Annotated in this window: 46 protein-coding genes, 3 tRNA genes and 1 pseudogene; 23 read left to right on the top strand and 27 right to left on the bottom strand. The window is 70.5% G+C overall.

The window, feature by feature from the left end; all coding sequences use genetic code 11:
• Positions 1–234 precede the first annotated feature (234 nt).
• Both ACF1B9_RS00250 and ACF1B9_RS00245 read left to right on the top strand, forming a co-directional pair.
• Positions 235–1,152 (top strand): SGNH/GDSL hydrolase family protein, encoded by a 918-nt coding sequence (locus tag ACF1B9_RS00250; protein WP_391742225.1) that lies wholly within the window; start codon positions 235–237, stop codon positions 1,150–1,152.
• 11 nt (positions 1,153–1,163) lie between these two features.
• On the top strand, positions 1,164–2,162 hold the full coding sequence (locus tag ACF1B9_RS00245; protein ID WP_391742226.1) for an aldose epimerase family protein: 999 nt from the start codon (positions 1,164–1,166) through the stop codon (positions 2,160–2,162).
• A gap of 65 nt (positions 2,163–2,227) precedes the next feature.
• On the opposite strand, the gene ACF1B9_RS00240 is transcribed toward ACF1B9_RS00245, so the two are convergent.
• Positions 2,228–4,699 carry a glycoside hydrolase family 3 protein gene (locus ACF1B9_RS00240; protein ID WP_391742228.1) on the bottom strand — a complete coding sequence of 824 codons (2,472 nt, stop codon included), beginning with the start codon at positions 4,697–4,699 and terminating at the stop codon, positions 2,228–2,230.
• Positions 4,700–4,852: 153 nt separating this feature from the next.
• On the opposite strand from ACF1B9_RS00240, the gene ACF1B9_RS00235 reads away from it, so the two are divergent.
• Together ACF1B9_RS00235 and ACF1B9_RS00230 are read left to right on the top strand one after the other, a co-directional pair.
• Positions 4,853–5,449 carry a TetR/AcrR family transcriptional regulator gene (locus ACF1B9_RS00235; protein WP_391742229.1) on the top strand — a complete coding sequence of 199 codons (597 nt, stop codon included), beginning with the start codon at positions 4,853–4,855 and terminating at the stop codon, positions 5,447–5,449.
• A gap of 118 nt (positions 5,450–5,567) precedes the next feature.
• A complete protein-coding gene (locus ACF1B9_RS00230) occupies positions 5,568–7,520 on the top strand; it encodes an FAD-dependent oxidoreductase (RefSeq protein ID WP_391742231.1) in 1,953 nt (650 codons plus the stop codon).
• A 72-nt stretch (positions 7,521–7,592) separates the two neighbouring features.
• On the opposite strand, the gene ACF1B9_RS00225 is transcribed toward ACF1B9_RS00230, so the two are convergent.
• From ACF1B9_RS00225 to ACF1B9_RS00210, 4 genes are all read right to left on the bottom strand, one after another.
• Complete coding sequence (locus tag ACF1B9_RS00225; RefSeq protein WP_391742232.1) at positions 7,593–8,204, bottom strand: LysE family transporter; 612 nt, start codon at positions 8,202–8,204, stop codon at positions 7,593–7,595.
• A gap of 14 nt (positions 8,205–8,218) precedes the next feature.
• Positions 8,219–9,004 carry an EI24 domain-containing protein gene (locus tag ACF1B9_RS00220; RefSeq protein WP_391742234.1) on the bottom strand — a complete coding sequence of 262 codons (786 nt, stop codon included), beginning with the start codon at positions 9,002–9,004 and terminating at the stop codon, positions 8,219–8,221.
• A 108-nt stretch (positions 9,005–9,112) separates the two neighbouring features.
• On the bottom strand, positions 9,113–9,541 hold the full coding sequence (locus ACF1B9_RS00215; RefSeq protein WP_351075695.1) for an organic hydroperoxide resistance protein: 429 nt from the start codon (positions 9,539–9,541) through the stop codon (positions 9,113–9,115).
• Positions 9,542–9,631: 90 nt separating this feature from the next.
• Entirely contained in the window at positions 9,632–10,651 is a 1,020-nt protein-coding gene (locus ACF1B9_RS00210) for an NADP-dependent oxidoreductase (protein ID WP_391742235.1), read from the bottom strand.
• Between the two features lie 149 nt (positions 10,652–10,800).
• On the opposite strand from ACF1B9_RS00210, the gene ACF1B9_RS00205 reads away from it, so the two are divergent.
• Positions 10,801–11,244 carry a MarR family winged helix-turn-helix transcriptional regulator gene (locus tag ACF1B9_RS00205; RefSeq protein ID WP_376217019.1) on the top strand — a complete coding sequence of 148 codons (444 nt, stop codon included), beginning with the start codon at positions 10,801–10,803 and terminating at the stop codon, positions 11,242–11,244.
• A gap of 85 nt (positions 11,245–11,329) precedes the next feature.
• On the opposite strand, the gene ACF1B9_RS00200 is transcribed toward ACF1B9_RS00205, so the two are convergent.
• On the bottom strand, positions 11,330–12,154 hold the full coding sequence (locus ACF1B9_RS00200; protein ID WP_391742236.1) for a hypothetical protein: 825 nt from the start codon (positions 12,152–12,154) through the stop codon (positions 11,330–11,332).
• Between the two features lie 78 nt (positions 12,155–12,232).
• On the opposite strand from ACF1B9_RS00200, the gene ACF1B9_RS00195 reads away from it, so the two are divergent.
• From ACF1B9_RS00195 to ACF1B9_RS00185, 3 genes are all read left to right on the top strand, one after another.
• Positions 12,233–12,799 carry a hypothetical protein gene (locus ACF1B9_RS00195; protein ID WP_391742237.1) on the top strand — a complete coding sequence of 189 codons (567 nt, stop codon included), beginning with the start codon at positions 12,233–12,235 and terminating at the stop codon, positions 12,797–12,799.
• Positions 12,800–12,947: 148 nt separating this feature from the next.
• Positions 12,948–13,985, top strand: coding sequence for a rod shape-determining protein (locus ACF1B9_RS00190; RefSeq protein WP_391742238.1), 1,038 nt, complete (start codon positions 12,948–12,950; stop codon positions 13,983–13,985).
• Positions 13,986–14,006: 21 nt separating this feature from the next.
• The gene (locus ACF1B9_RS00185; RefSeq protein WP_391742240.1) at positions 14,007–15,617 is read left to right on the top strand and encodes a GAF domain-containing protein; all 1,611 of its coding nucleotides are present in this window, start codon (positions 14,007–14,009) and stop codon (positions 15,615–15,617) included.
• Here ACF1B9_RS00185 and ACF1B9_RS00180 read toward each other — a convergent pair.
• A complete protein-coding gene (locus ACF1B9_RS00180; protein WP_351075681.1) occupies positions 15,595–16,026 on the bottom strand; it encodes an Lrp/AsnC family transcriptional regulator in 432 nt (143 codons plus the stop codon). The genes ACF1B9_RS00185 and ACF1B9_RS00180 overlap by 23 nt on opposite strands.
• 215 nt (positions 16,027–16,241) lie before the next feature.
• Between ACF1B9_RS00180 and ACF1B9_RS00175 the strand changes: the two genes are divergently transcribed.
• Positions 16,242–17,702 (top strand): acyl-CoA synthetase, encoded by a 1,461-nt coding sequence (locus ACF1B9_RS00175; protein ID WP_391742299.1) that lies wholly within the window; start codon positions 16,242–16,244, stop codon positions 17,700–17,702.
• Positions 17,695–19,056, top strand: a complete 1,362-nt coding sequence (locus ACF1B9_RS00170) for a carboxyl transferase domain-containing protein (RefSeq protein WP_391742242.1) — start codon at positions 17,695–17,697, stop codon at positions 19,054–19,056. Before ACF1B9_RS00175 ends, ACF1B9_RS00170 begins: the two co-directional genes overlap by 8 nt.
• A 3-nt stretch (positions 19,057–19,059) precedes the next feature.
• Here the strand turns inward: ACF1B9_RS00170 and ACF1B9_RS00165 are convergent, their stop codons facing one another.
• The 6 genes from ACF1B9_RS00165 to ACF1B9_RS00140 form a co-directional block, all read right to left on the bottom strand.
• Positions 19,060–20,334 carry an MFS transporter gene (locus ACF1B9_RS00165; protein WP_391742244.1) on the bottom strand — a complete coding sequence of 425 codons (1,275 nt, stop codon included), beginning with the start codon at positions 20,332–20,334 and terminating at the stop codon, positions 19,060–19,062.
• Positions 20,335–20,445: 111 nt separating this feature from the next.
• A complete protein-coding gene (locus ACF1B9_RS00160; RefSeq protein WP_391742300.1) occupies positions 20,446–22,329 on the bottom strand; it encodes an ABC transporter ATP-binding protein in 1,884 nt (627 codons plus the stop codon).
• Between the two features lie 127 nt (positions 22,330–22,456).
• Positions 22,457–22,654, bottom strand: coding sequence for a hypothetical protein (locus ACF1B9_RS00155; RefSeq protein WP_391742246.1), 198 nt, complete (start codon positions 22,652–22,654; stop codon positions 22,457–22,459).
• A 467-nt stretch (positions 22,655–23,121) separates the two neighbouring features.
• Positions 23,122–23,195: transfer RNA gene (locus ACF1B9_RS00150), tRNA-Ile, on the bottom strand.
• 233 nt (positions 23,196–23,428) lie between these two features.
• Positions 23,429–23,501 (bottom strand) — tRNA-Asn (locus ACF1B9_RS00145).
• A 5-nt stretch (positions 23,502–23,506) separates the two neighbouring features.
• A tRNA-Asn gene (locus ACF1B9_RS00140) sits at positions 23,507–23,579 on the bottom strand.
• Positions 23,580–23,772: 193 nt separating this feature from the next.
• Here ACF1B9_RS00140 and ACF1B9_RS00135 point away from each other — a divergent pair.
• From ACF1B9_RS00135 to ACF1B9_RS00120, 4 genes are all read left to right on the top strand, one after another.
• The gene (locus ACF1B9_RS00135; protein ID WP_391742248.1) at positions 23,773–24,072 is read left to right on the top strand and encodes a YtxH domain-containing protein; all 300 of its coding nucleotides are present in this window, start codon (positions 23,773–23,775) and stop codon (positions 24,070–24,072) included.
• 126 nt (positions 24,073–24,198) lie between these two features.
• A complete protein-coding gene (locus ACF1B9_RS00130) occupies positions 24,199–25,644 on the top strand; it encodes an FGGY family carbohydrate kinase (RefSeq protein WP_391742250.1) in 1,446 nt (481 codons plus the stop codon).
• 169 nt (positions 25,645–25,813) lie between these two features.
• Complete coding sequence (locus ACF1B9_RS00125) at positions 25,814–27,547, top strand: ABC transporter ATP-binding protein (RefSeq protein WP_391742251.1); 1,734 nt, start codon at positions 25,814–25,816, stop codon at positions 27,545–27,547.
• Positions 27,547–29,478: an ABC transporter ATP-binding protein gene (locus ACF1B9_RS00120; RefSeq protein ID WP_391742252.1), complete on the top strand. Its 1,932-nt coding sequence runs from the start codon at positions 27,547–27,549 to the stop codon at positions 29,476–29,478. Before ACF1B9_RS00125 ends, ACF1B9_RS00120 begins: the two co-directional genes overlap by 1 nt.
• A 224-nt stretch (positions 29,479–29,702) precedes the next feature.
• On the opposite strand, the gene ACF1B9_RS00115 is transcribed toward ACF1B9_RS00120, so the two are convergent.
• From ACF1B9_RS00115 to ACF1B9_RS00100, 4 genes are all read right to left on the bottom strand, one after another.
• Positions 29,703–30,821 (bottom strand): RNA polymerase sigma factor, encoded by a 1,119-nt coding sequence (locus ACF1B9_RS00115; protein ID WP_391742302.1) that lies wholly within the window; start codon positions 30,819–30,821, stop codon positions 29,703–29,705.
• A gap of 275 nt (positions 30,822–31,096) precedes the next feature.
• On the bottom strand, positions 31,097–33,004 hold the full coding sequence (gene dnaG / locus ACF1B9_RS00110; RefSeq protein WP_391742254.1) for a DNA primase: 1,908 nt from the start codon (positions 33,002–33,004) through the stop codon (positions 31,097–31,099).
• Positions 33,005–33,187: 183 nt separating this feature from the next.
• Positions 33,188–34,447: an NAD(P)/FAD-dependent oxidoreductase gene (locus tag ACF1B9_RS00105; RefSeq protein WP_391742256.1), complete on the bottom strand. Its 1,260-nt coding sequence runs from the start codon at positions 34,445–34,447 to the stop codon at positions 33,188–33,190.
• 254 nt (positions 34,448–34,701) lie between these two features.
• Complete coding sequence (locus ACF1B9_RS00100) at positions 34,702–36,066, bottom strand: deoxyguanosinetriphosphate triphosphohydrolase (protein ID WP_391742304.1); 1,365 nt, start codon at positions 36,064–36,066, stop codon at positions 34,702–34,704.
• Between the two features lie 299 nt (positions 36,067–36,365).
• On the opposite strand from ACF1B9_RS00100, the gene ACF1B9_RS00095 reads away from it, so the two are divergent.
• Entirely contained in the window at positions 36,366–37,079 is a 714-nt protein-coding gene (locus ACF1B9_RS00095; protein ID WP_391742257.1) for a vancomycin high temperature exclusion protein, read from the top strand.
• A 26-nt stretch (positions 37,080–37,105) separates the two neighbouring features.
• Here ACF1B9_RS00095 and cutA read toward each other — a convergent pair whose 3' ends face one another.
• Positions 37,106–37,444 carry a divalent-cation tolerance protein CutA gene (cutA, locus tag ACF1B9_RS00090; protein ID WP_391742258.1) on the bottom strand — a complete coding sequence of 113 codons (339 nt, stop codon included), beginning with the start codon at positions 37,442–37,444 and terminating at the stop codon, positions 37,106–37,108.
• A gap of 88 nt (positions 37,445–37,532) precedes the next feature.
• Entirely contained in the window at positions 37,533–38,159 is a 627-nt protein-coding gene (locus ACF1B9_RS00085) for an NADPH-dependent FMN reductase (protein ID WP_391742259.1), read from the bottom strand.
• Between the two features lie 88 nt (positions 38,160–38,247).
• Between ACF1B9_RS00085 and ACF1B9_RS00080 the strand changes: the two genes are divergently transcribed.
• From ACF1B9_RS00080 to ACF1B9_RS00070, 3 genes are all read left to right on the top strand, one after another.
• Entirely contained in the window at positions 38,248–39,048 is an 801-nt protein-coding gene (locus ACF1B9_RS00080; protein WP_391742260.1) for an aminotransferase class IV family protein, read from the top strand.
• 437 nt (positions 39,049–39,485) lie between these two features.
• Positions 39,486–40,160 (top strand): hypothetical protein, encoded by a 675-nt coding sequence (locus ACF1B9_RS00075; protein WP_391742261.1) that lies wholly within the window; start codon positions 39,486–39,488, stop codon positions 40,158–40,160.
• 117 nt (positions 40,161–40,277) lie between these two features.
• Entirely contained in the window at positions 40,278–40,901 is a 624-nt protein-coding gene (locus tag ACF1B9_RS00070; protein WP_391742262.1) for a class F sortase, read from the top strand.
• A 24-nt stretch (positions 40,902–40,925) separates the two neighbouring features.
• Here the strand turns inward: ACF1B9_RS00070 and ACF1B9_RS00065 are convergent, their stop codons facing one another.
• Positions 40,926–41,714 carry a sulfite exporter TauE/SafE family protein gene (locus tag ACF1B9_RS00065; protein WP_391742263.1) on the bottom strand — a complete coding sequence of 263 codons (789 nt, stop codon included), beginning with the start codon at positions 41,712–41,714 and terminating at the stop codon, positions 40,926–40,928.
• Positions 41,715–41,892: 178 nt separating this feature from the next.
• Between ACF1B9_RS00065 and ACF1B9_RS00060 the strand changes: the two genes are divergently transcribed.
• Complete coding sequence (locus tag ACF1B9_RS00060; protein ID WP_391742264.1) at positions 41,893–42,822, top strand: oxidoreductase; 930 nt, start codon at positions 41,893–41,895, stop codon at positions 42,820–42,822.
• Positions 42,823–42,852: 30 nt separating this feature from the next.
• Here the strand turns inward: ACF1B9_RS00060 and ACF1B9_RS00055 are convergent.
• The 3 genes and pseudogenes from ACF1B9_RS00055 to ppdK all read right to left on the bottom strand — a co-directional run.
• Positions 42,853–42,945: pseudogene (locus ACF1B9_RS00055) on the bottom strand (glyoxalase); the annotation flags it as partial.
• Between the two features lie 17 nt (positions 42,946–42,962).
• A complete protein-coding gene (locus tag ACF1B9_RS00050) occupies positions 42,963–43,937 on the bottom strand; it encodes an ArsR/SmtB family transcription factor (protein ID WP_391742266.1) in 975 nt (324 codons plus the stop codon).
• Positions 43,938–44,445: 508 nt separating this feature from the next.
• On the bottom strand, positions 44,446–47,193 hold the full coding sequence (gene ppdK, locus ACF1B9_RS00045; RefSeq protein WP_391742267.1) for a pyruvate, phosphate dikinase: 2,748 nt from the start codon (positions 47,191–47,193) through the stop codon (positions 44,446–44,448).
• Between the two features lie 698 nt (positions 47,194–47,891).
• On the opposite strand from ppdK, the gene ACF1B9_RS00040 reads away from it, so the two are divergent.
• Positions 47,892–50,999, top strand: coding sequence for a Tn3 family transposase (locus ACF1B9_RS00040; RefSeq protein ID WP_391742268.1), 3,108 nt, complete (start codon positions 47,892–47,894; stop codon positions 50,997–50,999).
• Here the strand turns inward: ACF1B9_RS00040 and ACF1B9_RS00035 are convergent.
• On the bottom strand, positions 50,966–51,628 hold the full coding sequence (locus ACF1B9_RS00035; RefSeq protein WP_143610627.1) for a response regulator transcription factor: 663 nt from the start codon (positions 51,626–51,628) through the stop codon (positions 50,966–50,968). The two genes, ACF1B9_RS00040 and ACF1B9_RS00035, sit on opposite strands and share 34 nt — an antisense overlap.
• Entirely contained in the window at positions 51,625–52,776 is a 1,152-nt protein-coding gene (locus ACF1B9_RS00030) for a sensor histidine kinase (RefSeq protein WP_391742269.1), read from the bottom strand. Before ACF1B9_RS00030 ends, ACF1B9_RS00035 begins: the two co-directional genes overlap by 4 nt.
• Positions 52,777–53,010: 234 nt before the next feature.
• On the opposite strand from ACF1B9_RS00030, the gene ACF1B9_RS00025 reads away from it, so the two are divergent.
• From ACF1B9_RS00025 to ACF1B9_RS00015, 3 genes are all read left to right on the top strand, one after another.
• Complete coding sequence (locus ACF1B9_RS00025; protein ID WP_391742271.1) at positions 53,011–53,931, top strand: ABC transporter ATP-binding protein; 921 nt, start codon at positions 53,011–53,013, stop codon at positions 53,929–53,931.
• Positions 53,928–54,782 (top strand): ABC transporter permease, encoded by an 855-nt coding sequence (locus ACF1B9_RS00020; protein ID WP_391742272.1) that lies wholly within the window; start codon positions 53,928–53,930, stop codon positions 54,780–54,782. The genes ACF1B9_RS00025 and ACF1B9_RS00020 overlap by 4 nt, the downstream gene beginning before the upstream one ends.
• Before the next feature lie 226 nt (positions 54,783–55,008).
• On the top strand, positions 55,009–56,004 hold the full coding sequence (locus ACF1B9_RS00015) for a recombinase family protein (protein WP_391742273.1): 996 nt from the start codon (positions 55,009–55,011) through the stop codon (positions 56,002–56,004).
• Between the two features lie 169 nt (positions 56,005–56,173).
• Here the strand turns inward: ACF1B9_RS00015 and ACF1B9_RS00010 are convergent, their stop codons facing one another.
• Positions 56,174–56,680 carry a GNAT family N-acetyltransferase gene (locus tag ACF1B9_RS00010; RefSeq protein WP_391742274.1) on the bottom strand — a complete coding sequence of 169 codons (507 nt, stop codon included), beginning with the start codon at positions 56,678–56,680 and terminating at the stop codon, positions 56,174–56,176.
• Complete coding sequence (locus ACF1B9_RS00005) at positions 56,655–57,572, bottom strand: hypothetical protein (protein WP_391742276.1); 918 nt, start codon at positions 57,570–57,572, stop codon at positions 56,655–56,657. Before ACF1B9_RS00005 ends, ACF1B9_RS00010 begins: the two co-directional genes overlap by 26 nt.
• Between the last annotated feature and the right edge of the window lie 99 nt (positions 57,573–57,671).

Here is a 57,671-nt window from a genome sequence, read left to right as displayed (position 1 = left end):
AAAAGGGGCAGTACGTGACGTGATGTGATTTACAGAAAGCCACCCGAGTGGAGCCGGGCGAGGGTATGCGCCGCTGGTTCGACGAGGAAAAGCTACCGCGCGGCGGCGGTCGAGGTGTGACGTACGGTCGGTCCTGGGCACTTCATTCGCTGAGCTTTCACCCTGCGGGGCACCCGGTTCCCACACCTGGTGCCGCGAGGGATTGCCGGGGGCATAAACGAGGGGAACCAAGGGATGCAGGATCGTTCCGCCCGTCACCGTTCGCGCACCGCGACCGCTGTCCTGGCGGTGGTCTCGCTGCTCGGCGTCGCCGTACTGACCGGCTGCGACGCCGACCGGGACGGGACGACGAAGGGGTCGGCCTCCGGGCAGCGGCACCCATCCGCCAGGCCCGGTCCGGTCTGGGACCGCAGTCCGGGGTCGGTGGCCGCCGTCGGCGACTCCATCACCCGCGGCTTCGACGCCTGTTCGGTGCTGGCCGACTGCCCCGAGGTGTCCTGGGCGACCGGCACGGACAGCGAGGTGCGCAGCCTCGCCGTGCGGCTGCTCGGTGAGTCGGTGGCCGCCGCACGCAGCTGGAACCACGCCGCGACGGGGGCCAGGATCGCTCAGCTGCCCGAGCAGATGGCGCTGGCGGCGAAGGAGAAGCCGGATCTGGTGACGGTGATGATCGGCGCCAATGACGCCTGCCGGGACTCGGCACGGATCATGACGCCGGTGGCGGATTTCCGGTCGTCCTTCGAGGCGGCGATGCGTCAGTTGCGTGCCGGGGCACCGAAGGCGCAGGTGTACGTGTCGAGCGTGCCGGATCTCATGCGGCTCTGGCAGACGGGGCGCGGAAACGCGCTGGGCAAGCAGATCTGGAAGCTGGGGATCTGTCAGTCGATGCTGGGCGACGCGGACGACATGGGCGCGCAGGCCGTGGCCCGGCGCGCCTCGGTGCAGGAGCGGGTCGTGGCGTACAACGGGGTGCTGCGGGAGGTCTGTGCCAAGGATCTGCGCTGCCGTTACGACGGCGGTGCGGTCTACGGCTACCGGTTCACCGGCAAGCAGCTCAGCCAGTGGGACTGGTTCCATCCGGGACGCAACGGACAGGCGCGGCTGGCGGAGATCGCCTACCGCAATGTCACCGCGGCCCGGCCGCCCGCGTAGGCTCCGTGATCATGGACACGGGTTCGAGCACAGTGCTGCGTACGGAAGAGTTCGGCACCCTCGCGGACGGTTCCGTCGTGCACCGCTGGACGCTGGAGCGGGACGGTACGCGGGTGCGCGTCCTGACGTACGGCGGCATCGTGCAGTCGGTCGAGGTGCCGGGCCGGGACGGGGCACGGGCGGATGTCGCGCTCGGGCTGCCGGACCTCGCCGGGTACGAGACGTGCTCCGGCCCCTACTTCGGGGCGCTGGTCGGGCGGTACGCGAACCGGATCGGCGGTGCCTGTTTCGAGCTGGACGGGTACACGCACCGGTTGACGCGGAACGAGGGGCGCAACCATGTGCACGGCGGGGCCAGGGGCTTCGACAAGCGCGTGTGGCGGGCGCGTGGGGTGGCCGACGGCGTCGAGCTGTCCCTGGTCTCCGAGGACGGCGAGGAGGGCTTCCCGGGGCGTCTGTCGGTATCGGCGACGTACACGCTGGACGAGGGCGGGGCGCTGCGGATCGTGTACCGGGCGACGACGGACGCCCCGACGGTGCTGAACCTGACGAATCACACGTACTGGAATCTCGCGGGCGCCGACAGTGGCAGCGCGCTCGGGCAGGTGCTGCGGATCGCGGCCGGGCGGATCACTCCGGCGGACGCCGAGTCGCTGCCGACGGGCGAGTTCCTGCCGGTGGACGGGACCCGGTTCGACTTCCGTGAGCCGAAGCCGGTGGGGGCGGGCTACGACCACAACTTCGTGCTGGACGGCTCCGGGGCGGGGCCCGCGGCCGAGCTGTACGACGCGACGTCGGGGCGAGTCCTGACCGTCACCACGACGGAACCGGGCATGCAGTTGTACACGGCGGACCACTTCGACGGCCGGCCGTTCGGCCCGTGCGCCGGGATCGCGCTGGAGACCCAGCACTTCCCGGACTCCCCGAACCGGCCCGGTTTCCCGAGCACGGTGCTGCGGCCGGGCGAGACGTACGTCTCGACGACGGTGTACGGATTCGCGGTGCGCTGAGCGGGGAAGGGCCCCGCAGCGGCGTCGGATGCCGCTGCGGGGCCCTCCCGTTCTTCCGTGGCCCGCTACTCCTTGACCTCCACGGCCGCCGTCAGACGTACGTCACCGAGCGAACGGGCCGCCTGCACCTCGTACGTGCCGGGGACGAGAGTCCAGTCGTACGCCGTCTCGTCCCAGATCTCGTACGCGCGCCGCTCCAGTGCGATCACCGCTTCGGCGCTCTCGCCGGGCGCCGCCTCGACCCGCGCGAAACCGGCCAGCCAGCGGACCGGGCGTTCGGCGGTGTCGTCCCGGGGTGCCAGGTAGAGCTGGACGGTCTCGGCGCCCGGCCGGGTACCGGTGTTGCGGAGGCGGACGGTGGCGGAGTCGGGGCCGGCCGTCAGGCTCTCGTACTCCCAGGTGGTGTAGCCGAGTCCGTGGCCGAAGGGGTACGCGGGCGCGGTGCCTGCCTTCTCCCAGGCCCGGTAGCCGACGAAGACACCCTCCTCGTAGCGGAGTTCGCCGTCGGTGGGCGTGGTGTTCGAGACCGGGACGTCGGCGAGCGCGACCGGCCAGGTGGTGGGGAGGCGGCCGCCGGGCTCCTCGGAGCCGAGCAGGACGTCGGCCAGCGCGTGGCCGGCCTCCTGGCCGGGGAACCAGCTGAGCAGGACCGCGGAGACCTCCTCGCGCCACGGAAGCTCCACCGGGGAACCGGAGTTGACGATCACGACGGTGTTCGGGTTGACGGCGGCGACGGCCCTGACCAGGTCGTCCTGGTGGCCGGGGAGCCTGAGGTCGGTGCGGTCGAAGCCTTCCGACTCGACGCGTTCGGTGGTGCCGACGACGACGATCGCGGTGGCCGCGGCACGGGCCGCCTCGACCGCCTCGGCAATCAGTTCGCGGGGGTCGCGGCGCGGGCCGAGGTGGCACAGGGAGAACGAGACGCCGGGGATCGGCGCGTCCTCGCCCAGGGTGTCGGGGACCTGTCGCAGCGACACCTCGACGGGTTCGCCCGCGGTGAGGGTGATCCGGCCGCGCTCCAGGGGGTTACCGAAGAACGCCTCGCCGGGGTCGGTGGAGCCGGTGACCCGGTGGACCTCGTCGTACAGGGTCTCGCCCGCGACGGTGAGGGTGAGCGCTCCGGTGCCGCGGGTACCGAAGACGTGCTCGCCGTCGTCGCGCGGGACGAAAGTGCCGGTGATCTCGACGCTGTGCAGCGTCTTGAGCGTCACGCCCGCGGGGAAGTCGTCACCGATCCACTGGAGGCTGCCGCCACGCAGTGGGGCCGAGCCGATGACGGTGCCGGAGGCGTCGTAACAGACGGCCCTCAGCTCGAAGCCCTTCTCGGCAGGGGTGAGTTCGTTGTTCGGGTCGGCGCCGACCCGGTAGTCGAGCACGTCCTCGGGGAGGGCGGCGGTGAGGCCGTCCAGCGGCGAGACGATGTGGTGCGGGAAGACCTGGGCGGAGCCGCCGCCGAGGACCCGGGCGTCCCGGGCGAGCGCCCCGCTGAGCGCGACCTTGCGCACGGTGGCCGGGTCGACGGGGAGCGCGGCGCGTTCGTTGCGCACGAGGACGAAGGAGCGGCGGGCGATCTCGCGGGCCAGCGCGTCGCCGTCGACGGTCGCGGGGTGCGCCGCCTCGTCGACGACGGGCGGGGCGCCGTCCAGGACGCCGACGCGGGCGGCCAGCCGCAGCACGTTCCGTACGGCACCGTCGACGACGGACTCCTCGACCTCACCGGCGCGCACGGCGTCGGCGAGCGCCTTGCCGTAGACGGTCTTCGGGCCCGGCATGGCGACGTCGAGGCCGCCCTTCGCGGCGGCGACGGTGGAGCGGGCGGCCAGCCAGTCGGAGACGATGTAGCCGTCGAAACCCCATTCGCCCCGCAGCACCGCGTTCTGCAGATAGCGGTGCTCGGTCATGGTGGAGCCGTTGACCCGGTTGTAGGCGGCCATGATGCCCCAGGGGTGGGCGTTCTTGACGATGCGTTCGAACGGGGCGAGATAGATCTCGCGCAGGGTGCGCGGGGCGACGAGGTTGTCGACGGTGAAGCGGTCGGTCTCGGCGTCGTTGGCGACGAAGTGCTTGACGGTGGTGCCGACACCGCCGTCCTGCACACCCCGCACATAGCCGGTGCCGATCTCGCCGGTGAGGTACGGGTCCTCGCTGTACGTCTCGAAGTGGCGCCCGCCGAGCGGGGAACGGTGGAGGTTCACGGTCGGAGCGAGGAGGACGTGCACTCCCTTGCGGCGGGCCTCCTGCGCCAGCAGCCGGCCGGCCCGGCGGGCCAGGGCCGGGTCCCAGGTCGCGGCGAGCGCGGTGGGCGAGGGCAGCGCGACGGAGGGGTCGTCGGCGCTCCAGGCGACCCCGCGGACGCCGATCGGCCCGTCGGACATCACCAGGGAGCGCAGCCCGACGGCGGGCAGCGCGGGCAGCGACCACATGTCCTGCCCGGCCAGCAGCCGCGTCTTGTCGTCGAGCCCGAGTGCGGACAGCGCCGCTTCGACCGCGGCCTCGCGGGTCGCATCCGGGTGGGTGGGGGTGGACGCGCCTGCCACGGCCGTACCTCCTCGTCGGTGTCCTGCACTGAATGTCTCCATAGTGACCGCATGACCGGTAGAGCAGTAGGCGTCGTTATCAATCTGTGATTTACCGGGATGGCGTACGGTCCTCGGTGCGGGACCGATGGAGCACCGAAAGGGGCCGAGGCGATGACGCGGGCCAGAAGCGCGGAGCGGCGGGCGGAGATTCTCCGCGCCGCTCTCGAAGTGATCGCCGAGCGCGGCTACCGGGGCGCCTCGCTGAGCGCCGTCGCCGAGCGGGTCGGCCTCAGCCAGCAGGGCCTCCTGCACTACTTCCCGACCAAGGAGGCGCTGCTCGTCGCCGTGCTGGAGCAGCGCGACCAGTGGGACACCGGCGGCGGGACCCGGAGCGACGGCAGATGGCGGCTCGATCTGCTGGCCTCACTGGTCGAGTACAACGCGATGCGACCCGGCATAGTCCAGACGTTCTCGGCGCTGCTCGGCGAGAGCGTGACGGAGGGTCACCCCGCGCGGGAGTTCTTCACCCACCGCTACACCCAGGTCCGGGCGAGCATGGCGACGACGCTGCGCGCGGAGTACGGCGAGCGGCTGCCGGGCGGCCTGACGCCGGAGCGCGCGGCGCCGCTGCTGGTGGCGGTGATGGACGGGCTTCAGTACCAGTGGCTGCTGGACCCGGACTCGGTGGACATGTCCGCGGTGTTCCAGGACTTCCTGACGCTGCTGGGGTCGCCGGAACCACACGTTCCAGAGAACCCCCAAACATGACACGGCCTGCGACGAAACCGGTACGACAAGATCGATGAACGTCACCTCCGGGTGATTTCCCAGTGGTCTACGCGCGTCCGGGCACAGGCGCCGTCCAGGACGCCCCAGGGTGGGGCGCATGACTTCCGAGACCGCCGGAGCTTCTTCCGGCCTGCCCTCCCGACGCACCATGATCACCGGCGCCGCCGCCGGCGCCGCCGCCCTTGCCTCGACCGCCGTCGGCGCCGCAAGTGCTGCCGCGCCCCGCGCCGTTGACGCCGCCGCATCCGGCGCCGCGCTCGCCCCGGCGGCCACCGGATCGGACTGGGCGGCCTGCCTGACCATCGCCCGCGCCATCCTCGTACGCGACGAACAGGACCAGCCGCTGGTCCCGCACTACCGCGACATCCTGCTGTCCAAGGGCCTGCCGCGCAGCCGCAAGGCCCCCAGGAAGGTGCTGGTCGTCGGCGCGGGCCCGGCCGGGCTCACCGCCGCCCATCTGCTCCGCAGCGCCGGACACACCGTCACCGTGATCGAGGCCAACGGCAACCGCGTCGGCGGCCGGATCAAGACCTTCCGCAAGGGCGGCCACGAGAACGCGAAGGCGCCGTTCGCGGACCCGCATCAGTACGCCGAAGCCGGCGCCATGCGGATCCCCGACAGCCACCCGCTGGTCACCGGACTCATCGACAGCTTCGAGCTGAAGCGCCGCCGCTTCTACCTGGTCGATGTCGACGCCGAGGGCCGGCCCGTCAACCGCACCTGGATCCACGTCAACGGCGTCCGGATGCGCAAGGCCGACTACGCGGCGAAGCCACAGGCGGTCAACCGCTCGTTCGGCGTTCCCGCCGAATTCGAGAACAAGACCGCCGCGACGATCGTGCGCGAGGCCTTCGCGCCCGTGCGCAAGGAGTTCGAGGGCAAGGAGGGCAGCGAACTCGTCCAGGGCTGGGCGCGGGTGATCCAGCGGTACGGGCACTGGTCGATGTACCGCTTCCTGACCGAGGCCGCCAAACTCGACGAGCGGACCATCGACCTCATCGGCACGGTCGAGAACCTCACCTCCCGGCTCCATCTCGCCTTTGTGCACAGCTTCATCGGTGCCTCGCTGATCAGCCCGGACACCGCGTTCTTCGAACTGCCCGGCGGCACGGCCACGCTCGCCGACGCGATGTACGAGCGGGTCAAGGACATCGTGCGGCTGGACCGCCGGGCCACCAGGATCAGCCACGGCGCGGGCGGCGTCCGGGTCGAGACGGTGTCCGAGGGCCGCGACGGCAAGCCGCTCGTGCGCGAGACGTTCACCGGCGACCGGGCGATCATCACCGTGCCGTTCTCCGGACTGCGCCACATCCCGGTCGCTCCCGCGCTCTCGTACGGCAAGCGGCGCGCGATCACCGAGATCCACTACGACGCGGCGACCAAGGTGCTGCTCGAATTCAGCCGCCGCTGGTGGGAGTTCGAGGAGAAGGACTGGAAGACCGAGCTGGAGCGGATCAGGCCCGGCCTGTACGACGCCTACCGCCGGGGCAAGGCACCGGCCGACGGCTCGCTGCTGGGCGCCCACCCCTCCGTAGCCCCCGGGCACCTCCCGCCCAACCAGCGCGTGCACTACGCGGCGTACCGCGCCGACGCCCGCAACCAGCCCGAGGCGGCGCACGTCATCGGCGGCGGATCGGTCACCGACAACCCCAACCGCTTCATGTTCCAGCCGTCCCACCCGGTCGAGAAGAGCGCGGGCGGCGTGGTCCTCGCCTCGTACAGCTGGGCCGACGACGCGTTGAAGTGGGACTCGCTGGACGACGACGAGCGCTATCCGCACGCCCTGGGCGGGGTGCAGGACGTGTACGGGCAGCGCGTCGAGGTCTTCTACACCGGCGTCGGCGCCACCCAGTCGTGGATGCGCGATCCGTACGCGTACGGCGAGGCGTCGGTGCTGCTGCCGGGCCAGCACACCGAGCTGTTCGCCGATGTGCGGTCGGTCGAGGGGCCGCTGCACTTCGCCGGCTGCCACACCTCGATCAAGCCGGCCTGGATCGAAGGGGCGTTGGAGTCCGCGGTCCGGTCCGCGCTGGAGGTGCACACCAGCTGACCCCCGTCGGGCGGGCGTCGCTCGGCGAGCCGGGAGGGTGCTGAAGATCTTGACGCGAGCCGGCCAGGATCTTCAGTGCCCGCCCAGGCCCAGGGTGACGCCCAGTCCGACGAGCACCGATCCGATGCCCCGGTTGAGGGCCTTCTGCCACCGCAGCATCGCGGTGCGCAGCCGCGCGTTCGAGAAGAACAGCGCGACCAGGCCGAACCAGCCGAGATGTGCGACGGACATGAACAACCCGTAACCGGCCTGCTCCCACAGGCCGGTCGTGGGCCCGACGACCTGGGTGAAGGTCGACACGACGAAGAGCGTGGTCTTGGGGTTCAGGACGTTGGTGAGGAAACCGGTGCGCAGGGCCGCGAGCCGGGTCAGCCGGGGTTTCGAGTCCAGGTCGATTCCGAGATCGTCGCGGGCGAGGAAGGTCCGTACCCCGATGTGGACGAGATAGGCCGCGCCGATCAGCTTGATCGCGGTGAACAGGGTGGTGGACGAGGCGATCAGCAGCCCGACGCCGAGCATCGTGTACGTGACGTGGACGAGCACACCCGCGGCGACTCCGACGGCGCCCAGCAGTCCCGTCGTACGGCCGTACAGGCAGCTGTTGCGGACGACCATCGCGAAGTCCGCGCCCGGACTGATGACGGCGAGGACGGTGATGACGGCGACGGCGACGATCTCGGCCATGGGGACGGATCCGCTCAGCTCTTGTCGAGGGTGTACGGGGCGGGGGCCGCGCCCTCGTCCTCGTCGGGCGCGACCAGGTCCCGGGCCAGCAGCGTGGCCCCGGCGACGGCGCCGGGCATCAGGAAGACGGCCACGAACGGGATCAGAAAGGCGAGCCCCAGCGGTACGCCGAAGCCGAGGGTCAGCATGCGGCGGCCGCGCAAAAGGTCGAGGCGGTCCTTCAGGATCATGCCGCGGCGCTGGAGCGCGACGGCGGTGAGCTCCTCGGAGAGGAAGTAGCCGGTGACGCAGAAGCCGATCACGGGGACGACGGTCTGGCCGACGACCGGAATGAACCCGAGGGCGAAGAGCAGCACCGAGTACAGCCCCACCCGCACCAGGACGCGGATGCTGTCGCGGGCGGAGATCCACAGCTCGCGCCGGAGCGACAGCCCGGACTCGGGGACCTCGCCGCCCTCCGTACGATCGACCTGCTCGGACAGCGACTCGTAGAAGGGCTGGCCGACCAGCAGCGTCACCGCGGTGAACGTGATCACCGCGAGGAAGAGCCCGAGGGCGAAGACCAGCACGGTCAGGGTGGTGCGGAGCAGACCGGTCCAGGGCGAGGACCAGTCGTCGGCGAAGGGCGTCGCCCAGCTCACCAGATCGTCGGCGCCGTAACCGAGGCCGACGAGCGCCGCCACGTACAGCACAAAGGTGATGAGGCCGGGCAGCAGCCCGAAGCCGAACCAGCGGCCGTGCCGGCCCACCCAGCGCTGTCCCTTTATCAAGTAGCCGAAACCCGCCCCTAGATCACGCATGGCGTCAGCGTACTGGGGGGGCCGGGGGCCGCTCCCGTCACGGTGCGGCCGGTGCACGGCCGAGGGCCGCACCCCGGCGGGGTGCGGCCCTCGGTCGGCGGTGAGCGGTCAGGCGACCGACAGCTCGACCTTGATGTTGCCGCGCGTGGCGTTCGAGTACGGGCACACCTGGTGGGCCTTCTCGACGAGCGACTGCGCGGTGGCGGCGTCGACGTTCGGGATGGTGGCGCTGATCGCGACCTCCAGGCCGAAGCCGCCCTCGGCGGTCTTGCCGATGGAGACCGCGGCCGTCACCGTGGAGCCGGAGATGTCGGCCTTCTCCTGACGGGCCACGACCCCGAGGGCGCCCTGGAAGCAGGCGCTGTAACCGGCCGCGAAGAGCTGCTCCGGGTTGGTGCCGGCGCCGCTGCCGCCCATGGCCTTGGGCGGGTTGACGATGACATCGAGGTTGCCGTCGTCGGACGAGACGCGGCCGTCACGGCCGTTCTCGGCGGTGGCGACGGCGGTGTAGGCAACGGTGATGTCCTGAAGAGCCATGTCGGAAATATCCTTCTGCTGTGCGCCGCGACTCGCGCCCACGATCGCGACGGCCTGTGGATGAGCCTAACGCCTGCGCCGGAACGGCTGTCAGGCGAGCGAAACGATCATCTTCCCGGTGTTCTCGCCGCGCAGCAGACCGAGGAAGGCGTCGAAGCCGTTCTCGACGCCCTCGACGAAGGTCTCGCGGTACTTCAGCTCGCCCGAGGCCAGCCAGCCGGCGACCTCCTGGACGAACTGCGGCTGGAGCGCGGCATGATCGCCGACGAGCATGCCCTGGATGCGCAGCCGCTTGCCGATGACCAGCGCGAGGTTGCGCGGGGCGGGGGTCGGCTCGGTGGCGTTGTACTGGGCGATCATTCCGCAGACGGTGACGCGGCCGTGCACATGGAGCGAGGAGATCGCCGCTTCGAGGTGCTCGCCACCGACATTGTCGAAGTAGACGTCGATGCCGTCGGGGGCGGCTGCGCGCAGCTGCTCGGCGACCGGGCCGTTCTTGTAGTTGAAGGCCGCGTCGAAGCCGTACTCCTCCACGAGGAGCTTGACCTTCTCGTCGGAACCGGCCGAGCCGATGACCCGCGAGGCACCCTTGAGCTTCGCCATCTGGCCGACCTGGCTGCCGACCGCACCGGCCGCGCCGGAGACGAAGACGGCGTCGCCCGCCTTGAACGAGGCGACCTCGAACAGCCCCGCGTAGGCGGTGAGTCCGGTCATGCCGAGCACGCCGAGATAGGCGGAGAGCGGGGCGAGCGACGGGTCGACCTTCACGGCGCGCTCGGCCGGGACCTCGGCGTACTCGCGCCAGCCGAGGCCGTGCAGGACGTGGTCGCCGACCGCGATGCCCTGCGCGTTCGAGGCGATGACCTCGCCCACCGCGCCGCCGTCCATGGGGTGGTCGAGCTCGAAGGGCGGAACGTACGACTTCACGTCGTTCATCCTTCCCCTCATGTAGGGGTCGACCGAGAAGTGCAGATTGCGGACCAGGACGCGGCCCTCGCCGGGGGCGGTGACCGGGGCCTCACGCAGCGCGAAGTCCTCGGCCTTCGGCCAGCCGTGGGGGCGGGCGACCAGATGCCATTCGCGGCCGGACGTGGGAAGTGCTGCAGACATGGGCTCGGGGTCTCCTCAATGCCTCACGGGGTGGGGGAGGCTTCGCCGGCCGGCCGAAACCGGACGGGAAACCGAAAATGCTTCATGATGTGAAACAACCATGCTCCTGAATATTTCATATTGTCAAGTAACTGGTTATCCTGGGTGTCATGGCCACCCCCCGGACAGACCCGCTGACCCTCGAAGTCGTCGAACTCATCGGCACCGTCGTGGCGCGCTACTACGAGGAGTACGACGAGGCCGCGGCGGCCCACTCGCTCACCGGTGCCCAGGCGCGCGTCCTGGGGCTGCTCTCCCTGGAACCGATGCCCATGCGCAGGATCGCCAAGAAGCTGAAGTGCGAGCCGTCGAACGTCACCGGGATCGTCGACCGGCTGGAGTCGCGCGGTCTGGTCGAGCGCAGGCCGGATCCGGCCGACCGGCGGGTGAAGCTGGCCGCCCCGACGGAGAAGGGTGCCCGCACGGCTCAGCAGCTGCGCGATTCGCTCACCTTCGCCCGGGAGCCCCTGGCCGAGCTGTCGGACGAGGACCGGGCCGTGCTGCGGGACCTGCTGCGGAGGATGCTGGGCGAGTCGGGCCCGTCCGGCGGCTGAGGCCCGTCCGGCGGCTGAGGCCCGTCCGGCGGCTGAGGACGTGGCGCGGCCTCGGGCCACGCGACCGGACGGCGCTACGGACCGCTCACGAACAGAAGAAGAGGAACCAGCACGTCTCGGACCGGGTCGGTGCCGGGGTGGGGCTGGGGCCGGCGCTGGGCGACGTCGCCGGTGCCGGCCGGGTCGGACCACCGCCGGGCCGGGCGGTGTCCGACGGGTCGGCGGGCGTTTCCTCGTCGGCCCCGAGGTCGGGGTCGGGGTCGGGGTCGGGCGACGGATCATCCGTGGCGCCCGGGGGCGCGGCGGAGGCCGGGCCGGGCTCGGCGCCGGAGCCTTCGGGGCGGGCGTCGCCGGTCGCCGTGCCCGCGCCCGCACCCGTGGCGTCGGCGCGATGCGCATCGGTGACCGGGAGCACGGAGGGGTCGTCGACCGGACCGGGCCGCTCGGGCGCGTCGCTCGCCGAGGGGTCCGGGGCCGGTTCGGACGTGACCTCGGTCGATTCGCGTACGTAGTCCGAGGCGCGGTCGTCGCCGTTCGGCTCGATGGCCAGCTGGGCCAGGCTCAGCACCCCGGCGGCGAGCACCACGCCGAGGACGGCGAACAGGGCCGTCCGGCCGCGGCGACGGTGCGCGCGCCGGCCGCGCCCCTCCCGGGCGGCGGGCCCCTCTCCCCCGCCCCGTCGGTCCGCCCCGCGGGATCCGTGGCCGGCGCGCGCGGGCCGGTCGGCACCGTGCCCCCGGCGGCGACGGCCGCCGGGACGGGGCGGTGCGGGCGTCTCATGCACCGCGTCCGGCTCGTGACCGGAGAACGCGGGCGCGACGTACGGGCTCAGCGCCTCGACGGGGGTTCCGCATCCGGCACAGGCCAGGGCACCGTTGAGATGCCGCTGACACGGGTGGCAATAATCCATGGCGCCCGCAGATTAGATGCCTGTCGGGCAATACAGAAAGCCGCTCGTGTGAGGGTTCTGTGTGGAACTGTTGATTCCGTGACCGCGCCTCCGCCTTTCGGCCCTCGTGAGTTCCAGCTCGTCCTGCTGCGCCGGATGGCCGACCATCAACCGGATCTCGTCGCCGACGCACGGCAGGAGCTGAGCGCCTCGCTCGCCGAGATGCGCGAGGCCAACCGCCGCTGGCAGGCCATGGTGCGGGCGCCCCGCGGACGGGGCGCCCTGCGCCGCTACCGTTCGGTGCTCGGCGCGCCCGAATCGTCCACGCACCGCACGATCGGCGATCTGGAGTGCGACGCGCTGCTGTGGCCGGTGCCGCTCTGGCCGGATCTGCGTTTCGAGGTGATGGTCGCGCCGGGCGGGGCGGTATGGAACGAATGGCTGGTCCGGACGCCGGGGAGGGCAGGTCCCGAGCTGCGCGCGGTCGAGGATCTGCGTCCCTGGTCGGCCACGGTGGACGAGGTCGCACAGGCCTTCGCACCGGCCCGCCCGATGGAGGGCAGCGCGCCGACCCGGTGGGCACTCGCGATCACCGCGCCCGGAACGGGTGAATGCCATGTCGCGGAATTCACCTGGGGGCTGTTCCAGCGACTGCTGCCCGGCTGACCTCCGCGTACGCCGCTCCTCTGTCACCCCGTCAGCCCCGTCCCTCCTACGGCTCACCCCGACGCGCGCGATGACTCCGAACGGCGCACGATGCCAGGAGAGCCGGCTGCCGCCGGTACCCCCATCCGCGCTCCCGGGAGAACCCGCCGTGACCGTCAGCCTTGAGCAATTGCGCCGTTGCCATGTCGCCGTCGACCTCGGGGCCGCCCGGACCCGTGTGTACGTCAAGGGGCCCGGACTCGTCGTCGACGAACCGAGCGCCGCCGCCGTGAACACCCGCACCGGCTCACTCATCGCCGTCGGCGAACTCGCCGAAAAGATGACGGGCCGCACCCCCGACTACATCCGGGTGGTCCGCCCGGTGACCGGCGGAACGGTCATCGACATCGAGATGGCCCAGCGCATGCTCCGCCAGCTGCTCGGCGAGAAGCTCCGCCGCCAACTGCGCCGCAAGCCCCGGCTGCGGGCCGCCGCCTGCACCCCGCACGACAGCGATCCGCTCGCCCAGCGGGCCGCCGTCGAAACCCTGGTCGGGCTGGGTGCCCGGCGGGTCGAGCTGGTCGACACACTGATCGCGGCGGCCGTCGGCTGCGGGCTCCCCGTCGAGCAGCCGACCGCCTCCATGATCATGGTGTGCGGGGCGGCGACCACCCAGATCGCCGTGCTCTCCCTCGGTTCGATCGTGACCGCCGTACGCATCCCGATCGGAGGCGACGCCATCGACCACGCGGTGATCCAGCATCTGCGCCAGCACCACGATCTGATGCTGCCGAGCCAGTCCGTACGCCCGCTGCAACTGGCGCTCAGCGGCGTCGGTCTGACCGCGCACGGTCCCGCCACGACCGAGATCCACGGCCGTGACGTGGCGACCGGCCTGGCCCGCTCGGTGCGCGTCGACACCGCCGCCGTGCGACAGTCCATCCACGCCCCGCTGACCGCGGTGCTCGACGGTCTCGGCAAGATCCTGCGGGACTGCCCGCCCGACCTGGTCGCCGACATCGCCGACTGCGGAATCATGATGGTCGGCGGCAGCGCGCTGCTGCCCGGTCTCGATCACATGCTGCGGGAGGCCACGGGCGTGCCCGTGCAGATCGCGGAGCGGCCCGACGTGTGCTCCGTGCTGGGACTCGGCGCGATGCTGGACGGTCAGATCCAGCCGCTGGTCCTCGACCCGCTCGCCTGCTGAACACCTCGGGGGGTGCGGCGCATGACCGAAGACGCGGCGAACACGGCCGCGGAGCCCTCGGACGAGGAAACGGCCGCCCCGTCCGGCACCGCGCCGTCGCCCCGGCTGCCGGTGCTCCTGGAAGCGGTGCTGAGTGTCGGCACCGATCTCGAACTGCGGGCCACTCTCCAGCAGCTCGTGGACAGCGCCACCGCGCTGACCGGCGCCCGGTACGGCGCGCTCGGCGTGCTCGATCCCGAACTCGGCACCATCAGCGAGCTGTTCACCTCCGGCCTCGACGACGCCGGGCGCCGGCGCATCGGCCGCCTCCCGGACGGACACACGGGGATGCTCGGCGTCCTCATCGACGAAGGGCAGCCGCTGCGCTGCGACGACCTGTCCGCCGACCCACGCTCCTGCGGGGTGCCGCCCGGCCATCCGCCCGCGCACTCCTTCCTCGGGGCGCCGATCCGGGTGCAGAGCCAGGTCTTCGGGAATCTCTACCTCACCGAGAAACGCACCGGCCGTTTCACCGACACGGACATGGCGCTGCTGCGGGTGCTGGCCTCGCAGGCCGGAATCGCGATCGGCAACGCCCGGCTGTACGAGGCGGCCCGGCAGCGGGAGCGCTGGATCGAGGGGGCGGCCGCCGTCACCACCACCCTTCTGACGGGCCGGAACGCGGCCGACGCGCTGATGACCGTCGCCGAAGCGGCCAGAACGCTCGCCGACGCCAGTGCCGGGGTGATCCTCCAGCCGAACGAGGAGGGCGGGATGGAGATCGTCACCGCGTCCACGCTCGACGACCCGGCCGGGATCGTCGGCACGACCATCGAGCCCGGCTCCGCCGTCCTGGTCCAACTGCTGGGCGGGGATCCGGTGTTCATCGAGGACTCGGCGACCGACCCCCGGATGACGACGCATGTGCGGTCGCGGTTCGGCCCCAGCATGATGCTGCCGCTGCAGAGCGGTGGGCGACTGATCGGCACTCTCGCCCTGCCCCGGCGACGCGGTGCCCGCCCGTACACGGCCGTGGACCGGCAGCTGGCCTCGCAGTTCGCCTCGCAGGCCGCGCTCGCCCTGGTCCTGGCGGACGCCCAGCACAACCGGGAACAGCTCGCGGTGTACGAGGACCGGGACCGGATCGCCCGGGATCTGCACGACCTGGTCGTCCAGCGGCTGTTCGCGACCGAGATGATGCTGGAGTCGACCCGCCGCAGGACCACCGCCCCACAGACCGATGAGCTGCTCGGCAGGGCCGTCGACGAGCTGGACTCGACCATTCAGGAAGTACGGACGGCGATCTTCGCCCTCCAGCAGCCGCCCGCCGAGTCCCCCGCCACCTTCCGCGGGCTGGTGCTGCGGGAGACCGGGGGCGCCGCGGCCGTCCTCGGCTTCCAGCCCTCGGTGCACTTCAACGGGGCGGTCGACGCCTTGGTCCGGGAGCCTGTGGACCGCCGGCTCCTCGCCGCGCTGCGCGGCGCGCTCGCCGCCGCGCACCGGCGGGCGGGAGTGTCGGCCATCGAGGTGGAGGTGGACGCGACGACGGTGCTGCCGGACGGGCGGCCCGCGGTACGGCTGGCCGTGGCCGACGACGGCCGCGACGAGGACGGCTCGCGCTCGTCGACCGTCATCTGGCAGGCGCCGCTCTGAGCGCGATGCGGGTGTTGGAGTGGGCGACACCCGCTTCCCGCTTCAGCCTGCGCAGCAGTCCGTCCAGGGCCGCGGTGTCGGCGACGGTGGCCCGCACGAGATAGTCGTGGCCGCCGGTCACATGGATCACCTCGGTGATGCCGGGCAGGGCGAGCACCGACCGCTCGAACACCTCGTTCGTCGTGTCGATCCGCAGTGTCACATCGATGAAGACGACCAGGCCCGTACGGGTGTCGGCGGCCGGATCGATGATCACGGTGAAGCCGCGGATGACACCGTCGCGCCGCAGCCGCCGCACCCGGTCGGCCGCGGCGTTCGCGCTGAGTCCCACCCGCACACCCAGATCGCGGTACGAGATCCGGGCATCCTCCTGCAGGATGCCGAGGATTTCCCTGTCCAGCCGGTCCATAGGGCGATTGTCGCAGCTTTGTCCGGTTCATGGCTTCGTACGTCGCGTCCGGAGCGGGTCCGAGGGCATCCCGCTCTCCCGCGGTACCCCGTGGCACTGCCTCGCATGGCGCATCCCGGCGGGCCCGCGGCAGCCGTCCGCCCCTGACTGAAGGGGTGGATACGGCCGTCGAGCACGATCGCCGCCCACTGCCAATCGTGGGCGAGGTCGTTAGGGTGCGGTGGGTGACTCCTCTCCTGTGCGTACCGGCCGACGCTTCCGTCCGGGAGGCCATCCGGTTCGGCGAGCACTCCATGACGTACGCCCGGCTGGCCACCGCCTCCGCCGCGCTCGCCGCCCGTCTGACCGGCGCCGGCCGGGTCGCCGTCTGGGCCACTCCCACGCCCGGGACCGTGGTCGCCGTCGTGGCGGCGCTGCGGGCCGGAGTGCCGGCGGTGCCGCTGAACCCGAGGACGGGGACGCGCGAGCTCGGGCACATCGTGGCCGACAGCGAACCGGGCATGGTGCTGGCCGGGGCAGGGGACGTGCTCCCGCCCGCGCTGGCCGCCCTGGACCGCATCGACGTCGACACCGCCCCGGACGGCAGGGATGGCCCCGCGCTCCCCGAGCCCTCCCCCGAGTCCCCCGCGCTGATCGTCTACACCTCCGGGACCACGGGGCCGCCCAAGGGGGCGGTCCTGCCGCGCCGGGCCATCGCCGCGTCGCTGGACGCGCTGGAGGACGCCTGGCAGTGGACCGGCGACGACGTGCTCGTCCACGCCCTGCCGCTGTTCCATGTGCACGGTCTGATCCTGGGCGTGCTCGGGCCGCTGCGCCGTGGCGGATCGGTGCGGCACCTGGGCGGGTTCTCCACCGACGGGGTGGCCCGGGAGCTGTCGTCCGGCGGCACGATGCTCTTCGGCGTACCGACCATGTACCACCGGCTGGCCGAGGCTCTCGACGCTTCCGGCCCCGGTGCGGCCGGGCTGGCGAAGGCACTGGCCGGGGCCCGGCTGCTGGTGTCCGGGTCGGCCGCGCTGCCGGTCCACGACCACGAGCGGATCGCGGCGGCGACCGGCCGCAGGGTCATCGAGCGGTACGGCATGACGGAGACCCTGATGAACACCGGCGTCCGGGCCGACGGCGAGCCGCGCCCCGGCACGGTCGGCGCGCCCCTGCGCGGCGTGGAACTCCGTCTGGTCGAGGAGGACGGCACCGTCCTCACCGACCCCGACGCCATCGGCGAGATCCAGGTGCGCGGCCCGAACCTCTTCACCGGCTATCTCAACCGCCCCGACGCCACGGCCGCCGCGCTCACCGGGGACGGCTGGTTCCGGACGGGGGACATGGCCACCCGTGACCCCGACGGCTACGTACGGATCGTCGGCCGCAAGGCCACCGATCTGATCAAGAGCGGCGGGTACAAGATCGGCGCCGGTGAGATCGAGAACGCGCTCCTCGATCACCCGGGCGTACGCGAGGCCGCCGTCACCGGTGAGCCGGATTCGGATCTGGGCGAGCGGATCGTCGCCTGGGTGGTGCCGGCCGACCCCGCCGCTCCCCCGGCCGAGGACGAACTCGCGGACCATGTGGCCGCCCAGCTGGCCCCGCACAAGCGCCCGCGTACGGTCCGTTATCTGGAGGCGCTGCCCCGCAACGACCTGGGCAAGATCATGAAGCGGTCGCTCGGTGTCTGAGCGGCTGACGGCGCGGGCGGCGATCGCGGCCGTCACCACCGAGTTCGAGGAGTTCACCGCATCCGCCGTCCCCGGCCCCGACACCGCCGGGGACGGCCCCCTCTCCTGGGCCGGGTACGCGGACTCCCTGGCCCGCGCCGCCGCCCGTACCGGCGAGGCGGAGTCGGTCGTCCACGGCCTGGCCTCCGTGGACGGCATGCGCTGTGTCCTGGTCTCGTTCGAGTTCGGTTTCCTGGGCGGCTCGCTGGGCCGGTGCACCGGGGACCGGCTGGAGGCCGCCTACGAGGCCGCCCGGACCTCGGGACTTCCGCTGGTCTCGCTCATCGCGACGGGCGGCAGCCGGATGCAGGAGGGCATGGTCGCCCTGACCCAGCTGCACCGCGTGGCCCGCGCCTCGGCACGGCTGCGGGCGGCCGGTCCCGCGCAGCTCGCGGTCCTGCGCGACCCGACGACGGGCGGCGGCTGGGCCACGCTGGGGGCCGGCGCCGATGTGATCCTGGCGCTGCCGGGCGCCCAGGTCGGGTTCGCCGGATCGCGGGTGCGGCCCGTGGACGCGGATCCACAGGCCTACACCGCGGAGGGCCAGCTGGCCGCGGGCCAGATCGACGCGGTCGTCCCCCGGGCGGAGCTCCCGCGGACGGTGGCCGGCTGGCTGCGGGCGCTCCACGCCGACGGTACCCGGGCCCCCGAGCCCGCTCCCGTGCCGGACGCCCTCTGCGCCACGGACCTCCCGGTGACCGGCTGGGACGCGGTCCGGCAGGCCCGCTCCCCTTCCCGGCCCCGCGCCGAGGCGTATCTGGACGCGTACTTCGACCAGTTGCTGCCGCTCAGCGGCGACCGCTGCGGTGGGACGGATCCGGGGCTGCGCTGCGGTTTCGGGCGGCGCGACGGGCGGACGATCGCGTACGTCGCCCAGTGCGGCACCGCGACCCGTCCGGCCGGTTACCGCACGGCGGCCCGGGTGATCCGACTGGCCGACCGGCTCGGCGTTCCCGTGCTCACCCTGATCGACACCCCGGGCGCGGCGAACGACGCCGAAGCGGAGCGGGCGGGCGCGGGCGCGGCCATCGCGGACGCCTTCGCGGCGATCGCCGGGGCCGGGGTCCCGATAACGACCCTGGTGATCGGCGAGGGCGGTTCGGGCGGCGCGCTGGCGCTCGCGTCACCGGGGAAGACCCATGTCACCCGGGACAGCTATTTCTCGGTCATCGCCCCGGAACTGGCGGCGGCGATCCTGAAGCGTGGTCCGGGCGAGGTGCGTGCCACCGCCGACCAACTGCGGCTTCGCCCCCAGGACCTGGTGGAACTGGGCATCGCCCGGAGCGTCGTGGGACCCCGGCCGTCGCGGGACTGAGCCTCAGGGCTGCGGGTTCTTCGCGTCGTACCGCGCGAACCCGCGCCACCGCAGCCCCAGCAGTGCCACGGCGACGACACACGCGATCCCGCCGCCGGTCACCGCCACGCCGGGCGTGGTCAGATCGGCGACCGATCCGGCCACGAAGTCCCCGAGCCTCGGTCCGCCCGCCACGACAACGATGAACACGCCCTGCAGCCGTCCTCGCATCTCGTCCGGAACGGCCGCCTGGAGCATGGTGTTCCGGAAGACCATCGAGGTGTTGTCCGCGCATCCGGCGAGCGCCAGGAGGATCAGCCCGAGCCAGAGCTGGCGGGTCAGCCCGAAGACCGCGATGGCGGTGCCCCAGCAGGCGACGGCGATGAGCACGGCGAGTCCGTGGCGGCGGACGCGTCCCAGCCAGCCGGAGAAGATCCCACCGAGCAGCGCCCCCAGCGCCGGAGCGGCGACCAGCAGCCCGGTGGTCTTCGCGTCCCCGCCGAACCAGACGACGGCGACCACGGGGAACAGCGCCCTGGGATGGGCCAGCACCATGGCACACAGGTCGGTGAGGTAGGTCATCCGCAGATTGGGCCTGGCCCCCAGGAACCGCAGCCCGTCCGCGACGGACGCCCGCTTGTCGCCCGCGCCCTCCTCGCGCTGCGGGAGCATCGAGGGCAGCCGCCACATCGCGTACAGCGAGGCGGTGAAGGTGATGGCGTCGACGGTGTACGCGGCCCGGTACCCCCACCAGCCGACGACGATCCCGCCGAGCATCGGTCCGACCAGTGTTCCGGTGGTGCTGGTCATGGAGGTGAGCGCGTTGGCGGCGGGCAGCTGCTCGGCCGGCAGCAGCCGGGCGATCATCGAACTGCGGGCCGGTGCGTTGACCGCGAAGCAGGCCGCCTGCAGGGCCACGACCACGTACAGCAGCCCCACCTGTTCCACCCCGGCGACGGTGGCGGCGACCAGTGCGACGGAGAGCACGAACGACCCCGCGGAGCTGGCCAGCCCCAGCTTGCGCCGGTCGATGGTGTCGGCGACCGCACCGCCGTACAGCCCGAAGACGACCATCGGCAGGAACGAACAGAACCCGATGAGCCCCACCGAGAAGGCGGACCCGGTGATGTCGTAGACCTGGAGCGACACGGCGAGCGCCGTCATCCCCTGCCCGATCCAGGAGACCGTGTTCCCGAACCAGAGCCGCCGGTAGTCGGCGGAGGTCCGCAGGGGTGTCAGATCGGCGAGTATGCGTGCGCGGCGCAGGGGTTCTTCGGCTGTCTCGGCTGTTTCTGTCACAGCGGATGGTAACGACCGGCGGTCCGGCCACCATCGGGTACCGGCCGTCCCCGGCCGTCCTTCCCGTCAGGAGATGCGGCCGCCCACGCGCTTCGGGCCGCTCCGATCCGGCTACCGCCAGTGGATTCCCGTCGGGCGGACGGGCTGGTACACCGTGCCGTTCGCAGGTTGGGCACGGCGCTCGAACAGAGTGGCGTACACCCCCTTCCGGCCCAGGAGTTGGGTGTGCGTGCCCGACTCCACCAGGCGTCCCTCATCCAGCACCAGGATGCGGTCGGCGTCCGCGGCGAGGGCCAGATCGTGTGTGATCACGATGGTGGTGCGCCCTTCGGCGAGACGCCGCAGCGGGGCGACGATCCGCTGCGCGGCCAGTCTGTCCAGTCCGGTGGTGGGTTCGTCGAGGAGGAGGACGGGCGCGTCGCGCAGCATGGCGCGGGCGATCGCGATGCGCTGCAGCTGGCCCCCGGACAGCCGTGAGGTACCTGTGGAGATGACGGTGTCATATCCCTCCGGCAAAGCGCGGATGAACTCGTGGGCGTCGGCCGCTTTCGCGGCCTCCACGACGTCACGGTGGCTCACATCGGCACGCCCGCAACCGATGTTCTCCTCGATGGTGTCGTGCAGGACGAGCGTGTCCTGGGGCAGCAGCGTGATGTTGCGACGCAGGTGGGGCAGCGGCAGCCGGTCCACCGGCACACCGTCCAGCCGGATGCTGCCGGAGTCCGGGTCGTAGAACCTCAGCAACAGAGCCGCCAGGGTGGACTTACCGGCGCCGCTGGGGCCGGTGATGACCAGCAACTCTCCCGGGCTCGCGGTGAACGAGAGGTCCTGGAGCACCGGTTCGGTGCTGTCGGGGTAGTGGAAGAGGACCTCTCTCGCCTCCACCTCGCCGCGCGCGCGGCCGCGGGGCGGGGCGGGCACGGAGGCGGCCGGATCGGTGACGGCGGGCCGGGCGTCGAGGATCTCCAGCAGCCGTTCGGCTCCCGCGGTCGCGGCAGTGGCCGTCAGACCGAGCTGGCCCAGGGAGCGGATCGGCGGATAGAGGTAGCCGATGAAGGCGGCGAACGCCAGGAGCTGCCCGAGGGTCATCCGTCCTGCGGCGATCTCCCACGCCCCCAGGCCGATGATGGTCAGGACGCACAAAGTTTCGAGGACTTCGACCAGTTGCTCGTACAACTCGGTGAGGCGGACGGCCTTCACCGCCGCCTTCAGCCGGATACGCGCCTTGCTGAGGAGCCGCGCCTCCTCGTCCTGCTGCCGGTTGTACGCCTGGGTCATGACGACGTTGACCAAGGTCTCCTCGACCACCGCCGTGATGGCACCGTCCGCCGCGCGGCCCCGCCGGGAGACCGCGCGCAGCGGGCCGGCGAATCGACGGGTCGTGAACCAGAAGAGCGGCACCATCACGAAGGTGGCGAGAGCCAGATCCCAGCGCAGCCACAGAGCGGCGGCGGCGTAGAAGAGCGTGCTGAACACGGCCGAGGCCGCCCCGACGATGCCGGAGACCACGAGCGCCTCGATGGCCTCCACGTCACCCGTCAGCCGCTCCACCAGGTCACCCCGGCGATTGCGTTGGTAGAAGTGCGGCGGGAGCGTCTGGAGATGGCTGAAGACACGGGCCCTCAGACGTAGCACGAACCGTTCGGCGACCCAGGCCGCGGCCGAGTGGCCCAGATATCCCACCACCGCGCCGACGACTGCCACGGCGAGCCACTGACCGGCAGGTTTCCAGAAGGCGCTGACCGAGCCCTTCTGCAGAGCGGAGTCGGTGAGTTGGGCAAAGAGCAGAACGGTGATGGTCTCGGCGATGGCCGCCAGGACGGCACACAGGAAGATGAGGACGAGCCAGCGCCGGTCACCCCTGGTCAGAGGCCAGAAGCGCCGGAACGCCACCAGAACGCTGATGGGGTCGGTGCGGATCGGTACGTCCGTCACCGACTCCTGAGAAGTCTCCTCGGGGGGCACTGGGCCCGGAAGCGAGCTGCGCAGGCGCATGGGCGTCACGTCACAGAGGTGCTCGGACTATGGACCATCTCCATAGGCGTGGACCCCAAAATGCGGGGCCGACCCGCGCCCGGGCACGGGTCGGCCCCCTTTTGGGGATGGAGTCAGGGGTGTCGGGTCAGTAGTAGCCCCCGCCGCGTCCGCCACGACCGAAGTCGCCGTAACCGCGTCCGCCACGGCCGAAGTCGCCGTAGCCACGTCCGCCACGTCCGCCGCGTCCGCCGCGTCCGCCACGACCGAAGTCGCCGTAATCGCCGCGTCCGCCGCGTCCGCCGCGGCCCCTGCCACCGTGGTCGAAGATGTTGCTGACCTTCATCTTCGCCTCCTTTGGAGGATGTCGCTGTGCCGCGCCTTGTTCTTGCTGCGGCACTTCCGACCCTACGACGACCCCCCACGACCAACAAGTCGTAGAAGCCGTAATTCGGATAAAGCTCACGAAATGCCGCAAACCTCCAGAGCGTTGCCATGAGTGACTCCACGAACACCTCACCAGGAGGTGGCCGGATTCCTCGTGTGAAGGTTGCGGGCGACGGGCGGCGCACGACGGATACGGGCGACAGGGGCCAGGGCGGCGACGGCCCATTGCGGCCACACCCGTCGCACGCAATGGAGGCTGCCCGCACAAGCCCTGACGGCGCGAGAGACCGAGCTGACGACCCGCCGGGACGCGGCGCGGCCACGTGATCCTGCTCCAGGGCTATGGTGAGGGCCCCCATGGAATCCATGAGGGCCCTGTCCCCTGCGTACGCGCAGGTCATAACGTTTCTGCCGGATCAGCGGCAGTGGGGCGGGTGGGACTCGAACCCACGGCCGACGGATTATGAGTCCGCTGCTCTAACCGGCTGAGCTACCGCCCCTTTTCGGCGTGGCGCGTACAAGTGTGCGCGCCGTCTGCCGCAGCATAGCCGGTCATACGATCTCTCGCTCCGGATGGTCGGCTTCACCTGACCATGAAGACCGCATCGCCCCCTGCCCGGTTCCGGATGGCGCGAAGTACACGCGAAAGAGTCACGTGAACCCCACCCGCACCACGGAGACGGGCAGCCGCGGGCACGCGAAAGAGGACCCCGTAGGGTCCTCTTCCGTTCCGCTCCCCCGACTGGACTCGAACCAGTAACCCTCCGGTTAACAGCCGAATGCTCTGCCAATTGAGCTACAGGGGATCGCGCTCCCCCGACTGGACTCGAACCAGTAACCTGCCGGTTAACAGCCGGCTGCTCTGCCAATTGAGCTACAGGGGATTGCTGCTTTTGCACCGAACCCTACCTGCCTGGCTCTGCCGGGCGGCGCGCGTTCGCTGCGACACATACATTAGCGCAAGCAGGGGGGTGCTTTGCCAATCGGTATCGCCCGGGGGTGATCCTGGGTGCCCGCGGGTAGGCGGGCAGCACACGTCAGACTGAGCGTCGCACTGAGCAAGGAAGGGTGGCAGCCATGCGGTACCGGCTCACGTTCATCGCCGGACTGGCTCTCGGATACGTGATCGGCACGCGGGCCGGGCGCGAGCGCTACGAGCAGATGAAGAAGTCCGCACGCCAGTTCGCCCAGAATCCGGCCGTGCGCAACACCGCCGAGTCCGCGGCACGGAGCAGCCGTGATCTGGCCGGCAAGGCGTACCGCGCGGTGAGCGACAAGGTCGGCGAGAAGGTGCCCGCCTCGGTGACCGACCGGGTGCGCTCCCTGCGGGAGCGCGGCCGGAACGGCGAGGACGACTGGGGCACCAGCAACACATAGGGCCTCTTCCGGATCCTGCCGGGCCCGCGGGGTGCGGCACCGCGCCCCGCCGGGACGCCGGACCCGTCCGCCCACTGCCGCACCACCGGTACGGAAAAGCTCCGGCGGTGCGGCAGAATCTTGGGCATGGGCATAGTCGCCGGCTTGGACAGTTCTTCCGCCTTCACGCACATCGTGGTCTGCGATACGGACACGGGCGCCGTGCTGCGCCGGGGGTACGCCGCACACCCCGTCGAGGCGAAGGCCACCGAGGTCGACCCGCAGGCATGGCTGCTCTCGCTGGGTGAGGCCGCCACCGACGGGCTGCTCGAAGGCGTGCAGGCCATCGGTGTCTCCGCGCAGCAGCACGGTCTGGTGCCGCTCGACCACCAGGGCAACCTCGTGCGTCCGGCGCTGCTCGGCAACGACAAGCGGGCCCAGGTCGCCGCCGCCGACCTGATCGACGCGCTCGGCGGGCGGCAGCCCTGGGCCGAGGCGGTCGGGACGGTGCCGCAGGCCGCGCAGCCGGTGTCCAAGCTGCGCTGGCTGGCGCGGACCGAGCCGGAGGCGGCCCGGCGCGTGGCCTCGGTGCTGCAGCCGCACGACTGGCTGGTGTGGCAGTTGCTGGGGCGGCCGGTCCGGCGGACCACCGACCGGGGTGCCGCGTCCGGCACCGGTTACTGGTCGGCGGGCGGCGGCGCCTACCGGCCCGACCTGGTGGAGCTCGCGCTCGGCCACCAGGCCGCGCTGCCCGAGGTGCTCGGCCCCTCAGACACGGCCGGGACGACGCCCGAGGGGCTGCTGATCTCCGCGGGGACCGGCGAGACGATGGCGGCGGCTTTCGGGCTGGGGGTCGGGGTCGGCGACGCGGTGGTGTCGCTGGGCGCTTCGGGTTCGGTCATGGCGGTGCACCACGAGGCGCTCTCCGATCCGAACGGAATGATCACCTCGTTCGCGGACGCGACCGGGATGCATCTGCCGGTGGTGCACACGTCGAACGCCGTGCGCGCGCTGCGCGGGACCGCCGAGATGCTGGGCGCGGAGGGGCTGGAGGAGCTGTCCGCGCTGGCGCTGAAGTCGACGCCGGGCGCCTCCGGGCTCGTACTCCTGCCGTATCTGGAGGGCGAACGCACCCCGCACCTGCCGCACGCGGCCGGGACGCTGTGCGGGCTGCGGCGCGAATCGATGAGGCCGGAGCATCTGGCGCGGGCGGCGTTCGAGGGGATGCTGTGCTCGCTGGCCGACGCGCTCGATGTGCTGCGCGGACGCGGCGTGGAGGTGCGGCGGGTGTTCCTGCTGGGGGCGGCGGCCGAGCTGCCCGCCGTGCAGGGGCTCGCGCCCGCGTTGTTCGGCACACAGGTGGTCGTGCCGCAGCCCGCCGAGTACGCGGCGCTGGGCGCGGCCCGGCAGGCGGCGTGGGCGCTGGGGGTCTCCCAGGGGACGGCCGATCCGCACACTCCCCCGGCCTGGCAGGGGGCCGCGGCGCAGGTCCTGGAGCCGGGCGAGGAGCTGGCGGTCGGGCAGGCGGTGCGCCAGCAGTACGTGGCGACGCGGGACCAGATCCATCCGGGGGCGTTCGACTCCGCGTCCTGATCCGCACACCCTGGGTGACCCGACCGGGTACGCCTGACGGAGGCCGCTCCGCAGCACGTGTACTCGGTCTGTTTTTTTACTCGGTCTTGAATAAAAACGTTCGCGATCGCAGCGCGCGGTGCCGGAAAATGGGTCGACTCCCGACCTCTGCCGACTCCGAGAGACACGCGTGCTCATAAAACTACTGCGGGCCTATCTCGGTCCGTACAAGAAACCCATCCTGCTGCTGGTCCTCCTCCAACTCCTGCAGACCTGCGCCACCCTCTATCTGCCCACCCTGAACGCCGACATCATCGACAACGGTGTCGTCAAGGGGGACACGGGGTACATCCTCGAGTTCGGCGGCATCATGATCGCCGTCAGCATCGCCCAGGTGCTCTGCAACATCGGGGCCGTCTACTACGGCGCCCGCACCGCCTCCGCCCTCGGCCGTGATGTCCGGGCGTCGGTCTTCGACCGGGTGCAGTCGTTCTCGGCGCGTGAGGTCGGACGGTTCGGCGCTCCCTCGCTGATCACGCGGACGACCAATGACGTCCAGCAGATCCAGATGCTGGTGCTGATGACGTTCACGCTGATGGTGTCGGCGCCGATCATGTGTGTCGGCGGCATCATCATGGCGCTCGGCCAGGACGTCCAGCTGTCGGCGGTGCTGCTCGCGGTGGTGCCGGTGCTCGGCATCGCGGTGAGCCTGATCGTCAAGCGGATGCGGCCGCTGTTCCGCACCATGCAGGAGCGGGTCGACACCGTGAACCGGGTACTGCGCGAGCAGATCACCGGCAACCGGGTCATCCGCGCGTTCGTGCGCGACCGCTACGAGGAGGAACGCTTCCGCGGTGCCAACAACGAGCTGACCGATGTGGCGCTGTCCACCGGCCGGCTGATGGCGCTGATGTTCCCCACCGTGATGACGGTCGTGAACGTGTCGTCGATCGCCGTGGTCTGGTTCGGCGCCCACCGCATCGACAGCGGCGGCATGGAGATCGGCGCGCTGACCGCGTTCCTCGCCTACCTGATGCAGATCGTCATGTCGGTCATGATGGCCACCTTCATGTTCATGATGGTGCCGCGCGCCGAGGTCTGCGCCGAGCGCGTCCAAGAGGTCCTGGAGACCGAGTCGAGCGTCGTTGCGCCCGTCGAGCCGGTCCGCGAACTGCGCGCCCACGGCCATCTGGAGGTCCGCGGCGCGGACTTCCGCTACCCGGGCGCCGAGGAGCCGGTGCTGCGGTCGGTGGATCTGGTGGCCCGTCCCGGCGAGACCACCGCGATCATCGGGTCGACGGGCAGCGGGAAGTCGACACTGCTCGGGCTCGTACCGCGCCTGTTCGACGTGACGGACGGTCAGGTGCTGGTCGACGGCACGGACGTACGGACGCTGGACCCGGCGCTGCTGGCGAAGACCGTGAGTCTCGTTCCGCAGAAGCCGTATCTGTTCTCCGGGACGGTGGCGACGAATCTTCGGTACGGAAACCCGGACGCCACCGACGAGGAGCTGTGGCACGCGCTGGAGGTCGCGCAGGCCAAGGAGTTCGTCCAGGAGCTGGAGCACGGCCTGCACGCGCCGATCGCGCAGGGCGGCACCAATGTCTCCGGCGGGCAGCGCCAGCGTCTGTCGATCGCCAGGACGCTGGTGCAGCGGCCGGAGATCTATCTCTTCGACGACTCGTTCTCCGCGCTCGACTACGCGACCGATGCCGCGCTGCGCGGGGCGCTCTCGCAGGAGACGGCCGAGGCGACCGTGGTGATCGTGGCCCAGCGGGTGTCCACCATCCGTGACGCCGACCGCATCCTGGTGCTGGACGAGGGCCGGGTCGTCGGCTCCGGCACCCATCACGAGCTGATGGACGGCAATGAAACATATCGGGAGATCGTGCTCTCCCAGCTGACGGAAGCGGAGGCCGCGTAATGGCCGGGCCTGGCGGACGCATGATGGCGGGCGGGGCTCCGACCGACCGGTCCATGGACTTCAAGGGGTCCTCGAAGCGGCTGCTGAAGCGCTTCGCCAAGGAGAGGACGTCGCTGTACGCGATGCTCGCGGCCTGCGTGCTCAGCGTCGGTCTCTCGGTGGTCGGGCCGAAGATCCTCGGCAGGGCGACCGACCTGGTGTTCGCCGGGGTCATCGGCCGGCAGATGCCCGACGGCACGACGAAGGAGCAGGCCGTGGAGGGCCTGCGCAAGACCAACAGCGGCCTCGCCGACATGCTTTCCGGGGTGGACTTCGTCCCCGGTCACGGCATCGACTTCGGCGCGGTCGGAGACGTCCTGCTGGTGGCGCTGGCGGTCTACGTCGGTGCGGGGCTGCTCATGCTGGTGGCCACCAGGCTGTCGATCCGGATCATCAACCGGCTCGTGTTCCAGCTGCGTGAGGACATCCAGACGAAGCTCTCGCGGCTGCCGCTGTCCTACTTCGACCAGGCCAAGCGCGGCGAGGTGCTCAGCCGGGCGACGAACGACATCGACAACATCTCCCAGACGATGCAGCAGACGATGGGTCAGCTCATCAACTCCCTGCTCACCATCGTCGGCGTGCTGATCATGATGTTCTGGGTCTCGCCGCTGCTGGCGCTGGTCGCGCTGGTGACGGTGCCGCTGTCGGTCGTCGTGGCCGCGAAGGTCGGCAAGCGGTCGCAGCCGCAGTTCGTGCAGCAGTGGAAGGTGACGGGCAAGCTCAACGCCCATATCGAGGAGATGTACACCGGGCACACTCTGGTGAAGGTCTTCGGCCGGCAGGAGGAGTCCGCGAAGGACTTCGCCGAGCAGAACGAAGCGCTGTACGAGGCGGGCTTCAAGGCGCAGTTCAACAGCGGGATCATGCAGCCGCTGATGATGTTCGTCTCCAACCTGAACTATGTCCTGATCGCCGTCGTCGGTGGTCTGCGGGTCGCTTCGGGATCACTGTCGATCGGTGATGTGCAGGCGTTCATCCAGTACTCGCGGCAGTTCTCGATGCCGCTGACCCAGGTCGCCTCGATGGCGAACCTGGTGCAGTCGGGTGTCGCCTCGTCCGAGCGGATCTTCGAGCTGCTGGACGCCGAGGAGCAGGGAGCCGACCCCGCTCCGGGCACGGGCGAGCGCCCCGAGGAGCTGCGGGGCAGCGTCTCGCTGGAGAAGGTGTCGTTCCGTTACGACCCGGAGAAGCCGCTCATCGAGAACCTTTCGCTGAACGTCGAGCCGGGTCACACGGTCGCGATCGTCGGCCCGACCGGCGCCGGCAAGACCACGCTCGTCAATCTGCTGATGCGGTTCTACGAGGTGACGGGCGGCCGGATCACCCTCGACGGGGTCGACGTGACGAACATGTCGCGCGACGACCTGCGCGCGGGGATCGGCATGGTCCTCCAGGACACCTGGCTGTTCGGCGGGTCCATCGCGGAGAACATCGCGTACGGCGCTTCGCGCGAGGTCAGCCGGGAGGAGATCGAGGAGGCGGCGAAGGCGGCCCACGCCGACCGCTTCATCCGTACCCTGCCGGACGGTTACGACACGGTGATCGACGACGAGGGCTCCGGTGTCAGCGCGGGCGAGAAGCAGCTCATCACCATCGCGCGGGCGTTCCTGTCCGACCCGGTGATACTCGTGCTCGACGAGGCGACGAGCTCCGTCGACACCCGTACCGAGGTGCTGATCCAGAAGGCGATGGCGCGCCTGGCTCACGGCCGTACGAGCTTTGTGATCGCGCACCGGCTCTCCACCATCCGGGACGCCGACGTCATCCTGGTGATGGAGAACGGCTCGATCGTCGAACAGGGCACGCACGACGAGCTGCTGGATGCCGAGGGCGCGTACGCCCGGCTGTATTCGGCGCAGTTCGCGCAGGCGGTCGCCGAGGTCGACTGACGCGAGCGCGGCACGTGACGGGGCCCGTACCGCCGCTCGGCGGTACGGGCCCTTTCGTCCGGGGCCGACCGCGAACCCGTCGGTCGCCGGGAGCCCACTCGCTGTCGTGCACCAGCTCGTAAGGACGGTGGCCGCCACGACGCTTTCGGACGACGGTGGGTGACGGGCCGTCCGCTCCCGGGCGGCGGCTCCACGGAGCCGTCCCGTCCGTCCACGGTGCCCGGTCAGTCGAGGTAGCCGCGCAGTTGGTCGGCGAAGGCGTGGTCCCGCAGCTTGTTGAGAGTCTTGGACTCGATCTGGCGGATGCGTTCGCGTGTCACGCCGAAGATCCTGCCGATCTCCTCAAGCGTGCGGGGCCGCCCGTCGGCCAGCCCGTAGCGCAGCTGGACCACCTTGCGCTCACGCTCGTTGAGGGTGGAGAGCACCGCTTCCAGATGTTCGCGCAGCAGCAGGAACGCGGCGGACTCGACCGGGGACGCGGCATCGCCGTCCTCGATCAGATCGCCGAGCGCGACGTCCTCCTCCTCGCCGACCGGGGCGTGCAGCGAGACGGGTTCCTGGGCGAGCCGCAGGACTTCACCGACTCGCTCCGCGGTGAGGTCGAGCTGGTCGGCGACCTCCTCGGGCGTCGGCTCGTAGCCACGCTCCTGGAGCACCCGGCGCTGGACCCGTACGACACGGTTGATGAGTTCGACGACATGGACCGGGACCCGTATGGTCCGCGCCTGGTCGGCGAGGGCGCGGGACATGGCCTGGCGGATCCACCACGTCGCGTACGTCGAGAACTTGTACCCCCGGGCGTAGTCGAACTTCTCGACCGCCCTGATGAGTCCGAGGTTTCCCTCCTGGACCAGATCGAGCATGGTCAGCCCGCGGCCGACATAGCGTTTGGCGACGGAGACGACGAGGCGGAGGTTGGCCTCGATGAGCCGGCGCTTCGCCATCCGCCCCATGACCACCAACCGGTCCAGGTCGACGGCCAGCCGGCTGTCCGGGTCCGGAGTGCTCGCGAGCCGTTCCTCGGCGAAGAGACCCGCCTCGACCCGGCGGGCGAGCTCCACCTCGTCGGCGGCGGTGAGCAGCGGGATCCGGCCGATCTCCCGCAGATACTGGCGGAAGAGATCGGAGGACGGACCGGCCGTCTCCGGTCGGCCCCGCGGCTCCGGGGGGTCGGGCGCCTCCGGTGGCTCCTCCATGAGTGCCTCGGGTGGGTCGGGGAGGTCGGACGGTTTCTGCGGCTCCACCACGGCCTCCGGATGACGCACGGCCCGGTTCTGCGCGGGGATGGCCGAGACAGGCTCGGTTTCGGTCAGGGTCCGGGTCTGCACGGGGGCGACCTCCAGGTGATCGCTGCCGGATCGCGGGGATGGCGGACCACGGTCCGGTGGACCGGCCGCGCTCCGATGACTCAGGCGCCGCCCCCCAGTGTGGGGGAAGACGCCTCGCTGCCACGAGGGGCGTGCGGGGACTTTCTGAGTCCGGTCCGTGACCGAGCGGTTACGCGGACGGGGAGGGGCGGGAGTTTCGAGCCCGCCCGGCGACGGATGACGCAGCGACGGCCGAACGCGCCCGGTGCGCCGTCACCGCGGCGCCGCCGAAACCTCGCCCGGACCCCGGGTCAGAGCGCGTCGGCGCCGTTGTTGCGCAGCGACTCGGCGTACTGCTGGAGGACCCAGACCTCGTTCTGCGCGGCGGCCAGCTGGTCGGGGGCCACATTGCTGCCGAGGCGGGCGAGGCTGCCCTGGACGTCGTTGATCCGTCGGTCGACGGCGCGCAGCCGGACCTGGACGAGCTGCATGCCCGCGTAGGTCTCGTCGATGCTCTTGCCGTGGAAGACCTCGACGGCCAGCTCGGTGACCAGATTGCGCACCGTGTCGTCGGGGGCCGCGTCCAGGACCTGGACCAGGTACTCGCGGGTCTCGGGGACGCCCATCTCGGCGCCGCCCGCCTCCGCGATGCACTGCCGGACCCTGGCGTACGGCGGGGCGGTGAACTCGTCGACCCCGTAGGCGTCGAAGGCCGGTGAGACGAGAGCGGGTTTCTGCAGGGCGAGCTTCAGCAGCTCGCGCTCGGTGCGGTGGGCGGGGCTGCGGAGGTTGAGGGCGGGGCCGGAGGGGGCGGTCGGCGCCTGGACCTGCTCGTGCCGGGGGCCGCCGCGGGGCGGGGCCTGCGCGGCGCCCCGCTGGTCACCCCGCTCGCGGGCCCAGCGGGCGAGCTGGCCGACGCGCTTGACCACGAACTGGGTGTCCAGGATGCCGAGCATGCCGGCCAGCTGGACGGCCACCTCGTGCTGCGAGGAGCTGTTCTTGATCCGGGCGACGACGGGCGCCGCCTCGTCGAGCGCGGCACCGCGGCCCGCCGGGGTCTCCAGGTCGTACCGGCCGACGATCTGGCGGAGCGCGAACTCGAAGAGCGGGGTACGGGGTTCGACCAGGTCGCGAACGGCCTCGTCACCCTTGACCAGGCGCAGATCGCACGGGTCCATGTTGTCCGGGGCGATCGCGATGTACGTCTCGGCGGCGAACTTCTGGTCGTCCTCGAAGGCACGCAGGGCAGCCTTCTGTCCGGCCGCGTCACCGTCGAAGGTGAAGATCACCCGGGCGCTGCCGTTGTCCATCAGGAGGCGGCGCAGGATCTTGATGTGGTCGCTGCCGAAGGCCGTGCCGCAAGTGGCGATGGCGGTGGTGATCCCGGCGAGATGGCAGGCCATGACGTCGGTGTAACCCTCGACGACCACGGCCCTGCTGGCCTTCGCGATGTCCTTCTTCGCCAGGTCGATGCCGTACAGCACCTGGGACTTCTTGTAGATCGCGGTCTCGGGGGTGTTGAGGTACTTCGGTCCGTTGTCGTCGTCGCGCAGCTTGCGGGCGCCGAAGCCGACGACATCGCCGGAGGTGTCGCTGATCGGCCACATCAGCCGGCCGCGGAAGCGGTCGATCGGGCCGCGCCTGCCGTCCTGCGAGAGGCCGGAGGTGATCAGCTCCTTGTCGCTGAAGCCCTTGCCGCGCAGATAGCGGGTGAGGTGGTCCCAGCCCGCCGGGCTGTAGCCGACACCGAAATGGGCGGCCGCCGCCTGGTCGAAGCCGCGCTCGGCGAGGAACGTGCGGCCGATCTCCGCCTCGGGGCTGTCCAGCTGCTCGGCATAGAACTGGGCGGCCACCTTGTGCGCCTCGACCAGCCGGATGCGCTCACCGCGCTGGTGGGAGGGGTTGTACCCGCCCTCCTCGTAGCGCAGGGTGATGCCCGCCTTGGCGGCGAGCCGCTCGACCGTCTCGGAGAACGAGAGATGGTCGATCTTCATCACGAAGGCGATCGTGTCACCGCCCTCCTGGCAGCCGAAGCAGTGGAAGAGACCCTTGCTCGGGCTGACCTGGAAGGAGGGGGACTTCTCGTCGTGGAACGGGCAGAGCCCCTTGAGGTTGCCACCGCCCGCGTTGCGCAGCTGGAGATACTCGGAAACGACGGCGTCGATCGGGACCGCGTCCCGCACCGCCTTCACGTCGTCGTCATTGATCCTGCCTGCCACGGGTGAAGTCTACGGGTGGGGTACGACAGCCGTGCAGCGTGCCGATGCGATCCGGGGAACCCGGGGGCGAGAGCGCCTGCCGCGTGCGGTACGGCCGGACGCTCCCGTCCGGGACCACCGACGAGGCGGCCGGGCGTTGTCCTGTCCCGGCCCGCCCGGCGCGGTCCGGCCCGGTTCCGGGGTTCAGCTCAGGGCGGCCAGTGGTACCGACGGGTCCGCCAGCGCGTCCGGATCGATCTGCCGGCCGGACCGGACCAGTTGCTGCACGTCCTCGGTGACGTCCCACACGTTGACGTTCATCCCGGCCAGCACCCGGCGGTCCTTCAGCCAGAAGGCGATGAACTCGCGCTTACCCGCGTCGCCGCGGATGACCACCTGGTCGTAGCTGCCCGGAGGCGCCCAGCCCGAGTATTCGAGACCGAGGTCGTACTGGTCGGAGAAGAAGTACGGCACCCGGTCGTAGCCGACCTCCTTGCCGAGCATGGCGAGGGCCGCCGCCGGGCCGCTGTGCAGCGCGTTCGCCCAGTGGTCCACGCGCAGCCGGACGCCGAGCAGTGGATGGGCCATGTTGGCGACGTCACCGGCCGCGAAGATGTGCGGGTCGGAGGTGCGCAGGGAGGCGTCGACGGCGATGCCTCCGCCGTCCTTGCGCGCGGCCATGGCGAGCCCCGCGGCTTCGGCCAGCGCGGTACGGGGGGCGGCACCGATCGCCGCGAGCACGTCGTGGGCGGGGTGCTCCTCGCCGTCGTCGGTGCGGACCGCGAGGACCAGGCCGTCCTGGCCGATGATCTCGGTGAGGCGGATGCCGAAGTGGAAGCGGACCCCGTGGTCGGTGTGCAGATCGGTGAAGATCTGGCCGAGCTCGGGGCCGACGACATGGTGCAACGGGGTCGGCTCCGGGTCGACGACGGTGACCTCGGCTCCGTACCCGCGCGCCGCCGCCGCGACCTCCAGGCCGATCCAGCCCGCCCCGGCGATCACCAGGTGGCCGTTGTCGCGGCCGAGGGTGGTCAGTACGTTGCGCAGCCGGTCGGCGTGGGCCAGCCGGCGCAGATGGTGGACACCGGCCAGGTCCGTACCCGGAATGGGCAGGCGGCGCGGCTCGGCCCCGGTGGCGAGCAGCAGCTTGTCGTAGTGGACGACGGTGCCGTCGCCGAGCTGTACGGAGCGGGCATGCCGGTCGAGGGCGGTGACGGGCTGGCCCAGGTGGAGCTCGATGTCGGCGGCCGCGTACCAGGCGGTCTCGTGGACGAAGACGCTGTCCCGCTCCTCCTTGCCGCACAGATAGCCCTTGGAGAGCGGCGGCCGTTCGTACGGATGATCGCGTTCATCGCCGAGGAGGATCACCCGGCCGCTGAAACCCTCCGCCCGGAGCGTCTCGGCCGCCTTGGCTCCTGCCAGTCCTCCGCCGACGATGACGAACGTCCGATGTGCGTCGACCACTTGTTGCCTCCTCGGTGCTTGCTGCGCGGGGCCCGACTGCGAGCGTCCCGCACGCAGCGTGATGGCGAAAGAGGGTGTACACCGATCAGGTCACACCCAGTGGTCACAGGCAAGTCCGCGCGGCTCGCGGACAGGGTCGCGGACGAACCCGCGCGGCGGTGGAAACGGGCCTCCCGCACCGGGTGCCCCGAGCGCGAGGACGCCCGACGGTGACGACGGGGCCGGGCCATCGGCCGGGGCGGGGCTTCGGCCGGTCAGCGGCGGGGTCCGGTGAACGAGGCGTGCAGGGAGCGTGCCGAGGCGTCGGTCAGGGCGGCGATCTGGTCGACGAGGACCCGCTTGCGGGCCCGGTCGTCGTCGGCGGCGTCGAACAGTGCCCGGAACTGCGGTTCCAGTCCTTCCGGGGCGCGTGCGGTCAGCGCGGCGGCCAGTTCCGCGATGACGATCCGCTGATCGGCGCGGATGGCCTCCTGCTCGGCGCGCTGCATGACGTAGCGGTCGGCGACCGCCTTGAGCACGGCGCATTCGTTGCGTGCCTCGCGAGGCACGACGAGCTCGGCCGCGTACCGGCCGAGCCGGCCCGTCCCGTAAGCCTGCCGGGTGCCGCTCTCGGCCGCCAGGCAGAACCGGCCGATCAACTGGCTCGTCGCGTCCTTCAGCCGGGCCTGGGCGACGGCCGAACCGTCGTAGTTGTCCGGCCACCACTCCTGGCCGATGAGCCGGTCGAGGGCGTCGGCCAGCTCCTCGGGATCGGTGTCCGCCGGGACGTAGCGTCCGATGGCGACGGCCCAGATCGCGTTCCGCTCGGACTCGGAGTAGAGGCAGTTGGGATCGATGTGCCCGGCGTGCAGCCCGTCCTCGAAGTCGTGCACCGAGTACGCGACGTCGTCGGACCAGTCCATGACCTGGGCCTCGAAGCACTTGCGGTCCTTCGGGGAACCCCTGCGGGCCCACTCGAAGACGGGCAGGTCGTCCTCGTACACCCCGAATTTCGGGGAGTCCGGGTCGAAGGGGTGACCGCCGCGCGGCCACGGGTACTTGGTGGCGGCGTCCAGGGCGGCGCGGGTCAGATTGAGTCCGACGCTGACCAGCTCACCGGTCCGGGTGTCGGGGACGAAGCGTTTCGGTTCGAGCCGGGTCAACAGGCGCAGCGACTGCGCGTTGCCCTCGAAGCCCCCGCAGTCCGACGCGAAGTCGTTGAGCGCCTGCTCCCCGTTGTGTCCGAAGGGCGGGTGGCCGAGGTCGTGGGCCAGGCAGGCCGTCTCGACCAGATCGGGGTCGCAGCCGAGCGCCGCCCCGAGTTCGCGGCCGACCTGGGCGCATTCCAGGGAGTGGGTGAGTCGGGTCCGCGGGCTGGCGTCCCAGGCGTGGCTGCGGGTACCGGGGGTGACGACCTGTGTCTTGCCCGCGAGCCGGCGCAGTGCGGCGGAGTGCAGCACACGGGCGCGGTCGCGCTGGAACGCGGTACGGCCGGGCCGCTTGTCAGGCTCGGTGTCCCAGCGTTCGGCGTCGGCCGCGCGGTAGGGGACCGAGCCGTGGTCCTGTGTGCCGTGCGCGCAGTCCACGTCCTGTGTGCACGGTGCGTCGTCTGCGCCTTGTGCTTCCTGCGTGCCGTCCATGCCGTCGATGCCGTCCATGGCTCCGACATTAAACGTCCTGGCTGACAGCGCGGCTCAGGCGGATGCGCGCCGAGCGGCCCGGCGGGAACCACACGGCCGTCGCGGCTTCGGCCACCGTCCGGCGGACCGGCCGCGGGGTGAGGACCGGGCCGCGCCGCCGAGAAGCCGATCGATCCCCGACGTGTCCACGGCCGGATCGGAAACGGTAGCGAAATAAATGAAACCCGGAGATGGAGAACCCTTTCTCCTCTTCGGTCGTCCGATCATGTGGGACAACACGGCACGAGCAGGGGGCACCCATGGAGGAGAAGCGGCCAGGACGGGCGGCGCGGCTCGGGCGGTTCCGGCCGCGGTGGCCGCGGACGCGGCGCGGGCAGCGGCGCCTCGTACAGGGGGTGATGGTCGCCTGTGTGGCGGCGCTGACGCCCGCGACCTGGATGTACTCCGTCGCCGACGCCCGGGTCAGGACGACCGCGGACGCGCCCGCGCAGCAGGTCGCCGTGGTGTTCGGAGCCGGGCTCTGGCACGGCAGGCCGTCGCCGTATCTGGCGAACCGGCTGAACACCGCCGCCGAGCTGTACCGGGACGGAAAGGTGAAGGTCGTGCTCGTGACCGGTGACAACAGCCGGAAGGAGTACGACGAGCCCGACGCCATGCGTACGTATCTGAAGGCGCACGGCGTGCCGGACAAGCGCATCGTGAGCGACTTCGCCGGGTTCGACACCTGGGACTCGTGCGTCCGCGCCAAGAAGATCTTCGGGGTCGACCGTGCCGTGCTGGTGAGCCAGGGGTTCCACATCCGGCGTGCGATCGCGCTGTGCCGGAGCGCCGGGATCGACGCGTACGGCGTCGGCGTCGACGCCGTACACGATGCGACCTGGTACTACGGCGGAACACGGGAGATGTTCGCGGCGGGGAAGGCGGTGCTGGAATCCACGTTCAAGCGCGACCCGCACTTCCTGGGCCCGAAGGAGCCCGGCATCGAGGAGGCCCTGGCCGCGGACGAGCGGTAGGGGACGGCCCGGCGCGGGTGCCCGCTCTAGAGCGGGGCGTCCGGGGCGGTCTCGGAGGAGACCCAGTCGAGGTAGTGGGCGCTGCCCCGTACCACCGGGACCGCGACGACCTCCGGTGTCCCGTAGTCGTGCGCCGCCAGGAGATGGGCCTCCAGTTCGTCGTACCGCGCCGCCGTCGTCTTGAGCAGCAGCTGCCACTCCTCGGTGGTCTCGATGGCGTTCTGCCAACGGTAGACCGAGGTGACGGGCGCGGAGATCTGTACACAGGCGGCGAGCCGCGCCTCCACCGCGCCCTGCGCCAGCGCATGGGCCTTCTCCTCGCTGTCCGTCGTGGTCAGTACGGTCAGCCATGCCGGCGTCGTCACCTTCGGGCTCCTCCCTGTCGGTTACGGGGCGTCCTCGCACCCCTCGTCGATTGTCGGGGGCACAACGGCGCGGCGCAGTGTCCGGCGGTCAGACGCCGTACGGACGGACGGCCTTGGCGTCACGCAGCGCGCGCCCCCACCAGTCGAGCTGGTCGAGCAGCGTCCTGGCCGCCGCGTCGCAGCCCGACGGGTCCTTGGGCCTGCCCTCCTCGTCGAACAGGGCGCCCGCGTTGTGGAACGACACGGTTTCGCGGATGCCGACACCGTGCAGCTCCGCGAAGACCTGCCTCAGGTGCTCGACCGCGCGCAGACCGCCGGAGACTCCGCCGTACGAGACGAAGGCCACGGGCTTGGCCTGCCACTCGGCGTGGTGCCAGTCGATGAGGTTCTTCAGCGGGGCCGGGTACGAGTGGTTGTACTCGGGGGTGATGACGACGTAGGCGTCGGCCGCCGCCAACCTGGAGGACACGGCGGCCAGTCGCGCCCGCGCATCGGCTGCGGGCCGGTAGGAGAGGGCGATCGGGAGGTCGAGCTCCGCGATGTCGATCAGGTCGGTCTCGATGCCGGGCCGAGGGGTGGCGTGCGAGAGGAACCAGTCGGAGACGACGGGGGCGAACCGTCCTTCACGATTGCTGGCGAGAATGACCGCGACCTTCAGGGGGGCGGTGGAGGCGGTGGAGGCCGCCACGGATGAGGGTGCTGTGATGAGGTCCATGCGGAGAGGCTCGTATGTCAACCATGGTTGAGGTCAAGCCGCGACCAGCGACGTCCTCCGTCGCGCCCCGCGGCATACCGTGGACCGCATGACGACTCCCCCTCCCGCACCCTTCCCGTACGCGGAGTTCAACGGGCACCCGGCCACCGAGGCGGATCTGCGGATTCCCGCCTTCCTCAACTACGGCCACTTCACGGCCATGCAGGTCAGGGACGGAAAGGTGCGCGGCCTCGCCCTGCATCTGGCCCGGCTGGACTCCGCCAACCGGGAGCTGTTCGAGCGCGCCCTGGACGGGGAGCGCGTGCGCGAGCTGATCCGGCACGCGCTGGACGGTGCGGGGGTACGGGACGCCTCGACCCGGGTGTACGGCTACCTGCCACCGGGCGACGCGGAGACCACCGTCATGGTCACGGTGCGCGGGCCGGCCCGGAAGTCCGCCGAACCGCACGACCTGATGTCCGTTCCCTACGCCCGGACCGTGCCGCACATCAAGCGTCCCGGCGAGTTCGGCCAGACGTACTACGCGACGCTCGCCGCCCGAGCCGGTTTCGACGAGGCCCTGCTGACCGCGCCGGACGGTGCGGTGACGGAGGGTGCGATCACCAACATCGGTTTCTGGGACGGCGCTTCGGTCGTCTGGCCGGACGCCCCCTGCCTGCGCGGCATCACCATGGCACTGCTGGAACAGGAGTTGCCCGGTGTGGGGCTGGAGTCCGTACGTCGCCGGGTGGCACTGGACCAGATCGGCGCGTTCCAGTCGGCGTTCCTCACCAACTCGCAGGGCATCGCGCCGGTCCGGCGGATCGACGACATCGCGCTCACGGTGGACGAGCAGCTGATGAAGCGGATCGGGCAGGCCTACGACGGCACGCCGTGGGACACGATCTGACACCTGGTGGCTCACACATCCGCCCGCCGTGGGCCGGTCCGCAGCCGCGCCGGCCCGGAGCACCGCGCCCCGGACTCCCGACGCGGAACACCCTCACCGGACCCAGGGGGGTGGGTCCGGTGAGGGCGGTGGCCGGGAGCGGCCCGGTGCACCGTCCCGTGGGGGGTGTCAGACGTGTGCCCGACACCCGCAAGGTCATGCGTGTGATGTGCGCCACTTTCCTCCTGGAGGGCGTCACCCGATCGGCACCGGTCGGTAAAGGACCGGTCATCCGCACTTCGATCACCGCTGCGACCTGCACACATACCGCTTGGCAAGGATGCCGCGCCGGGCCGTTCGGGTGAAAGCTGACTTGGTGTCAACAGGCGTGGCGGGCGGGCCGCCCGTTAGCTCGGAGTCAGGACACACCTACTCGCGCAGTTGCCGGAGGAACCCCCATGCGTCCTGCTCGCCCAGTGACCGGTATCGCCGCTTCCGCAGTCACCATAGCCACGCTCGGCCTCTTCTCCGCAGGGCCGCCCGCGTACGCGGCCGATACCGGCACCCTGCGGATCAACTCGGCGGGCGCGCCGCGGGCCAACGGCGACCAGGAGGGGCACGGCCGCGACGGGGACGGAGCGAACAACTCGTCCGGGTCCGGGCTCAACTCTCCCTTCGGCCTCAACGTCCCCTCGCTCCTCGACTCCGCCGGCGGGCTCAACGCCTTCTCCGGGCTCAGAGCCCCCTCCAGGGAGGGCTCGAACGAGCGTGGGAGCGGGGAGCGCAACCAGTCCGAGGACGGGGGCTCGGGCCGGCACGACAGTTCATCGGGACGCACCAACTCGACGTCGGGACAGGACAGTTCGTCCGGGCGCAACGACTCGTCGTCCGGACGGGACAACTCCGGGCGCGACAGCTCCGGACGCGATTCGTCCGACCGCGACAACTCGTCCGGACGGGGCGACTCGTCCGTGCCCAACGCCCCCAGCGGGCGCGTCAAAACAGGCGTCGGCGGCAGTGTCCGGCCCGACACCTCCCAGATCACGGCGGGCGCCGGCGTACTCGCCGCGACCGTCGTCGGCGGAGCCTGGCTCCTGCGTCGCCGGGCGAGCGGCACGCAGGAAGCCGGCTGACGGAGACGGATTCACGTCTCCGTACCGCCTGGAATCCGTCCCGGTGGCCGCGCGGCCACCGGGACGGGACCGTTCCCGTGCCCGTACCGTTTCCGCCCCGTCACCCGGAGGACGACCGTGTCCCAGAAGGCCGAGAGCTGGCTGCTGGTCATCGCGGCACTGGCCGGCGTCTGGCTGATCCGCCACGGCGCCGACGCCCGGCTGATCCCGCCCCAGCCGACCTCCGCACAGGCCTTCGCCGGCGGCCCCGGGCCGCAGCCGGGGTCCCCGGTCGCCGAACCGCTGGGACCGTCGGCGCCCGTGCGCCTGCGCATCCCGAGCATCCGGGTGGACGCCCCGATGATGCGGTTGGGGCTCGGCGCCGACGGCAGTCTCGACGTACCACCGGCCGGAAACCGCAATGTCGTCGGCTGGTACCGGGACGGCACTCCCCCCGGCTCCAAGGGCAGTGCGATCGTCGCCGGCCATGTCGACAACGCGCAGGGGCGATCGGTCTTCTACGACCTGGGCACCCTGCAGAAGGGCAGCAAGGTCGAGGTGGTCCGGCAGGACGGGCGTACCGCCGTCTTCTCACTCGACGCGATCGAGGTCTACCAGAGCCGGAACTTCCCCGACAAGCGCGTGTACGGGGCCTCGCCCTACGCCTCGCTGCGACTGATCACCTGCGGCGGCGGTTTCTCGAAGACGACGGGTTACGAGGGCAATGTGGTGGCGTACGCGCACCTCACCGAGGTGCGGTGACCCCTGCCTTCCGGGGCCGGTCGCTCATGCCGTCCACTGGTCGAAGGCCAGCTTCGCGACCAGCGAGAACACCACGACCAGCAGGACCCCGCGGACGAACCCGCTGCCCTTCCTGAGCGCCATCCGCGCCCCGATCAGTCCGCCGGCCAGGTTGAACACCGCCATCAGCGCGGCCAGTTGCCAGAGCACACTGCCCTGGTAGGCGAACATCGCCAGCGCCCCGCCATTGGTGCACACGTTGACGATCTTGGCGGTGGCGGACGCCGTCACCAGGTCGAGATGGAGCACCGCGGTCAGCGCGAGCACCAGAAACGTGCCGGTACCGGGGCCGAACAGCCCGTCGTAGAGCCCGATGCCTCCGCCGACCACCACGATCGCGGTCACGGTGCGGGCCCGGGTGACCTCGCGCCGGACCCCCTCGTCCGTCGCCGTGCCGAACGAGGGCCTCAGCATCACGAACGCCGCGACCGCCAGCAGCACCACCATGATCACGGGTCGCAGCACCGCGCTGCTGATCCCGGCCGCGAAGAACGCGCCGGTCATCGATCCGGCCAGCGCCGCGAGCCCGATCCGCAGGGCCGTCTTGACCTTCACCGGCGCCTTGCGCACGTACGTCACGGCGGCGCCCGACGTACCGACGATCGCGACCGCCTTGTTCGTGCCGAGGACGTGCGCGGCCGGGACGTGCGGCAGGCCCAGCAGCAGAGCGGGCAGCAGGAGCAGTCCACCGCCGCCGACCACCGCGTCGATCCAGCCCGCCGCGGCTGCGGCGAGGCAGAGGACAACCAGTGTGGTGAGTGCTATGTCGGGCATGATCGCGACCCTAAGGACGAGGTAGGTGCCCCGTCCAACCGCTTTGGCCGGATCGCGGGAAAGTTGAGCCAACTCTGAGGTTGCCGGGCCTCCGGACCCCCAATGGCCGCCACGGGGCCCGCGTTCGGGATCCGACCGGCCCGTTCTCCCCGCGCGCGCCGGTCGTACGCTGGGGTCCATGAGCCAGGGCTGGAACGCGAGCGACATCCCCGACCAGAGCGGCCGTACCGCCGTGGTCACCGGAGCCAACAGCGGGATCGGGCTGATCACGGCACGGGAGCTGGCCCGGTGCGGCGCGCGGGTGCTCCTCGCCTGCCGTGACGAGACGCGCGGCAAGGAGGCCGAGTCCCGGATCCGGACGGCCGTGACCGGCGCGGACGTGGAGTTCGTACCGCTCGATCTGGCCGATCTGGAATCCGTACGCGAGTTCGCCGCGGTCCGCGCGCCCGGCCGGATCGATCTGCTGATCAACAACGCGGGCGTGATGGCGCTGCCGTACGGGAGGACGGCCGACGGCTTCGAGAGGCAGTTCGGCGTCAACCACCTCGGGCACTTCGCCCTCACCGGGCTGCTGCTACCGAAGCTCCTCGACACCCCGGGGGCGCGTGTGGTGAGCGTCTCCAGCGGGATGCACGCCCTGTCCAACATCGACATCGGGGACCTCAACAGCGAGCGGAACTACCGCCGCTGGATCGCCTACGGCCGTTCGAAGACCGCCAATCTGCTCTTCGTCCACGAGCTGGCACGGCGGCTTTCGGCGGCCGGTTCCGGGGTGGTGGCCGCTGCGGCGCACCCCGGATACGCGGCGACCAATCTGCAGACGGCGGGCGTCCGGATGGAGAGCCGCAAGACGGCGGAACGGGTGATCGAGCTCGGCAACCGGATCATCGCCCAGCCCGCGTCGTCCGGAGCGCTGCCCACCCTGTACGCGGCCACCGCGCCCGGCGTGCGCCCCGACTCGTTCACCGGGCCGAGGCTGCTGGGCTGGCGCGGTGCGCCCGCCCCGTCGTGGCGAGCGGGCTGGACGCTCGACGATGTGGCGAGCGAGCGGCTCTGGGTGGCGTCCGAGCAGCTCACGGGGGTGACGTATCCGGACCTCACGTCCTGAGACCCGGCCACCCGCCGACCGTCGTCGACCTCAGGCCTGCTGTCCCTCGACGGCTGCGGGGTCCATCCACATGACCTCCCAGATGTGGTGGTCCGGGTCCTGGAAGGAACGGCCGGCGAAGAAATTTTCCGCCCCCGGATTCAGGACATGGCGAGCGGCGCGCCGCCCCGGAGCAGCGATCCGCCCAGCGGGGTCAGCGTATGCAGGACCGAGCTGCCGTGCCGCAGCGTGTGGATCAGGCCGGCCTCGCGCAGCACGCAGGCGTGCTGGCTCGCCGAGGCGAGGGAGACTCCGGCGCGGCGGGCGAGTTCGCTGGTCGTGCAGCCGTTGCCGATGGCGCTCAGGACCGTGGAGCGGGTATGGCCGAGGAGCCGGCCGAGCCAGGGTCCCGGTTCCGCGAAGACCGGGGCGCGCGAGTGGGTGACCGGGTAGACCAGGACCGGTGGGAGCCGCGGGTCACGGAGGACGACCGGGGTGACCCGGCAGAAGAAGGACGGCTGGAGCAGCAGCCCCCGGCCGTCGAGGTGGAGTTCGCGGTCGACGGGGTAGTCGGCCTCCAGCACGGGGGCCCGCCAGCGGATCGTGGGCGGGAGGGAGGCGAGCAGTTCTTCCGCCCCGCCGTCCAGGAGTGCGCGACCGCGCACGGCACGGTCGGCCTCGACGCTGGCCTGGATGTGCGGCCAGTACGGTTCGATCGCGGCACGGTGGTAGCTGCGCAGGGCGCCGATGAGCCGGTCGAGCGCCCCGACGCGCCGGTGGGGGACGCGGCCCGCCTCGCGCCGTTCGGCACCCAGGAGGGCGAGTTCGGCGCGGATCCGCCGGATCGGGGTGGAGCGCAGCGCCTCCATTCCGGCGTCGATGCCATACGGCTCAGCGGTTTCCTGAGAAGGCGTCAGAAAGTCCGGGAAATAGCCGCGCGGTGGAATCACGGCGGCCAACGGGTGCACTTCACCATCCAGCCGGGGCCGGGTTTCCTTACGCCATTCCCCGAACACCTTGGAACCGCGCCGGTCCCTCAGCCGATGGAAACTCAGAATGGTTTCCCACAGCGCATCCGGCCGGGTGGCCATCCGCACCTTGGAAAGGTCCACCCCGGACATGTGGATACGCAGCACCGAACCCCCACCTGTTGCACCTGCAATTACCCCCACCCCAGGGTATGCGACCCATAACAGCACGTCACCACGGGGTTTCGGCCAGAGGTGAAACGCCTCGCCCGCGAGTGCCATCACCCGAAAAGCTGTACGACGTCGGGTGCGAATCCGGAGCCACCGGAAGAGCGAGTGAAGGCCGTGGGGGGTTTTGCTCGTTCGGCGGCGGTCGGCGACGGTGCGGCTCCGTGCCCGGCGGGGGTGAGCCGGGTGCGGTCCGTGGATGGGGATCCATGGACCGCACCCCGGTCCGATACCGACCCATGTCTTTGCGTATTGAACGAACTTTGCGTATTGAACTGCACGGGAGGGCGAAGAAAAGGCACATTGCCGAACAACGCTTTTCCCCAGAACAAAACGAGGCGGCGGCACCCCGCACGGGGTGCCGCCGCCTTCGGTGGTTCCGGGGCCGCCGTCGGCTCGGTGAGGGTACGAGTGAGCCTTCGGCGGCCCCGGGGCCGGGGGCGCCGGGTCAGCGGCTGTCGCTGCCCGTCGAGTCCGCGGCCGCACGGCCCGCCTCCAGGCGGGCGACGGGGATGCGGAAGGGGGAGCAGGACACGTAGTCCAGGCCCACCTCGTGGAAGAAGTGCACGGACTCCGGGTCGCCGCCGTGCTCGCCGCAGACGCCGAGCTTCAGGTCCGGGCGGGTGGCCCGGCCGGCCGCGACGGCGCTGCGGACCAGTGAGCCGACGCCGTCCTCGTCGATCGTCTCGAACGGCGACACCCCGAAGATGCCCTTCTCCAGGTACGCGGTGAAGAACGAGGCCTCCACGTCGTCACGGGAGAAGCCCCACACCGTCTGCGTCAGGTCGTTCGTGCCGAACGAGAAGAACTGCGCGGCCTCGGCGATCTGACCGGCGGTCAGCGCGGCACGCGGCAGCTCGATCATGGTGCCGATGGTCAGCTTCAGCCGGGTGCCGGTGGCGGCCTCGACCTGGGCGATGACCTGGTCGGCCTCCTCGCGGACGATCTCCAGCTCCTGGACCGTGCCGACGAGCGGAATCATGATCTCGGCGCGCGGGTCGCCCTTGGCGTTCTTGCGCTCGGCCGCGGCCTCGGCGATCGCCCGGACCTGCATGGCGAACAGGCCGGGGATGACGAGACCCAGACGGACGCCGCGCAGACCGAGCATCGGGTTCTGCTCGTGCAGCTTGTGGACGGCCTGGAGCAGGCGCAGGTCGTTCTCGTTGGCGTCCTTGCGTGACTCGGCGAGCGCGACACGTACCGAGAGCTCGGTGATGTCGGGCAGGAACTCGTGCAGCGGCGGGTCGAGCAGCCGTACGGTGACGGGCAGTCCGTCCATCGCCTCGAACAACTCGATGAAGTCGGCCTTCTGGAGCGGCAGCAGCTCGTCCAGCGCCGCCTCGCGCTCGGCGTCGGTGTCCGCGAGGATCAGCTTCTCGACCATCTCGCGGCGCTCACCGAGGAACATGTGCTCGGTACGGCACAGGCCGATGCCCTGGGCGCCGAAGCGGCGGGCCCGCAGCGCGTCCTCGGCGTTGTCGGCGTTGGCCCGCACCCGCAGCCGGCGCACCCGGTCCGCGTACGCCATGATCCGGTGCACGGCGGCGACCAGCTCGTCGGCGTCGTCGGCGCCCGCGTGCATCCGGCCCTCGAAGTACTCGACGACCGGGGACGGCACGACGGGGACCTCACCGAGGTACACCTTGCCGGTGGAGCCGTCGATGGAGACGACGTCACCCTCCTCGATGACCCGGCCGCCCACGGTCATCCGGCGGCGCTTGGTGTCGACCTCGAGGTCCTCGGCGCCGCAGACACAGGTCTTGCCCATGCCGCGGGCGACGACGGCGGCATGCGAGGTCTTGCCGCCGCGCGAGGTCAGGATGCCCTCGGCCGCGATCATGCCGTCGAGGTCGTCGGGGTTGGTCTCGCGGCGGATGAGGATGACCTTCTCGCCGGAGCGGGACCACTTCACCGCGGTGTACGAGTCGAAGACGGCCTTGCCGACCGCGGCGCCCGGCGAGGCGGCGATGCCCCGGCCCAGCAGCTCGGTGGCGGCTTCGTCGTCGAAGCGCGGGAACATCAACTGCGCCAGCTGCGCCCCGTTGACCCGCTGGAGCGCCTCGGCCTCGTCGATCAGCCCCTGGTCGACGAGCTGGGTGGCGATCCGGAAGGCGGCACCGGCGGTGCGCTTGCCGACCCGGGTCTGGAGCATCCAGAGCCGGCCGCGCTCGATGGTGAACTCGATGTCGCACAGGTCCTTGTAGTGCGTTTCGAGGGTCTCCATGATCTGCATCAGCTGGTCGTACGACTTCTTGTCGATCGACTCCAGCTCGGCGAGCGGCACGGTGTTGCGGATACCGGCGACGACGTCCTCGCCCTGCGCGTTCTGCAGGTAGTCGCCGTAGACGCCCTGGTGGCCGCTGGCCGGGTCACGGGTGAACGCGACACCCGTACCGGAGTCCGGGCCGAGGTTGCCGAAGACCATCGAGCAGACATTGACGGCCGTGCCGAGGTCGCCGGGGATACGCTCCTGGCGGCGGTAGAGCTTGGCCCGGTCGGTGTTCCACGAGTCGAAGACGGCCTTTATGGCCAGGTCCATCTGCTCGCGCGGGTCCTGCGGGAAGTCCCGCCCGGCGTCCCGCGAGACGATCTTCTTGAACTGCTTGACCAGCTTCTTCAGGTCGGCCGCGTCGAGGTCCACGTCGACCGTGACGCCCTTGGCCTCCTTCGCCGCCTCCAGCGCCTCCTCGAAGAGGTCGCCGTCGACGCCGAGGACGGTCTTGCCGAACATCTGGATGAGGCGGCGGTAGGAGTCCCAGGCGAACCGCTCGTCACCGGCCTGGGCGGTGAGACCGGCCACGGACTCGTCGGAGAGGCCGATGTTGAGAACCGTGTCCATCATGCCGGGCATCGAGAACTTCGCGCCGGAGCGGACCGAGACCAGCAGCGGATCGTCCGCCTGGCCGAGCTTCTTGCCCATCCGCGCCTCAAGGGCTTCGAGATGCGCGCTGACCTCGGCTCGCAGCTCCGTCGGCTCCTCACCACTGCCGAGGTAGACCTTGCACGCCTCGGTGGTGATGGTGAAGCCCGGAGGGACGGGGAGCCCGAGATTGGTCATCTCGGCGAGGTTGGCGCCCTTCCCGCCGAGCAGGTCCTTCAGGTCCTTGTTGCCCTCGGTGAAGTCATAGACGAACTTCTGGCCCTGCGGGTCCCGGGACTCCGGGGTGGATACGTGGGAATCTTTGTTTTCCGACACGGGTCTCGACTCCTCGAGGACGCGGTGGCTGCCCTGACGGCGAGGAACATACCCAGATCGAAGGTGCCCTGGTACGTCCACTTGCGCGTCATGAGGCCTCAACCACCCGTCCGCCAGCAGATCGAAAGTGACGGGACCTGTCCCTCGATCGAGGGACTGTATTCATTTCTTGAACGAATGAGCACTCAGCGCAAGGGAAAATCCCCAGATTGACCACACGGTGCAAGTGTGGCATCGATCGATCAAAGTGGAGCAGCCTGGCACCGAGTGCCACCATTTGAGAAATGCAGCTCCCGAATTCACGCTCATATGAGCGACCCGACTCTCAGGGTGGCGAGAATCACTCTACGATCGACGCTCAGATGTCACCATCCGGACGCCTGTGCGGCGACCGCTGGTCACTCAGTGATCATCAAGAGGGGGCTCAGCGTGAGTGAATCCGGCGCACCGTGCGCGATGCGGACTCATCCGGGCCGCCGCTTGGCTCTCTATCGCTGAATCCGGCCGAATATGGCGCTCAGATGAGCCGCATAAATAGAGAGGCACGCGGTGCCTCTGGTGCCACGTGCCCCCTCAAGGCCCTGTTCTCGTATAGCTACGGCGAACGGACATGTAGCGCTGAGTAACCACTCTGGTTTGTCGTTTCCCCTGGCGGTGCGCCTCGTTGAGCTGAACGGGTGATCGGTCGGGGTGGGGGGATGCGGGTGCGGCAGGACTGGGAGCCGGAGGACCTGATCGAGGTCTGGACGCTGCTCGAAGACGACATGAAGAAGGTGCGGAACAAGTCCGGGGCGACCCGGCTCGGCTTCGCGTTGCTGTTGAAGTTCTTCGAGGTGGAGGCCCGGTTCCCAGAGTCGGCTAAGGAGGTGCCGGCCGCTGCGGTGGAATACGTGGCCCAGCAGGTGAAGGTCCCGGCCGCGGCGTGGGCGGCCTACGGCTGGGAAAGCAAGGCGATCCAGCGTCACCGGGGCGAGATCCGGGCGGTGTACGGGTTCCGCGCGACCACTGAGGAGGACCAGGAGCGGCTGGCCGAGTGGCTGGCCGCTGAGCTGTGTCCGGTGGAGCTGTCGCGGGACCGTCTGGCGGCGGCGGTGGTGGCCCGGTGCCGTAACGACCACATCGAGCCGCCTGCCCCGGGGCAGGTCGCGCGGCTGGTGGGCAAAGCGGTCAAGGACTTCGAGGCCCGGTTCTGCCGCAGCAGGGTGGAGCGGATCGCGCATGCGACGCGCTCACGGCTGGAAGACCTCGTCGCCAGCGGTGAGGACGAGACGGGCGAAGGAACGGACGGTGAGGGCACGGCGTCGGGCGGCGGGCGTTCACACTTCGCCGAGCTGAAGGCCGACCCGGGGGCGCCGGGGCTGGAGAGCTTGCTGGCGGAGGTGAACAAGCTCCAGCGGGTGCGGCGGCTGGAGCTGCCCGCGGACTTGTTCGCGGATGTGTCGGAGAAGCTGGTGGACGCGTGGCGGGCGCGGGCGTCGAAGGAGTATCCGGCGAACCTGGAGCGGATGAAACGGCCGCGGCGGCTGACTCTGCTGGCTGCGCTGTGCCATGTGCGGCAGACGGAGATCACCGACTCGCTGGTGGACCTGTTCATTCAGCTCGTGCTGAAAATCAACACGCGGGCGGAACGGAAGGTCGACAAGGAGCTCAACGCCGAGCTGAAGAAGATCCGGGGCAAGGAAGGCATGCTACTGCGGGTCGCGGAGGCCGCCTTGTCCGAGCCGTCCGGCACGGTGCGGCGGGTGATCTACCCGGTGGTCGGCGGGGAGAAGACGCTCAAGGCGCTGGCGGCGGAAGCCGCGGCGAACGAGGCCCGCTACAAGGCCCGGGTCCGCACGGTGCTGCGCTCCTCGTACTCGACGCACTGGCGCCGGATGCTCTCGCCACTGCTGGGCGCGCTGGAGCTGAAGTGCAACAACACCTCCTACCGGCCGGTGATGGACGCGATCGATCTGCTCCAGCGCTACCTGGACCAGCCGCTGAAGGAGGGCGCGTTCTTCGATCCGGCGGAGAGCGTGCCGCTCGCGGGGGTGGTGCCCGAGCACTGGCGGGCGGCGGTGGTGGACGACAAGGGCCGTGTCGAGCGCATCCCGTACGAGCTGTGCGTGCTGGTGGCGCTTCGAGATGCGGTGCGCAGGCGGGAGATCTGGGTGGTGGGGGCGAACCGGTGGCGTAACCCGGAGGACGACCTGCCGGCGGACTTCGAGGATAACCGGGACGTGCATTACGCCGCCCTGGGCCAGCCGCAGGACGCCGGGGAGTTCATCGTCGCCCTGCAAGGCAAGCTCCGCACCTCGCTGGACCGCTTCGAGCAGGCGCTGGCGGAGGGCACGACGGGCGGGGTGGCGATCGTGAAGAAGCACGGCGAGCCGTGGATTCGCGTCTCCCCGCACGGCAAGCAGGAGGAGCCCGAGAGCCTGGTGGCCATCAAGGGCGAGATCGAGCGGCGCTGGGGGACCATCGACCTGCTGGACATCCTGAAGTACGCCGAGTTCGACACGGACTTCATCGCCGAGTTCACCTCGGTCGCCACCAGAGAGATGCTGTCGAAGGATGTGCTGCGGCGCCGGCTGCTGCTGGTCCTGTTCGGTCTGGGCACGAACATGGGGATCAAGCGGGTCGCGGTGACCGGCAAGCACGGCGAGTCGGAGGCGACGCTGCGGCGGGTGCGGCATCTGTTCGTCAACCGGGCCAACATGCGCGCGGCCTTGCGGAAGCTGGTGAACGCCACCTTCGCCGTCCGGGATGAGATGTGGTGGGGCACCGGCACTGCATGCGCCTCCGACAGCCGCAAGTTCGGCGCCTGGTCCTCCAACCTGATGACCGAGTGGCACCAGCGCTACCGGGGCCCCGGTGTGATGATTTATTGGCATGTGGAGCGGAAATCGGTCTGCATCTACAGCCAGCTCAAGAGCTGTTCGGCCTCCGAGGTCGCGTCGATGATCGAGGGCGTGCTGCGGCACTGCACCGACATGGACGTCGACCGGCAGTACACCGACACGCACGGCGCCTCCATCGTTGGCTTCGCCTTCGCGCACATGCTCGACTTCAAGCTGATGCCTCGGCTGAAGAACATTGGCTCCGCGAAGCTGTACCGGCCGGCGGCCGGGGAGGACGAGAACTGGCCGAACCTGGGCCCGGTGCTCTCCACCAAGACGATCGACTGGGACCTGATCGCCCAGCAGTACGACCAGATCGTGAAGTACACCACCGCCCTGCGCCTGGGCACCGCCGAGGCCGAGCAGGTCCTGCGCCGGTTCACCCGCGGCGGCCCCAAGCACCCGACGTACCGGGCGATCGAAGAACTCGGGCGGGCGGTGCGTACCTCGTTCGTCTGCGACTACCTAGCCGACGTCGAAATGCGCCAGGAGATCCACGAGGGCTTGCAGGTGGTGGAGAACTGGAACTCCGCGAACAAGGACATCTTCTACGGCAAGGACGGTGACCTGGCCGGTGCGGACAAGGAGTCCCAGGAGGTCAGCATGCTCGCGCTGCACCTGCTCCAGTCCGCTCTGGTGCACGTCAACACGCTGCTGATGCAGGAGGTCCTGGCCGATCCGAAGTGGGCGGACAAGCTCACCGACGCGGACCGCCGGGCGCTGTCGCCGCTGTTCTGGACCCACGTCAATCCGTACGGCCGGTTCGAGCTGGACATGAACAGCCGCCTCGATCTGGACCTGTCCATCCGTGAGACGGTGCCCGGCCCGCGCACCCCGCAGGGGGAGGCAGCAAGCACCACGGCTCCGGGCCTGGCCGAAGCCGTGGTACATGCTCAACCGGGCAGCGTGACAAGCCCCATCTCATAGGCGGTGATCACGAGCTGGACCCGGTCCCGGGCGCCCAGTTTGGTGAGCAGGCGTGACACGTGCGACTTAGCGGTGGCCACCGTGATGAAGAGGTCCTCCGCGATCTCGGTGTTCGTCCGGCCGCGCCCGATGAGGGTCAGGACTTCCCGTTCCCGCTCGGTGATGCCCGCGACCGGCCGCGGGGAGCGCCGCGGGGGGTGCCCGACGAAGTCGGCGATCAGTCGGCGCGTGACCCCCGGCGCGATCAGTGCATCGCCGACGGCGACCACGCGGATAGCCGCGAGGATGTCGTTCAGCGCCATGTCCTTGACCACGAAGCCGCTCGCTCCGGCCCGCAGCGCGCCGTAGACGTAGTCGTCCTCGTCGAACGTGGTCAGGACGAGGACGCGCGTCGCGGTCGGGCCGGCGGTGATCAGGCGAGTGGCCTCGATCCCGTCCATGCCGGGCATCCGGATGTCCATCACCACGACGTCGGGGCCGATACCCCTGACCAGTTGGACCGCCTCGGCACCGGTTGCGGCTTCGCCGACGACCTCCAGGTCGGGGTGATCGGCCATGACCAGGCGCAGGCCGGACCGCACCAGTGGCTGGTCGTCGGCGAGTACGACGCGTACAGGACCGGCGGTCATCGGGCTTCCACCGGAACTCCGGCGGGGTCGGGCAGAGGCAGCCGGGCCGTCACCCGGAAACCGCCCTCGGGACGTGACCCGGCGCTGAGGTCGCCGTACAACAGGGCGACCCGCTCCCGCATGCCCACGAGACCGAAGCCGTGGGCCGAGCTGTTCTCGGTGGCACCGCGCCCATCGTCGACGACCTCCACGGACAGCTCCTCGTCCCCGTAGTCGATGAGCACCCGACAGCGTCCGGTGCCCGCGTGGCGGATCACGTTGGTCAGCGCCTCCTGAACGATACGGAAGGCGGACAGGTCGATGTCGGCCGGCAGGGGGCGCTCTTCCCCACTGCGGCGCACATCCACCTGTACCCCCGCGTCGGCCGTGGCCGCTGCCAGCCGGTCGATGTCCGCCAGACCCGGCGAGGGCGCAAGGGCTGCCTGGTTCCCCGAGACCGCCGCGCCCGGGTCTGCCTGACGGAGTGCCACCAAGGTGCGCCGAAGGCCCGACAGGGTCTCCCTGCTGGTGACCTCGATGGCCCGCAATGCCTCACCGGCCTCCGTGGGCCGGGTCCGGATGACCTGGCTCGCCGCCCCGGCCTGGATGGCGATGATACCGATGCTGTGCGCGACCATGTCGTGCAACTCCCGTGCGATCCGCAGCCGTTCGGCGATCACGGCCTCGGCCACCTCCTGTGAACGCAGCGCCACCGTGTGCTCGCGGCGCTCGCGGCTCAATAGTCCACCCGTGCAGGCCGCGGCCATCGCCAGGAGGGCGATCACGACGTTGACGGTCAGGTTGTCCCCGTGCGAGAAGCCGCCGATGACCAGGAGCTGGACGGTGAGGGATCCGGCCACGGCGATGATCGAAGCTCGCCGCGCGCAGGTGGCGACGATGAGGCCCAGGACGAGGTCCACCGCCAGATACGACAGGAACTGGCCTTGATACGCAGCCGACAGGCTCGCACGGGCGGAGCCCGGGGGGCCCACCACCACGGCGGTGGACCCGAAGAGCGCTATGGATAGAGCCAGGAGCGGCATGCGTCGCAGCACACCGACGAGCAGACTCGCCGCAAGCAGTGCCCCGAAACCGTGGACCATGCCCGAAGCCCGCGGTGCACCTCCCACGAGCAGACCCACCGCGAGGAGGTACAGGGCACCTCCCAAACAGGCCATGGTCTTCGTTCTCGTCATCGCTGGTGTGGCCTCTCAAGAGGGAGACCGCGCTGTGCGACGCGCACAAGGAACGGGGTGGTCGGTATGGCATCCATCCCGCGAGACTATCCAGCCACCGCCCCTGCGGGATCGGCCCGCGGACGTACGCCCACGGGTGAAGGCGGCCGCGCGATTGCCATCCACGGCCCCCTGACCGGACGGGGCCCTCCCGGCAGGGTTGTCCCTATGATCGAAGTCAACGAACTCACCAAGCGCTATGGCGACAAGACTGCCGTCGACCAGCTGTCCTTCACCGTGCGACCGGGCCAGGTCACCGGTTTCCTCGGCCCCAACGGAGCCGGTAAGACCACCACCCTGCGGATGATCCTCGGCCTGGACGCGCCCACGGGCGGCGCCTCCACCGTCAGCGGCGTCCCCTTCCGCAGCCACCCGCGCGGACTGCGGCACGTCGGCGCACTCCTCGACGCCGGCCAGGTCCACGGCGGACGCACCGCCGCGGCCCACCTGTCCGCCCTGGCCTACAGCAACGGGATCTCCCCACGCCGGGTCGACGAGGTGCTGCACGAGGTGGGCCTGGCCGAGGCCGCGTCCCGCCGCATCGGCGGCTTCTCGCTCGGCATGAAGCAGCGGCTCGGGATCGCCACCGCGCTGCTCGGCGACCCGCCGGTGCTGATGTTCGACGAGCCGGTCAACGGCATGGACCCGGAAGGCGTGCTCTGGATGCGCCGCCTCTTCCGGCGCCTCGCGGCCGAGGGCCGTACGGTCTTCCTCTCCAGCCACCTCATGTCGGAGATGGAAAACACCGCCGACCAGCTCGTCGTCATCGGCCGGGGCCGGCTCATCGCCGCCGAGTCAGTCCGGGACTTCGCGGCCCGCAGCACCCGTTTCAGCGTTGTAGTGGGCACCCCGCAGGCCGCCGAGCTGACGGCGGTACTGACCACCGCAGGCGCCTCGGTCGAGCCGGAGGGCTCACCAGGCACCGAGAAGCTCACCGTGACCGGGCTGCCGGCGGACCGGATCGGAGCACTCGCCTTCGAGAACCGGATCCAGCTCAACGAACTGACCACCCGGACCGCCTCACTGGAGGAGGCCTTCATGGAACTCACCACCGACAGCGTCGAATACCAGGCAGGACAGCCCCGATGACCACAGCCACCTCCGTCCCCACGGCCACCTCGTCCGCACCCGTCGTCGAGCCGCCCGCCCGCTTCCGCGACCTGCTCACCTCCGAGTGGATCAAGATGCGGTCCCTGCGCTCGACCCCGTGGACGCTCGCGCTCAGCGCCCTGTTCGTCATCGGATCCGCCGCCGTAGCGGCACTGGCGGAAGTCAACAACCTCCGGACTATGAGCCCGGCCGCGAGGGCCAATCAGGGATTCCATGTGTTCGTCGCGTTCCCCGCGGCCGGTTACATGGCGCTGATGCTCGTCGCCGGCAGCGTCGGCGCCCTCACCGTTGTGAGCGAGTACAGCAGCGGCCTGATCCGCACCACCACCGTGGCCGTCCCCGCCCGCGGAGCGGTGGTGCTGGCCAAGGCGGTCGTCACCGCCGCGCTCTGGACCGCAGTCGGCACGGTCATCTCCACGGGTTGCTTCCTGATCTCCCAAGCCATCCTGAACGGGCAGCAGGCAGGGGTTCCGCTCACCCATCCCGGAGTGCTCCGGGCGCTGATGGCGTCCGCCCTGCTGGCCCCGGTCTGCGCACTGATCGGCCTCGGCTTCGGGACTCTGATCAGGCACAGCGCCACCACCATGGTCACCAGCGCCTTCACCCTGGTGATGCTGCCGCCGATCTTCTCGCAGAGCGCCCGTTGGTCCGCCGCCATAAGCCACGCTATGCCGGTCACGGCATGGAAGCGCCTGGTCCAGAACTGGGCACCGGATCCCCATTCGCTCGCCTACAGCGCCACTGTCCCCGGCTCGTGGGCCGTGTACGCGCTCTGGCCGCTGATCGCGGTCGTACTCGCTGTGGCCATCGTGCGGCACCGCGACGTGTGAACGTGCCTCCGAGACGCGCATATCGCGGCCCGGAGGCACAGGGCGGGGCCCTCGAAGCTCTTTGCCGCCTCGATGAACGTCTCTCATAAACGACCCTTTGCCCGAGCAAGATCAAATAAGGTCGGGCGAAGATCACCAAGAAGCGGATCGACTCTCAGAACCCGTTCGCGCTCAAGAGCGGTAGGAGGGGGGTTCTGCGACTTGCGTTGTGCGAAAATCAGGGTCCATGACGGCCCCTCAAAAATTTTCCGTCGGACCTGAGTCCGAAGCCGATCTCGTCGAACGCCATCCGTGCCCGAAGTGCAAGGCCGCCCCCGGCTCGCCGTGCCGCTCGCGCAGCGGGGCAGTAACGAGCGCCTACCCCACCGGCCGCTTCACCAAGGTGCCGAAGCTGGCGAAGGATCTGCGGGTGCCGACCCCGGCCAACCGAGGGCCGGGGCAGCCCTGGCGGCCCGGCAAGTCGGTGCCCGCGGCCGTCGACCCCAGTCTGCCGAGCGCGGACATCCGCATCGGCTATGCCCGTTGCTCGCACCTCAGCCAGGAGCTCGACTCGCAGCTGGACGCGCTCGCCAAGCGCGGCATCGGCAGAGACAAAATCTTCAGCGAGAAGATCAGCACCCGGATCAAGGTCCGCCCGCAGTTTGAGGAGGCGCTGAAGACCGCCCGGGAGATCAAGACGCACGCCCCGCACTGCCGGGTCATCTTCACCGTGTTCGAGATGAAGAGGCTGGGGCGTGACGCGGCGGAGCTCACCGCCCTCGCGGACCATCTGACCGAGCACGGCCTGGTGCTGGAGATGCTCGCCGGGCCACTGCCTGGCATCTACGACCCCACCGGCCCTGGCAAGCTGCTGTTCGGCTTCTTCGCCGCGATGGCGGAGACGGAGCGGGAGAACATCAGGGAGTCGACGCTGGAGGGGCTGGAGACCGCAGCCCGCAAGGGCAAGTACGGCGGCCGGCCCCCGGTCATCACCGACGACATGCTGCACACCGTGCTGCGGCGCAAGGCGCTCGGCGAGTCCGTCGAGCAGATCCAGCCCGCCCTGACCCGCGCAAGGGACAGAACCCGTCCGTCGCCAGCATCTACCGGGCGCTCGCCGAGCACGAGAAAACCCAGGCGCACCCGGAGGCAGTCGAGACGGCACACGCCGACTTCGCCGCCCTTCAGCAGCGCGACCGCAGCCCCAAGTAGTTACTCAGCGCTACATGTCCGTTCGCCGTAGCTATACGAGAACAGGGCCCTGAGTCCCGCAGGTTCAGGCAAACTGAAGGGTTCTTGGTGGGAACCCAAGGGTCGGTCGCCGTGCTTCACGGTGCTGGTTCCGCGAGTTTGACTCCAACTCACGACCACGCCGCTTTCTGGCTCTCTGGGCGGCCGAGAGGGTAAGTGGGTTAACCAAGAGGGTGGCCGTAGCGCAACTTGTTGAGAGCGGCCCCGCCGGTGGTGTCCACCACTGCCGCGCCGTCGGGGCGCCAACCGGCGGCCTCGTAGAAGCGCCGGGCTCGTTCGTTGTCTTCGAGTACCCACAAGACGGCCTGTGCATAGTCCGCCTGTCCGAGAGTCGTCAACGCTGCCGCCATCAACTGCTTTCCGATCCCAGCGCCCCAGACCTCGGGCATCGCGTAGAGCGTGCCGATTTCCGCGATGGCAGAGCTCTCCTCAGACGCGCTGAAACTTGCGAACCCGACGATCCCCGCCTCGGTTTCGGCTACCAGCACCCCCGACGATGGCCACTGTGTCGCTGCGATACGTGACTTCCAGCCGGACTCTTCGTGGCTTGGGTCCATGGCGTCGAGGTAGTGCTGCGGGACAAGACCGGCAAAGGCCACCTGCCAGGAGCGCACGTGGACACCAGCGACCGCCGAGGCGTCATCAGGCCCTGCCTGTCGAATCCGCATGGCCGTCATTCTTCAAGGCTCCGCGCTCCGGGCCAAGTTCTTTTGCCGAGGGCACTGTCGAGTGCTCGGCTGCCTGTTCCAGCAGTGCCCGCGCAGAGTCCGCGTAGCGGATGGCAGTCTTCTCGTCGATGCCGAAGACGAGGGCGAGGTGGAGAGGGTCGGCGCCGTGGGTGAGGGCCTCTTCGAGTTGGCGGTCGACGCGGAGCCGTTCCAGGGTGGCGGTGAGGTTGCGGGTGGCCCGGGTGATCCAGAGTTTGCCGGCCGGGCCGAGTTCGACGGCGGTCTTCTGGGTGATCAGCAGGTGGGGATTGGCCGTGTTCGGCCAGCGGTTGCGGCGGTGGTCGAGCCAGTCCAGGACCGCACGGCGGGTGAGGTCGTCGAGCGGGCGGACGTGGCCGCCGACGGTGATGCGGCGGTTGCCCAGGTCGACGTCGTCCAGCTGCATCGTCCGGATCATCTTCGGCCGTGCCGCGTGGGTGGCGGCCAAGGCGACGATGAGCCGGATGTCCGGGGTGGTGGCGGTGGCGATGGCCTCGTCGATGTCAGCCTGGACGAGAGTCTGGAGGACGCCGCCGGTCTGCCGGGGAACACGGATACGGATCGTGGGATTACGGAAGACCTGGCCGTTCTTCTTCGCGTGCCGGAACAGTGACCGCAGTGCGACGATCCGGCTTTCGCGCTGTTTGCCAGTGACAGCGTCCCGGGCCGCGACGATGTCCTCCCGGGTGACCTCTCGCAGGTGGTCGTAGCGGCTGGACCACTCCAGCAGCACCGGCTGGATCTCACCCAGGTAGGCCCAGGTCGTGTGCCGGGAGCGGGGCTCGGACCGTGGACCACCGTCGAGGAGAGTGCGAACCCAGGCTTCGACTGCGCGATGGATGCCTGGGGGCATGCCGTGTCGGCGTACGGGCTGTAGTGCAGAGGCATGTACGGGCTGATGTACAGAGTTTGAGTCTGTGTCAACTGACCGCCGTGATGCCGCCTTCGATGG

Source organism: Streptomyces sp. NPDC014727 (assembly GCF_043083485.1).
GTDB lineage: Bacteria > Actinomycetota > Actinomycetes > Streptomycetales > Streptomycetaceae > Streptomyces.
Note: the sequence above shows the minus strand (reverse complement) of the source record. Positions and strands in the feature narration are given on the sequence as shown.

What these genes read in the sequence shown, in the direction of transcription:
- ACF1B9_RS00250 (WP_391742225.1), top strand. Translation starts at nt 235, where the DNA reads ATGCAGGATCGTTCCGCCCGTCACCGTTCGCGCACCGCGACCGCTGTC.
- ACF1B9_RS00245 (WP_391742226.1), top strand. Translation starts at nt 1,164, where the DNA reads ATGGACACGGGTTCGAGCACAGTGCTGCGTACGGAAGAGTTCGGCACC.
- ACF1B9_RS00235 (WP_391742229.1), top strand. Translation starts at nt 4,853, where the DNA reads ATGACGCGGGCCAGAAGCGCGGAGCGGCGGGCGGAGATTCTCCGCGCC.
- ACF1B9_RS00230 (WP_391742231.1), top strand. Translation starts at nt 5,568, where the DNA reads ATGACTTCCGAGACCGCCGGAGCTTCTTCCGGCCTGCCCTCCCGACGC.
- ACF1B9_RS00225 (WP_391742232.1), bottom strand. Translation starts at nt 8,204, where the DNA reads ATGGCCGAGATCGTCGCCGTCGCCGTCATCACCGTCCTCGCCGTCATC.
- ACF1B9_RS00220 (WP_391742234.1), bottom strand. Translation starts at nt 9,004, where the DNA reads ATGCGTGATCTAGGGGCGGGTTTCGGCTACTTGATAAAGGGACAGCGC.
- ACF1B9_RS00215 (WP_351075695.1), bottom strand. Translation starts at nt 9,541, where the DNA reads ATGGCTCTTCAGGACATCACCGTTGCCTACACCGCCGTCGCCACCGCC.
- ACF1B9_RS00210 (WP_391742235.1), bottom strand. Translation starts at nt 10,651, where the DNA reads ATGTCTGCAGCACTTCCCACGTCCGGCCGCGAATGGCATCTGGTCGCC.
- ACF1B9_RS00205 (WP_376217019.1), top strand. Translation starts at nt 10,801, where the DNA reads ATGGCCACCCCCCGGACAGACCCGCTGACCCTCGAAGTCGTCGAACTC.
- ACF1B9_RS00200 (WP_391742236.1), bottom strand. Translation starts at nt 12,154, where the DNA reads ATGGATTATTGCCACCCGTGTCAGCGGCATCTCAACGGTGCCCTGGCC.
- ACF1B9_RS00185 (WP_391742240.1), top strand. Translation starts at nt 14,007, where the DNA reads ATGACCGAAGACGCGGCGAACACGGCCGCGGAGCCCTCGGACGAGGAA.
- ACF1B9_RS00180 (WP_351075681.1), bottom strand. Translation starts at nt 16,026, where the DNA reads ATGGACCGGCTGGACAGGGAAATCCTCGGCATCCTGCAGGAGGATGCC.
- ACF1B9_RS00160 (WP_391742300.1), bottom strand. Translation starts at nt 22,329, where the DNA reads ATGCGCCTGCGCAGCTCGCTTCCGGGCCCAGTGCCCCCCGAGGAGACT.
- ACF1B9_RS00155 (WP_391742246.1), bottom strand. Translation starts at nt 22,654, where the DNA reads ATGAAGGTCAGCAACATCTTCGACCACGGTGGCAGGGGCCGCGGCGGA.
- ACF1B9_RS00135 (WP_391742248.1), top strand. Translation starts at nt 23,773, where the DNA reads ATGCGGTACCGGCTCACGTTCATCGCCGGACTGGCTCTCGGATACGTG.
- ACF1B9_RS00130 (WP_391742250.1), top strand. Translation starts at nt 24,199, where the DNA reads ATGGGCATAGTCGCCGGCTTGGACAGTTCTTCCGCCTTCACGCACATC.
- ACF1B9_RS00120 (WP_391742252.1), top strand. Translation starts at nt 27,547, where the DNA reads ATGGCCGGGCCTGGCGGACGCATGATGGCGGGCGGGGCTCCGACCGAC.
- ACF1B9_RS00100 (WP_391742304.1), bottom strand. Translation starts at nt 36,066, where the DNA reads ATGGACGGCACGCAGGAAGCACAAGGCGCAGACGACGCACCGTGCACA.
- ACF1B9_RS00095 (WP_391742257.1), top strand. Translation starts at nt 36,366, where the DNA reads ATGGAGGAGAAGCGGCCAGGACGGGCGGCGCGGCTCGGGCGGTTCCGG.
- ACF1B9_RS00085 (WP_391742259.1), bottom strand. Translation starts at nt 38,159, where the DNA reads ATGGACCTCATCACAGCACCCTCATCCGTGGCGGCCTCCACCGCCTCC.
- ACF1B9_RS00080 (WP_391742260.1), top strand. Translation starts at nt 38,248, where the DNA reads ATGACGACTCCCCCTCCCGCACCCTTCCCGTACGCGGAGTTCAACGGG.
- ACF1B9_RS00075 (WP_391742261.1), top strand. Translation starts at nt 39,486, where the DNA reads ATGCGTCCTGCTCGCCCAGTGACCGGTATCGCCGCTTCCGCAGTCACC.
- ACF1B9_RS00065 (WP_391742263.1), bottom strand. Translation starts at nt 41,714, where the DNA reads ATGCCCGACATAGCACTCACCACACTGGTTGTCCTCTGCCTCGCCGCA.
- ACF1B9_RS00060 (WP_391742264.1), top strand. Translation starts at nt 41,893, where the DNA reads ATGAGCCAGGGCTGGAACGCGAGCGACATCCCCGACCAGAGCGGCCGT.
- ACF1B9_RS00040 (WP_391742268.1), top strand. Translation starts at nt 47,892, where the DNA reads ATGCGGGTGCGGCAGGACTGGGAGCCGGAGGACCTGATCGAGGTCTGG.
- ACF1B9_RS00035 (WP_143610627.1), bottom strand. Translation starts at nt 51,628, where the DNA reads ATGACCGCCGGTCCTGTACGCGTCGTACTCGCCGACGACCAGCCACTG.
- ACF1B9_RS00025 (WP_391742271.1), top strand. Translation starts at nt 53,011, where the DNA reads ATGATCGAAGTCAACGAACTCACCAAGCGCTATGGCGACAAGACTGCC.
- ACF1B9_RS00020 (WP_391742272.1), top strand. Translation starts at nt 53,928, where the DNA reads ATGACCACAGCCACCTCCGTCCCCACGGCCACCTCGTCCGCACCCGTC.
- ACF1B9_RS00015 (WP_391742273.1), top strand. Translation starts at nt 55,009, where the DNA reads ATGACGGCCCCTCAAAAATTTTCCGTCGGACCTGAGTCCGAAGCCGAT.
- ACF1B9_RS00010 (WP_391742274.1), bottom strand. Translation starts at nt 56,680, where the DNA reads ATGCGGATTCGACAGGCAGGGCCTGATGACGCCTCGGCGGTCGCTGGT.
- ACF1B9_RS00005 (WP_391742276.1), bottom strand. Translation starts at nt 57,572, where the DNA reads ATGCCCCCAGGCATCCATCGCGCAGTCGAAGCCTGGGTTCGCACTCTC.